The following is a 56,107-nucleotide window of genomic DNA, read 5'->3' as shown; positions in this document are numbered from 1 at the left end:
AGGTGCAGGAGTTCTTCGATCGGCCCGATCCCGGCCCCGGTCCCGGTGAGGTGCTGATCCGGGTCGCCGTCGCCGGCGTGAACCCCCTCGACCACCTCCTGCGGGCCGGTCTGGTCCCCGGGCTCGACGGCGGGCGCCCGTTCCCCCGGGTGCTGGGCATGGAAGCGGCGGGAACCGTGCTCGCGCTGGGGGCGGACGTCGACGGGCTGGCGGTGGGTGACGCGGTGTTCGGCTTCGCGCTCACCGGTGGCGGCACGTACGCCGAGACGACCGTGCTGTCCGCGGCGAACACCGCGCGCATCCCGGCGGGGCTGTCCGCCACCGTGGCGGCGACGCTGCCGGTGGCGGGGACGACCGCGGTGGACGCGCTCGACCAACTCGGCCTCCCGGCCGGCGCCACGATCCTGGTCAACGGGGTGGGCGGCGGGGTCGGCCTCGCGGTCGCCCGGCTGGCCCCGTCGCGCCAGCTGCGTGTGATCGGCACCGGCAGTGCCGCCAAGCGCGAGCAGGCCGAGGCCATCGGGGTGCGGTTCGTCGACTACACCGCCGAGGACGTCGTCACGGCGGCTCGCGGGCTGGTTCCGGACGGCTTCGACGGGATCGTCGACCTGGTCGGTGGCCCGTCGCTGCGGGCGGTCGCCCCGCTGGCGCGCGATCGCAGTGCCGTCATCGCCGTCGGGGATCAGTCCGTGGCCGAGCTGGGTGGCCGGTCCGTCGAGCGCCGCCTCGACCGTGAGAACCTGGCGCGGTCCGCGCAGCTGGCGCTCGAGGGAGTCCTCGCGCCGGTGATCACGGCGATCCACCCGCTGTCCGACGCCCCGGCCGCCCTCGCCACCGTCGAGAACGGCCACGCTTCGGGCAAGGTCGTCATCAAGGTGACGTGAGAGGTCCTCGATCGCCTCGGCCCCGGCGTTCCCGCGTCAGCGGGTTGACGACCGCTCGTCGTACTCGGCTTGCGCGGCCGTGACCTCGGCGCTGTGCTCGATCGTCCACCTGAGCAGGCCGATGAACGGCCCGCGGAAGGACTCGCCGAGGGGCGTGAGGGAGTACTCCACGCCGACCGGCGAGGTCTCGAGTACCCGGCGGCGGATCAAGCCGTTGCGTTCCAGGCGGCGCAGCGTCTGGGTGAGCACCCGCTGCGTCACGCCGTCCAGTTGCCGCTTGATCTCGTTGAACCGCGTCGGCTGCTCCAGCACCTCCATCGTCATCATCGACCACTTGTCGGAGATCTCCTCGGCGGGACGTTGATCCGCGAACTGCACGAGGTGCTCGGCACGCTGCGCGACGACCGCTCGGTCCGGGTCATCGTGTTCTCCAGTGCCAACCCGGAGTTCTTCCTGGCGCACGTCGACATCCACATCCTCGACGAGCTGGCCGAGCTGCAGGAGATCGCCGACCGGAACCCGGATGCCAACCTGTTCCAGGGCGTCGGCGAACTGCTCCGGCACCAGCCGCAGGTCACGATCGTCAAGCTCGCCGGCAAGGCCCGTGCCGGCGGCGCCGAGTTCGTCGCGGCGGCCGATCTGACCTTCGCCGCGCGGGAAACCGCGGGCCTCGGCCAGACCGAGGTGCTGATGGGCATCGTCCCGGGTGGCGGGGGCACGCAGTACCTGCGCGAACGGGTCGGCCGCCACCGCGCGCTCGAACTGCTGCTCACCGCCGACCTGGTGGACGCCGACACGGCCGCCGCCTACGGCTGGATCAACCGGGCGGTGCCCGCGGCCGAGCTCGACGCGGTCGTCGACCAGGTGGCGAAGAAGATCGCCGCGCTTTCACCGGAGCTCATCGCCGCGGCGAAGAGGCTGGTCCCGCCGGCGGATCCGGCCGACGGCCTGAAGGCGGAGCACGACGCGTGGGCCGAGCTGGTGAGCGGGCCCCGGCCCGCGCAGCTCATGACGCGCGCCCTGGAACACGGCGTGCAGACACCGGAGGGCGAGCGCGACCTGGAGTCGGTCATGCGCGGCGTCATCGCCGCTCTCCAGCCGGTCGGCACCGCAACCACGTGGGAGAACACCAAGCAATGAAGGCAGCTCTTTTCACCGCCAACGGCCCCGCGAAAACCGTGCTGCGGGTGCTCGACGTCGCCCGGCCGGAACCGGGCCCCGGCGAGGTACGCGTCCGCGTCGCGCTCTCCGCGATCAACCCCGGCGACATGTGGATGCGGACGAACTCGGCACCTGAGGACTTCAAGCCCGTCGGCGAGCACCGCGGCCGCATCCCGCACCAAGACGGCACGGGCGTGGTCGACGCGGTCGGCGCGGGCGTCAGCGGGCCAGCAGGTCCTGGATCGCCGCAGCGATCTCGTCAGGTGCCTCTTCGGCCATGAAGTGGCCCGCGCGGGTCAGCCGGTGGTCCAGGTCCGGCGCCCACGCCTTCCACACCCCGGCGGCGTCGTAGCCGAGCTGGGCGCCCCAGTCCTGCTGGACGACCGTCACCGGCATGGCCAGCTGCGAACCGGCGTCCAGGTCGGCCTGGTCGTGCGCGACATCGATCCCCGCCGAAGCCCGGTAGTCCGCGACGATCGACGGCACCGCCGCCGCGCTCGCCCGCAGGTACTCGGCACGGACCTGCGCCGGGATGGCGGCCGGGTCGTTGGCCCAGGCGTCGAGGAACGAGCCGAAGAACGCGGCCGCGCTGTTGGCGATCATCGTCTCCGGCAGGCCGGGCGGCTGCGCCATGAGGAAGAGGTGGTAGCCGACCGCCGCCGGGACGCCGCGCAGGACGTTCCACATGTCCAGCGTCGGGACGACGTCGAGGATGCCCAGGTGCGAGACGGTCTCGGGGTGGTCCAAGCCCGCACGGAAGGCGACCAGGGCGCCCCGGTCGTGGCCGACGAGGGCGAAGCGCTCGTGGCCGAGCGCCGCCGCCAGGGCCACGACGTCGGCGGCCATGGTGCGCTTGGCGTACACGTCCTCACCGGTGGCCGGCGGCTTGTCGCTGGCGCCGTAGCCGCGCAGGTCGGGGCAGATCACCGTGTGCTCGCCGGCCAGCCGCCCGGCGACGTGCCGCCACATCAGGTGCGTCTGGGGGAAACCGTGCAGCAGGACCACCGGGCTGCCGCTGCCGCCGACCGCGGCGGCCAGCTCGGCACCGCCGGCACCGGGCAGGCGGACGTGGTCGAAACCGGGAATGGAGAGTGTCATCGAGAGTCGTCTTCCGGGTCGGGAACGTGACTCGGCCAGCGTGGGCGACGGCGATCAGCAACCGATCAGTGCGCCCGGGCGCCCCCGGTCACGGGCACCGATGATGGACGCATGCGAATCGACGTGCTCGGCGCCGTGCGAGCGCTGCGCGACGACGGCACTCCGGTCGACCTCGGCGGACCCCGGCACCGCGAAGTGCTCGCCCGGCTCGTGGCCGCCGAGGGGCGGATGGTCACCACCGGCACTCTCGTCGGCGACCTGTGGCCCGAGCCGCCGGCCCGCGCGGTCGGGGCGCTGCGGACGTTCGTCGCCGCCCTGCGCCGCGCGCTCGAACCCGAGCGGCCACCCCGCACTCCCCCGCGGGTGATCGTCACCGAAGGTCCCGGTTACGCGCTGCGCCTGCCCCGCGAGAACGTGGACGTCCTCCGGTTCGAGGACACCCTCGCCCGCACCCGCCGGTCCCCCGCCGCGGTCAGCGACCTCGGCGTGGCGCTCGCCGCCTGGCGCGGACCCGCCTACGCCGACGTGCCCGATTCGCCGTGGGCGCAGCGTGAGCGCACCCGGCTGGAGGAGCTGCGGCTGGCGGCGCTGGAACTGCGCGCCGGCATCCTCCTCGACGCGGGGGAAGGCGCCGATCTCGTCGCCGAACTCGGCGCGCACGTCGCCGAACACCCGTGGCGCGAGCCGGCCTGGGGGCTACTGGCCCGGGCCCTGCACCGCGCGGGCCGCCAGGCCGACGCCCTCGCCACCCTCCGCCGCGCCCGCCGGATGCTCGTCGACCAGCTCGGGCTCGACCCCGCAGCCGACCTGCAACGCCTGGAGGCCGACATCCTCACCGGACCCGCCACCGGCACACCGGCCGCGTGGACCGGCCCGGGGGTCCGGCTCGGCCCGCGCACCACGGTGGACCTGGCCCGCACACTCGCGCTCGCCGGCGGCGACGCCCTCGTCCACTCCCGGCGCGACCGCCTCACCGCGATCCAGGCGGCCGAACGCACCGGAGACCGCCACCTGACCGCCCGGATCATCGGCGCCTACGACGTGCCCGCCATCTGGAGCCGCGCCGACGACCCCGAGCAGTCCCGGGCCGTCGTCGCGGTCGCCGAACGCACGCTCACCGCGCTCGGCCCGGACGGCCCCGCCGACCTGAGAGCGCGCCTCCTGGCCACGATCGCCGTCGAGAGCCGCAGCGCCGACCTGGCCGCGGACGAGCTGAGCCGCGCCCGGCAGGCAGCACGCCAGGCCGAGGCTTTGGCCCGGGAGCTGGCCGATCCCGCCCTGCTGGCGTTCGCGCTCAACGGCGTGTTCCTGCAGTCCTTCACCCGCCCCGGGCTCGCGGCCGATCGAGACGAGATCGGCGCCGAAATCCTGGACCTGGCGACCGCCAACGACCTGCCGAACTTCGCCGTTCTCGGTCGGCTCGTCCGGCTGCAATCCGCCTCGGCCCGCGGCGACCTCGACACCGCGGCCGCGCACGCCACCGCAGCCGAAGAACTCGCCGCCACCACGGAGGCTCCCCTCGTGGCGGTCCTCACCGCCTGGTTCCGGGCCCGGGTGACCGCCGCGCGCAGCACCGAACCCGGCGGACCGACGGCTGCCGCCGCGGCGGCGCAGTACCGCGCCGCCGAGGAAGCCCTCCGGACGGCCGGGATGCCGGGACTGCACCGCGGCCTGTTCCCGCTCGCCCTGCTGGGTCTGCGTCTCCTGCACGACCGCGCCGCACCCACCGACCAGCACCTCGACTGGGGTCCGTACCTGCCCTGGGCACGTCCCCACGTGCTGCTCGCCCACGGCCGGGCGGAGGAAGCCCGCGCCGCGCTCGTGGCCGCGCCGGAACCACCGCACGACCACCTGCAGGAGGCGATGTGGTGCCTGACCGCCCACGCCGCGACGCACCTCGGCGAACGCGGAGTCGCCGCGCGGGCCGCGACGGTCTTGCGCGACGCCCGCGCGGAGGACGCCGGCGCCGCCAGCGGACTGCTGACCCTGGGCCCGGTGGCCCGGTATTCGGCGAACGCGGAGGTCTGAGGGTGATGCTCAAGCCTGCAGCGACTGGGTACCCAGGACGACGGCGAGGTCCAGGCGGTCGGCGTCCTCGGTGCCGGGCTCGGCGGTGTAAACGGTGATGCGCAGATCGTCGAGGGCGACGAGCAGCGTGTCGCAGTCCAGGGTGATCGGGCCGACCGCCGGGTGGTCGATGGTCTTGCGCCGGGACGGGGCAGCCGGGGGTGGCGGGGCCTCGGCGTCCCAGAGCTCGGCGAAGCGCGGGCTGCCGGAGGTCAGGTCGGCGATCAGGCGCCTTAGCGCACGATCGGCCGGGTAGCGGGAGGCCGTCAGGCGCAGGTCGGCGACGAGCCGCGCCTCGTGTTCGGCTTGCTCCTGCTCGGTGTGCACGACCCTCGCGGGCAGGCGGGTGACGTTGCGCCAGACGGCGTTGCGCTCCAGGCCGCGCCAAGAGGTCGTGTCGCCCATGAGCGCGTCGTAGGGGGCGTTGGCCAGCACGAGGGTCCAGGTGGCGTCGTAGACGACCACCGGGGTGTGCGAGAGCCGGTCGAGCAGGCGTTGCACGCTCGGCGGCACTCGCGACGACACGACGTCCCGGCCGGGTGCGGCGTGCCCGGCCAGCTGGTAGAGCAGATCTCGTTCGGTGTCGGACAGGCGCAGAGCGCGCGCCAGCGACTCCACCACTTGAGCCGACGGGGCGGTCGCGCGGCCTTGCTCGAGGCGGGTCAGGTAGTCGGCCGAGATGCCGGCGAGCGTCGCCAGTTCTTCGCGGCGCAACCCCTCGGCCCGGCGCCGGCGGCCCACCGGCACGCCGACGGACTCGGGTGCGGCCCGGTCGCGCCAGCGGCGAACCGTCCGGCCGAACTCCCACGCTTCCATACCGGCCAGTCTGCCTGGGCTCGCCGGGGTTGTCCTGGCCCTGGCAGTCCTACGAAAACCGGACGACTGCCTGCCGTCCGGTGGTTCCCGCAGGCTGGGGCCATGACCGAACCCGGAACCGTCCTCATCACCGGCCCGACGCGCAACCTGGGCCGCCACGCCGTGCTGGCCATGGCCGGCCGCCCCGAGGAGCGGCGACCCGACCTGCTGCTCGTCGGCCGCGCCGGCCGCGACCTGACCGCGATCGCCGACGAGGCCCGCGCCCTCGGCGCGCACGTCCACGAGATCGGCTGCGACTTGGCGAAGCTGGCCGACGTCCGTGCGGCCGCGGCCACCGCACGCGGCCTCCTCGCCGACGGCGTCGTCCGGCCGCTGCGAGCGCTGGTCGCCAACGCCGGCACCATGTCGGCCGACACCCGGCAGGCCTCGCCGGACGGCTACGAGCTGACGTTCGCCGTCAACTACCTGGCGCACGCCCAGCTGATCGGAGACCTGCTCGATTCCTTCACCGCCCCGGCGCGGGTCGTGCTGGTCGGCTCGAACACCTACCACGCCAACTTCTGGCGCAAGCTGCTGCACGTGCCTCCGGCCGAGTGGGCCGACCCCGTCTCGCTGGCCCGCCCGGCGGCCGGTGAGGAAGCGCCGGGCATGACCGCGTCCGGTGTCGCGTACTCCAACGCCAAGCTGGCGATCCTGTACTACGCCCACGAACTGCAACGCCGGGCCGCCGCCGGGATCGGCGTGGCGGTGTTCGAACCGGGCTGGATGCCGGGAACGGCGCTCGGCCGCGGCGCCCCGGCGGGGCTCCAGGCGATCAGCCGCGCCCTGGGCCGCATCCCGGGCGTGTCGACGCCACAGGGCTCGGGGCCACTGCTGGCCGCGCTGGCTCTGGACGACCGGTGGGCACACCTGCGGGACGGCGCGTTCGTGATCAAGACCAAGCAGGTCGAAGCGCGGCCGGTCGCCCACGACCGCAACCGCGAGCAGCGCCTGTGGGAGGCGACCACCGAGCTGCTGGCACGCGCAGCCACATTGCGTTAGCCCCCCTCCGGCCGGACCGCGGCCGGACGGAGAAAGCCCGGCGGGCTGTTCATTGCGCAGGCGCTCGGGCTCAACGCCTCAGGAAACCATCACCAGTACCCGGTTTGCACGAACGATTCCGTCCTCCACTGGGCACCAAAATCAAACCCCGTTCCGAGTCCGATCTTGAATTCGTACGAGTTTGTTCCGCCGGGTACGCCTGGTGGCCAGGCGATGGTTGTCGAGACGCCGGCGTTGAAAATTCCAAACGTCGTATCGGCTCCGATATCGGTCGTGTCGGTCTTGACGGTCCAGATGCTGTCGGCGGATGCGGTGTTCACCCGGACAGCAAGGTCCAGGCTGGCTTCCGCCCCGTAGATGATACCGTGTTTGGTCGAACCGCTGAAGGTGAAACCGTTCCCATCGAAGTTCACGCATGCATCGAATCCCCAGGCGACAATCAAGCCGACAGTTCCTTCGAGGCAGAACGACCCAGACCTGATCGCCAGCTTGTCGAGCAGGTCACCGATACTCCGCAACTTGGCACCGATCAGCTTGTCGTAGTCGAGGTGCAACTTCTCGGCGACGGGCCGCAGTTTGTCTTCCAACCCCTTCAGCACCTTGGCGTTGCGCTCCTGGACCTGATCCCCGGACACGCTGCCCTGCACGGAGTGGCAGTGCTGCAGATCGCCGTCCGGGCAGTTCGACCGGTTGCGCGGCTTCGGGGCCGACGGTGGGGGTGCGTTGTACACCGACTGCCACCAGTTGCGCTTCTGCTCGGGGGTCGGCTTCGGGTCGCCCTTGATCCCGCCGCAGCCGACGTTGTCCGGGCCGCAGTTCATCAACCCCGTCGGGTCGGAATTCGTCACCGGCGTGTTGTTCGCATACGCATAACCATTCGCCTGCTGGGGATCGGTCACGTCGAGCACCGGGTCCACCGACAGGAACCGGCCCGTGGCGGCGTCGTACTCGCGGGCCCCGATGCCCGTGAGACCCGCCGCAACGTCGTCCGTTCCCCCCACGAACCCCCGGTCCCCCGGCATCGACACCGACGTCCCCCGCTGCGCACCGAACGGTGTCTGACGACGATTCGTCACCTGCAGCGTCACGCTGTCCACCGCCGTCTGCGGCGTCCCCTGGTGGTCCCCCGTCACCCACGTGATGCCCTTCGCCGTCCGGGTCGCCACCACCGAACCGCCGTGGGTGTAGTAGCGGGTCAGACTCAGCTTCGCCGTCGCCTTGTCCACCCGCAGTTCCTCGTTGCCCAGGTACAACGTCGTCCCGGCCGGGTCGCGGCGCAGGAGGCGCGTGCCGAGCGCGTCGTACAGGAACTCCGTCGCCGACGCCCCTTCCATCACCTTCGTCAGATGACCTTCGGCGTCCCACTCCAGCTGCTGCGCGGCCGTCGCGCCCGGGCGGGTGATCGTGTTGCCGTCCGCGTCGTAGCCGTACGCCGCTGTCTGCGTCCCGGACTTCACCGACTGCAGCAGGTGGCCCGCCGCCGGGTAGGTCGACGTCCGGGTCGTGTCGCCGGACGTTGTGTGCTGGACCGCCGAGAGCCGGTTGCCCACCTTGTCGTAGGTGAACGACTGCCAGTACGGCGCCGGGCCGCCCAGGCCGCTCGCGCTCTTCGCCGCGCCACAGCCACCCGACGGTGTCCACGCCTCCGTCAGCCGGCGCAGGTAGTCGTAGCCGAAGCACTGGACGTCCGCCGGCTTGCCCTGCGGTGCGTCCACCACCGACGTGATGTTGCCCGCCGGGTCGTACGTGTAGTTCACGTCGTCCTGCATCGGGGCCGGGACCTCGGCGTCCACTATGGAACGGCTCAGCCGGCGGGTGTTCGTGTCGTAGTAGTTCGACAGCCAGACGCGCTTGCCCGGGTCGCCGAGCTGCAGCCGCTGTGGCTCGCCGTAACGCGTGTAGTTCGTGTCCGTCACGAAGTCGTCGGTCGTGCCGTCGTACCCGCCGGACGACTGGGTCGGCCGGCCGAAGTCGTCGTAGACGTGCAGCACCGACTCCGCCGGGACGCCGGCGGCCGCGGCGTAGCTGTCGCCCTTCAGGCTGCCGTCCGGGTTGTAGCCGCGATAGGTGGGGTAGCTGCCGGCGAGCAGTCCCTCCGACTGCGGGATCGTGACCGTCGCCTGCAGCGGCTGGTAAAGCGGCGAGTACGCGCCCACCTCCGTCGTGTAGGCGTTCCCGCCGACGTACCGGGTCGCCGCCGCCGGCCTGCCCTTGCCGAACATGGCACTGTCGTAGGTGTACTTCTCCAGCAGCGGCCCGCTCGCGGTGCCCGTGTGGGTCTCGGTCTTGCGGCCGAGCGCGTCGTAGGCGTAGGCCAGGGTGACGTTGCGGGCGTCGGTGACCGACGCGAGCCGGTCGGCTGCGTCGTAGGTCCTGGTCGAGGTGCCCTTGTCCACGTCGTCGGCCTTGACCAGCCTGCCCTGCAGGTCGAACGTCCAGCGCCAGGTGTTGCCGGCCGGGTCGGTCAGCGCGGTCAGCTTCCCGGCGGCCGAGTAGCCGTAGCGGGTGGTGTCGTGCTCGCCGTCCGGGGTGCCGCCGTGGTACTGCCACAGCTCGGTCCGGCGGCCGCGCGCGTCGGCGACGGTCGTCGTCGGGGTCCCGCCCGCGGGCGGGGTCACGTCGACCCGGTCACCGCCGTAAGCCGTGGTCGTCCGCCACTTTTCCACCCCGCTCGCCTTCGAGATCGACGCCGTCACCCGGCCGGCTCCGTCGTACTGGGTGACGGTCAGCCCCGGAACCTCGGTGTCGGAGGCGACCCACAGGTTCGTGTTCACGGCGCCGCCGTTGTAGTACGGCTGGGTCGTCTTGACCTCGCGGCCCTGCGAGTCGTACCGGGTGTCGACGAGCAGCCGCCCGTCCTGCGTGGGCTTCTGCACCTGCCGCACCCGCGCGAGCCCGTCGTACAGCGTGACCGAGTCGCTGTAGTTGCCGTTCGGGCCGACGGCCGACGTGGTGACCGCGCTCGGCCCGTCGTTGCGGATGAGGTAGGTGTACTTGCCGTTCCCGGCGTTGCTCTCGCGCGGCCGGTTCGGCAACCAGGTCTCGGTCGTCCGGCCGAGCGCGTCGTACGCGGTTTCGGTGATGCGGTCGTTGGTGTCGGCGGATCTGACCGGCGTGCCCCAAGCGGGTTCGAGCGCGGTCGTGGTCGCCTGGCCGAGTGCGTTGGTGACCTTCGTCGTGGTGACCGGACTGCCGGTGTACTCGGTCTTGGCGGTGTTCCCCAGCGCGTTGGTCGCGCTCAACAGCCGGCCATAGGTGTCGTAGGTCGCGATCGCCTTCGTCACCCGGACCGGATCCGCGCCGGGGTGCTGGTCGAGGACCTCCTGCTCCACGACGTTGCCGTGGTCGTCGAAGGTGCTCAGATCGTCCGAAACGGCATTGTCCGGGAACACCGGCGTCGCTCCGCAGTGGACGGACACCGTCTCCACCCGCGAGGGCAGGTTCAGCAGCCAGGCGCCGGTGTTGCGCGCGTAGGTGGTGCGGCTGCAGAGGTCGTCCGACGGCGTGGCCATGTCGCCGAGGTCGTTCACCTGGACGGGCAGGCCCTTGTCGTCGTAGGCGGTTTCGGTCTTCGTGGTCCGCCGTCCGCCGGCCCGCAGCGCCGTGTAACCGGTGGTCGACCCGGTGCCCACTAGGTAGGCCTTGAACACGCCTCGCGTGGCGGTCGGGCCCTGCCAGACCGGGGCGCTGATCGACTTCGTGACGATCGTGTCGCCTTCACCGTCGTGGGTCTGCTGTTCGAACGGGAATCCGGACAGCCAGTCGGAGTCCGCGCGGCTGACGCCCTCGGAGTCCGTGACCGCGGCCGAGCGGGTGCCGGCGGGCAGGTGGTCGCCGTCCATGCCACGGTAGAACCGCTGCTCGGTCATGGTGACCGGTCCGCTCGGGTCGTCGGCCTTGCCGGTGTGCACCCGCACCCGGCCGTAGCCGCGGAACTCGTCCCAGGTCTTCTTGTCGTCCTTGACGAACTCCGACTGGTCGAAGTGCCAGGCGGCGCCGTCGAGGTACTCGTAGCGGACCACTTGCTCGGGGTTGGCGCTGATCCGGTCGGAGGTCGTGACGCTGTCCACGACGTACTTGTGGAACCAGTCGGTGCGCTCCGCCCAGTCCTTTTTGGTCCACTTGGTCTGGAAGCAGCGCTGGGTGTTGGTCTCGGGGGCCGCGGTGCCGGTGCAGTCCGGCGGGGCGTAGTGGATCGACGTCACGCCGCCGGTCTCCGAGACGATCCCGGTGAGGCGGTAGCGGATCAGCGGCCCCACGCCGTCCACCTTGGTCACCCGGTTGGCCAGCTTGGTGCCTTCGAAGGTCACCGGCGGCAGGCTCGCCGAGCCGCCGACGAGGCCGGTGTGGGTGATGCCCTTCAGCCACAGGGCCGGCTTCCCACCGTCGCCGGGGTCGGGGAACTGGTGATCCAGCGTCCAGGAGTCGACGTCGGCGAAGTCCGTGCCGCGCCGCACCTGCGTGGTGATCTTCGCGAGCCGCTGGGTGGTCCAGAACGTCGGCACGTAGTGGTCTTTGCACGTCGCCGCCGCGCAGTTGTCGTCCCAGGGCACGTCCGGCCAGTTCGCGGGCTTCGCCGAGGTGCAGTCGCTGCCTGGCACGCACCGGTCCGCCGTGGTGAACAGCACGCGCCCGGTCGGCGGGGCGGGATCGCCGTCGCGCAGGCCGTACTCGACGCGGGCCAGCGCACCCCCGCGGACGTAGGGCACGGCGGCGTCCTTGAGGTCCATGCCGTAGGAATTGGTCTCGGTGGTGTAGGTGTAGCGGATCTCGTTGCCGTTGCGGTCGACCACCTTGTCCAGGTTCCAGCGCCAGGTCTGGACGCAGTGCGAGGCCTCGAACGTCGCCGCGTGGCACGGCTCCCCCGCGTCGTCGCCGTACACCGGCACCGTCCACGCCGACTTCGCGTCGCCGCTGGAGCCGAAGAAGTACTGCGTGCCGTCGACCTTGGTGATCTTCCAGTATTCTCCGTCGTTGTCGCCGTTGCCGGCACCGGTGAGCCGTTCGACGCGGGACCCGTCGTCGTCCTTCGGGTGCCACGCACCGGTCGCGTCGTCCCGGATCAGCTGCCCGCCGGCCGAGCCGTAGGACGCGGTGGCGTTGTCACTGTGCCAGCACAGGTCCCCGGTCTTGGGCGGGGTCGTGCCGCCTTCGGTGTCCGCGGCGCAGCTGCCGTAGGCGCGTTCGACGAACCCGGGCGCGATGCTCCAGCCGTCGCCCGCCCAGGAGGCCTGGTTGTTGGTCGCACTCGTCCGTCCGTCCACTTCGGACGAGGAATAGCCGAGCGCGAGCTGCGGGTCGAGGCCGCCGGGAGCCGGGGGCACGCGCAGCGGGTACGACCACGTGAACGTCCCCGACTGCGCGGAGACCGACCAGGTCGCCGACGGCGAGAGCGGCGACGCGGCGGAGTTGCTCTCCCCGTCGGGCGTCGTGCTCGCCGACTGGTCGCCGCGCAGGGCACGGGTGCTCGCCTCGTCGGGGGCCCGGGTGGTCATGGTCTGCTGGGCGACCGGGGTCGACGGGACGTCGGGCAGCGGGATCGACGGCCCGATCGCCGCGGCGGCGGCGATCGTCCACGGGGAGCTGACGCCGGTCAGGGCAAGGCTGAGGGTGGTGGCCACCGCGACGCCACGCAGGGCGCGCAGGGCGGACCGGTTCGGCCGCATGGGATTCCTCCAAGAGCGACGGGAAGGTCAGGCGGACGGCGGGAACACCGGTGCGGTGCCGGGCGGTCCGGTCAGGACGTAGCCGAGCAGGCGGTCCACGGTGAAGCCGGCACAGCCGGCCGACAGATCTTCGAAGTACTCGCCGCCGGCCTTGCACCGGTAGAGCGGCGAGCCGCCGTCGGCCGGCGGCGCGGTGAAGATCCGGCCGATGCCGCGCTCCACCGTCTTGCCCTCGCAGGCGCTGTCGGTGGACAGGAACTGGTCGGCGCCGGCGTAGCAGCTCACCAGCGGCTGGGTGCCCGGCTGGTCCACGAGCGGGACCACGCCCTGCGCGCCTTCGGTCCGGAAGCCGGGCGGGGCGCCGCGGTCCGTGGTGAGGTGGTCGCGGGCGACGTCGGAGTAGAGCCGGGCCAGCCGGCCATACGCGAGCGTGTAGCCGAGGAGGCCTTCGCTCGTGCCGGCCCCCTCGCACGCCGGGTCGTTCGAGTCGAAGCGATTGCCGCCCCCGTTGCACCGGTAGACCGGGCTCGTGGGCAGGTTCGACGGCTGCCGGGTGTAGACCTTGCCGAGCTCTCCGACGACGGATTTGCCCTCGCAGTCCGCGGCCGTCGAGGTGAACGCGTCTGTCCCCTGTTTGCACGCGTACAGCGAGCGCGTGTTGTCGGTGCCGGTGGCCGGGAGGCCGAGCGGGCCTTCGAAGTGGTAGCCCGCCGGGGCCGCCCCGCTCGTGCTCGCGGTCGCCTGGTCGCCGTCGAGCGCGGTGTACCGGCCCAGCTGGCCGGCCTGCGGGGCCGGGTAGCTCGCCCGCTGCAGGACGTCCGCGTCGGTCTCCGCGCCGTAGAACGACGTCGGGTCGTCGATCGTCCCGGTGAAGAAGCCGGACGGCTTGCCGTTCTCCTTGGCCCGGCCGATCGTCAGCGCCCCGATCGCGCGCCACAGCGTGACGTCCGGTTTCGCACCGGCCAGCCGGCCGTCGACGTAGATCCGCAGTTCGCGCCGTCCGAGGTCGTAGACGCCGGTGAGGTGCGTCCACACGTCCGGCGCCGCCTCCTGCGCGGAGTACGCGTAGGCGAGCGGGGCGGCATCGGTGTCCGACTGCGCCGCACCGAAGATCCACCGCTTGAGCTCGGGCCGGTACTGCAGGACGTAACCGCTCATCCGGTCGCCGTCCTGGCCGAGCACGGTGGCCACGCGGTCGGTCCGGGCCAGCTTCGCCCACGCCGACACCGTGAAGCTGTCGGTCAGGTCGGTGGCGGCCTGCCGGCCGACCGCCGCACCGTCCTTGCCGTCCAGCTTCAGGCCGGTCGCGGTGACCCCGGGCGCGAACTGCGCGCCGCCGCCGAGCGTGACGTCGTTGCCCCACGCGCTGGTGTCCTTGCCGGTGCCGTCGTCGAACGTCCACCGGCCGCCGGCCACGGTGTACACGTCGTCGTGGATCTTGCCCACCTCGCCGCCGGTGAGCGCACGGGCGAACACGCGGACGTCGTCGACCGCGCCCGGGAAGAACTGCGTGTTCGCGCCGTTCCATTTCGCCCGGCCGAAGGACATCGGCCCACTGCTCGCCGGGACGACGACGCCGACCTGGGCCGCCTGCAGCACGCCGTTGCGGTACAACCGCAGCTGGTGCAGCCCGGCGTCGTAGGTCAGCGCGAGGTGCACCCACTGGTTCGCGTTCGCGGAAGCGGTCGAGAGCATCGTCGTGACCGGGGCGTTGTCCTGGTCGGCCGCGGGCACCTGGACCGCCCACCGGCCCGCCGCGGCGTTGTACTGCACCACGAACGCGCTGGCCCGGTTGCCGTCCTGGGCGACGATCGCGCGGTCGCCGTTCTTCTCCTGGCTCATGGCCACCCAAGCCGCCACCGAGAAGCTCTTCGTCGTGTCGATGGCCGGTGCGGCGGTTTCGGCGTACGCCGTGGTGCCGTTCAGCCAGGACGACGGTCCGTTGCGCCCGCCGATCCAGGTGGCGCCGCCCTTGAGCGTGGCCGGGTGGCCCTGGCCCGACGCGTCGGCCGCGGTGGTGGCGGCGTTGTCGTCGAACTTCCAGTACCCGGCGTCCGGGGCCGGCAGGGCGGCCGGGACGTTGCTCACCGGCGGGTAGGAGGCGAACAGTGCGGAGATCCGGTCCTTGTCGAGCGCGCCGGCGTACATCCGGACGTCGTCGAGGTCGCCGATCCAGTTCTGCGTCCCGGTGACGCCGTGCGCCTTGCCGCGGCCGATCGCGGCGCCGCCGACGGCGTTCCACTGCTTGTTCACGGTGCCCTGGCCCACGCGGGTTCCGTTGACGTACAGCCAGATCTGCTTGGCCTGCTGGTCGTAGACGCCGAGCAGGTGCACCCAGTGGCCTTCGTCGGCGGAGATCGTCGACACCGCCGCTTTGGTGACCGTCGCGGTGTCGTCGTCGGCCTCGGGCATCTCGAAGGTCCAGACACCGTTGACGTTGTCGCCACGGTCGATCACGTAGCCGAGCCGGAACTTGCTGGTCACACTCCCGTCGACGCTGAGGGCGACGCGCTTGCACTCGGAACCCGCGCCGGAGTCGCAGTCGCGCTTGTCCAATTTCACCCACGCCGACACCGTGAAACTCTGGTCGGTGCGCAGGTCGACGGCGGGGGTGGTCAGTGCGCCGGTACCGTCGACGTGCACGGCGTTGCCGACCCGTCCGGGTACCAGCGACACGCCGCCGGTGTACGAGGCACCGCGCGCGCCGACGGCGTCGAAGGCCGTGCTGCCGCTCGATTCGTCGAACCGCCAGTCGTGGACCAGGCTCAGGTCCCGCCCGGACTGCGTGCGGATCTCACTCGCGAACAGCGCGCGGCCGTAGAGCTTGACGTCGTCGACCGCGCCCGGCCAGTAGTTGATCCAGGCACTCCCCCACTTCGCGCGGCCGACGTCGAACTCGCCAGTGGCGTTCCACGCCTGGCCGGTGTACGGCGCCGTGGCCGAGAGCAATCCGTTGACGTACAGCGACATCGTGCCGCTCGGCCGGTCGAACACGGCCGCCAGGTGCGTCCACACCCCGAGCTGTGCGGCCTCGGTGGAACGCAACCGGACCGCGGCCGGGTCGTCGGAATCCGGCCCGTGCATCGCGAACGCCCAGTGGTTGTCGGCTTTCCCGGTGTAGCCGAGGTTGAACGCGGCCGTGTGCCCGCCGTTCTGGCTCACCGCCGCCGCCCAGTCGTCGGGCGGCGAGTCGAGCTTCACCCAGGTCGACACGCTGAAGCTCTGGCTCGTGTCGGTCACCGGCTTCGCCCTGCGGACGTAGTCGCGGGTGCCGTCGAGCCGGATCGCCAGATCGGCCTGGTCGGGCGAGTTCGCCTGGCCTGCCGTCCAGGTCGGGCCGGCCGGGAGCACGGCACCGTCGTCCGTGCCGTCGCCGTCGAACTTCCAGGCCAGCTGGGCGACGTCGTCGCGGGCCACCATCGCCTGGATCTCGCCGCCGGCCAGCACCCGGCCGTAGGCGCGGACGTCGTCGAGCATTCCCGGCCAGTAGTGGCCGAGGGAGCCGTTCAGCTTGCCGCGCCCGAAGATCAGCGGACCGCCGGCCGCGAACCCGGCCTGCCGGGCCGCGGTGCCGGCGAGCCGGCCGTCGACGTAGAGGCGGATCTGCTTCGCCGGGGCGTCGTAGACTGCGGCCAGGTGCGTCCACTTCTTCTGCACCGCAGGCACGTCGGACCGCACACCTTCGTCCACCGGGCGGGTCACGGCGTCCGCCGACGGCAGGTAGATCTCCCACTTCCCGCCGCCGGATCCGTCCGGACGGTACCCGAGGAGGAACCCGCTGTTGACGTTCCCGTCCTGGGAAAGCGCCGAGTAGAAGCCATTCGCCACCGGGTTCGAAATGTCCGCGTTCACCCAGGTCGCCACCGTGAAGCTCTGGTCGGTGGTCACGACCGGTCCGGCGGTCGCGGCGTAGTCGTCCTGGCCGTCGAACGCGGCGGCCCCGCCGATGGCCCCGCCGGCGGCGAACGCCGCGCCGTTGGCCAGCTTCGCCGGCTGCCCGCCGGGCACCGCGTTCGCCGCCGTGACGTCGGCCTTCTCGTCGAGGTGCCACTGTCCCAGCTGGACGTTGTCACCGGAGACCATCGCCGCGACCTCGGCATCGGAGACGCGCCGGTCGTAGGCGCGGACCTCGTCGATCGCGCCCGGGAAGCCGTAGCCGATGTGGAGCAGGTCGCTGCCCCGCCACGACGACGGGGCGTCGCCGGTCCCGTCGAGCACCCCGTTGACGTAGAGGCGGACCTTGTGCCCCGCGGCGTCGTAGGACGCGGCGAGGTGCGTCCACGCGCCGGCGACGGCGGGCGCGGTGGAGCGCACGAAGTTGTAGCTTGGCGGGCTCGCCGAGTCGGTCTGCGGCATGACGAACACCCACCTGCCGCCGTTGCCGCCCTCGTACTGCAGGCAGAACGAGCAGGTTGCGGTGCCGTTCTGGCGCAGGACCGCGTGCGTACCGCTGTCGGTGCGGTCGATCTTCGCCCAAGCGGCGACGGAGAAACTGCCGCGCTCGTCGACCGCGCTCGGGGCGGTGACCTGCTGGGTTCCATCGAGCTGGAGGGCCGAGCCGATAGCGCCCGGCGTGTAGCCCGGGCCGCCGACCGGCGTGCCGTCCCGCCAGCCGAGGTTGGCGTCGTCCTTGGTGTTCCCCTCGAAGGACCACTGGGCGAGCGGGCCGTTGCCCGGCCGGACGTAGATGTGGAAGGCGGTACTGGGACTGCGGTGCCCGGCCCGGTCCACGCTCTGCACGTACAGGTCGCGCGGGCCGTCGCCGTCGGGAGCGACGGAGACGGTCGCGCCGCCGCCGAGCGCGTCCGCGTCGACCTGCGTCGAGGGCGGGTCGTTCCAGCCGTAGAGGTAGTGGTCGACGTCCTTGACGGTATTGGCACCGAAGGTGAACGTGCCTGGCACGCCGGCCCCACCGTGCCAGCGGTTGTCGGCCGGGTAGAGCACGCCGGACACCGTCGGCGGTACGGTGATGCCGTCGGTGTCCACGACGAACGGACCGGGTCCCTGCCCCGGATCACCGGCGTCGAGGTTTTCGCCCGCGTAGTTCGTGTCCCACGCCTCGACGGACCAGCCGACCGTCTTCCCGTTACGGCTCTTCAGGTCGACGTCGGTGCTGTGGTAGGCACCCGATCCCTGCAGACCGCCCCACCGGTCTTCGACCGCACCGTCGGTCTTGATGTGCCACAACGGCTTGACGGCGTCGTCGTCCGGGTCGGTGAGCTGGGCCTGGAGCCGGATCGAGTCGTCGCCGACGTAGGGCTTCCCGCCGCACCACCGGCAGGGCGCGGGCAGCGGCGGATCGGTCGCCACCACGTTCGGGGCGTTCGGCCGGGTGTTGTACGTGACGCTCAGCTTGGTGTCCCACTGGCTGTACTTGCGCCACGCGAGCTGTTCGGTTTCGTCGGCCGCTTTGAAGAAGTACGTCGAAATGCCGAGGGTGTTGACGCCTCCGGTGGCGGGGAACCCGATGCCCCGGTAGCCGGGACACGCGTCCCACACGCCGGGTGCGGTGGCGGTGCTGACGAGCCAGCCCTGCGGCGCGTTGTCCCAGGTCGTGCCGTCGTCGATCGTGCCGAACGCCATGAACAGCTGGTGCGTCTGATCGCTGCAGTTCGGGCTGTGCACCACGGTCGAGTTCATCGTCGCGCCGAGGATCCGCTTCCCGGCGAGGAAACCGGTGTCGTACTGGAAGTACGCGCGCGCCGTGCCGATCTTGTTGCACGTGCCGCTGGGCGTGTAACACGCCCCCACCTGGGCCCAGGTGCCGTCGCCGCTGGTGCGCGGGTACGCGGTGCCGGGCTTGCCGGAAAGCACGGTGTTCCAGGTCGCCCACTCGAAGGTGTGGAGGTCGGGGTCGACAGACACCGGGAACACCGTCGCCGGATCGGCCAGGAACTTCAGGTCCGGGCGCAGGGTGAGGGTCTGTGCCGAGACGTCGACCCCGACGGCCGTCGCGTGGTCCTCGCCGCGCGCGTCCCACATCGCCGCCGGCGGCGCGGTGAACACGTCCTTGCCGTGGTCGTCGGTCGCGTGCAGCACGCCGCGGGCGTCGGTCGAGACCCGCACTCCCGTGGTCTCCAGCCGGAAGGGCACGGCCGCCAGGGCGGGGTTCTTCGCGGCGGCGGCGTTCTTGACCACCAGCCGTTCGCGGTAGCCGTCACGCTCGGCCGCCATCACCAGGTCGACGCCCGGCAGCACCTCGCGGTAGGTGGCGGTGTCCCCGGCGATCTCCGGTGCCGGCAGCGCGCCCGGCCAGCGCACGGCCAGCCGCTTGCCGTCCCGGGCGAGCTCGGCCAGTGGCGCCACGCTGCCGCCGCCGGACAGCACGAGATCCCCCTCGGCGGCCCGCGGCCGGACCGCACCGTCGCTTGTCCGGACGAGCGCGGTGTCGATGTCCACCCAATGATCGCCGCGCCGGACCCGGACCGGGCCCGCGGACAGCTCCGCCGTCATCGTGCCATCGGGGTTGGCGAACACCGTCCGGGTGCCGGTGCGCTGGTCGGCTGCTTCCACCCGGGTCCCCTGCCGGTGCGCCGCGTTCATCGCGGCAGCCGTGCCGGGCGCCTCGGCGAGCCGGCTCACCGGCCCGGCCGCCGGGCCCCACGGCACCGACAGAGCAACCCCGGCGGCCAGCGCAACCGCCAGGAGCACCGGCACCCGCCGCGGCCCCCCGCGTCTGCGCCCGTTCGGCTCCACCTCGAACTCGCTCACGTTCGCCACCCCCCATGGCTCACGCGGTGGGCAACCCCCCTGGTCAGACCACCACTGCAGCAACGCTAGCGGGCCGGGCGGGCGCCGGGCCGACTCCCGCTTTCGGGGCTCGACGGTCCCGCTTTCGGGCCTTTACCAGCGGAAATCCGCTACCGGGACGGGGTGGACGCGGTGCGCGCAGAGGCAGATTTGCCGGTCGGCGGACACGTTCAGCCCAGCCGGTGGCGCGAAGGGCGATCGTCCGGCTCGAGCTGCGGCACGCAGGCCAGGCGCGCAGGCCGGGCCATGAGGCGGAACCGTGGCTCGCCCGGGCGGAGCACGTGCCGGAGGACCGCGAGCACCACGGCCGAGCGGCTGATCAGACCCAGTTGGGGGAGCAGAGACCACGTTCGATCTCTTGTGTGATCCAACTCACACCTCTAGCCTTGGGGTGGGCTCCCACCACCGAGCAGCAGCCCCGAGGAAGTGCCGCGATGTCGTGGTCACCGAATCACCCGGACTCCGTCGACGCCCTCTTCGAGCGCCGGAAGGCACCCGTGCTCGCCCTGGCCGAGGACGCCAGGACGGTGGCCGAGGCGTGCCACGGCATGGCCCGCCGCTTCCACCGCGGCGGCAAGCTCGTGGTGTTCGGCAACGGCGGTCCCAGCACCGATGCCCAGCACGTCGCGGTCGAGTTCGTCCACCCGGTGATCGTCGGCAAGCGCGCGCTGCCGGCGCTCTCGCTGACCGCCGACGTCGCGACCGTCACCGGCGTCGCCAACCGCGTCGGCCTCGAAGACGTCTTCGCCCACCAGCTGCGGATCATCGGCGAACCGGCCGACATCGCCCTGGGCATCTCGACCGACGGCGAGTGCGCCAACGTGCGCCGCGCTCTCGAAACGGCCCGTGACCTCGGGATGCTCACCGTCGCACTGACCGGCCGTAACGGTGGCGCGATTGCCGCGACTCCAGGGCTGGACCACGTCTTCATCGCCCGCTCGGCCGACCCGCGGATCGTCAAGGAGGTGCACGTGACCACCTACCACGTGCTGTGGGAGCTGGTGCACGTGTTCTTCGAACACCCGGGTGTGCTGACCCCGGAGGTGGCGTCGTGAGCGCCCGTGACGCCGACAGAGCAGCCGGCCCCGTCTGTCACGACGGGGTGTGCATCACCTGCTCCGACACCGCGGTCGAGGTGACCGTGGTCGAGCTCCTCGAAGACGAGCTCGCCGTCGTGGACACCGGGTCCACCCGGGAAGAGGTCAGTGTCGCGCTGGTCGAGGCCGGCGTCGGCGACCGCATCCTGGTGCACGCCGGAGAAGCCATCGCACGCTTGGAGAACTCCTAGCCGCGGGAGAACCGGTATGACGCGGGAACACCCCGTCACCGACGGTCTCGAAGCGCTGTACCCGTTCCTGTACGCGGGTGCCAGCGACGTCGACGCCGTCCTCCGCCAGGTGGAAAAGTCCACTGTGGACAAAGTGCACGAGATCGTCGCCCTCCGCGGCGACGTGCTCGCGGCCGACCGCGACCGCCTGTTCGCGTGCGCGCAGGACCTCGCGCGCGCGTTCCGCGGCGGCGGCCGGCTGCTCGCGTTCGGCAACGGCGGGAGCTCGACCGACGCGCAGGACCTGGCCAGCCTGTTCCTGAGCCCGGCGGGCGACGCCCGGCCGTTGCCCGCCTTCGGGTTGACGAACGACATCGCCGTGGTGACCGCCCTTTCCAACGACATCGGGTTCGACGTCGTGTTCGCCCGCCAGATCGGCGCGTTCGGGCGGCCCGGCGACATCGCGGTGGGCCTGTCCACCAGCGGGAACTCCGCGAACCTGGTGCGCGCCTTCGACGAAGCCGCCCGGCGCGGCCTGGTGACCGTCGGCATCGCCGGCTACGACGGCGGGAAGATGGCCGAGCTGGACAGCATCGACCACCTCTTCGTCGTCCCGTCACCGTCCGTGCACCGCATCCAGGAAGCCCAGACGACCCTTTACCACGCGCTGTGGGAGCTGACCCTCGGCGCACTCGACGAATGCGGGGTTGATCAGCCGTGACGCATGCCGCAGAGAAGACCGAGACCGAAGAACAGCCCATCCACATCCTCTGGATCAACGCCGGTCTGTCCTGCGACGGCGACTCCGTCGCGCTGACGGCCGCCACGCAACCGAGCATCGAGGAAATCGTCCTCGGCGCTTTGCCCGGCCTGCCCAAGATCGCGGTCCACTGGCCGCTGATCGACTTCGAATGCGGCCCCGACAAGGGGGCCGACACGTTCATCGAGTGGTTCTACAAAGCCGACCGCGGTGAGCTGGAACCGTTCGTGCTGGTCATCGAAGGCTCGATCCCGAACGAGGCGATCAAGGACGAAGGCTACTGGTGCGGGTTCGGCAACAACCCCGAGACCGGCCAGCCGATGACCACCAGCGAGTGGCTGGACCGCCTGACGCCCAAGGCGCTGGCCGTGATGGCCGTCGGCACCTGCGCCACCTACGGCGGCATCCACGCGATGGAGGGCAACCCGACCGGCGCCATGGGCGTGCCCGACTACCTGGGCTGGGACTGGAAGTCCGGCGCCGGCATCCCGATCGTCTGCGTGCCCGGCTGCCCGACCCACCCGGACAACCTGTCCGAGACCATCACCTACCTGCTCTACCAGGCCGCCGGGCAGGCGCCGATGATCCCGCTCGACGACCACCTGCGGCCGCAGTGGCTGTTCGGCGCGACCGTGCACGAGGGCTGCGACCGCGGCGGCTACTACGAGCAGGGCCAGTTCGCGACCGAGTACGGCTCCCCGAAGTGCCTGGTCAAGCTGGGCTGCTGGGGCCCGGTCGTCAAGTGCAACGTGCCCAAGCGCGGCTGGATCAACGGCGTCGGCGGCTGCCCGAACGTCGGCGGCATCTGCATCGGCTGCACCATGCCCGGCTTCCCGGACAAGTTCATGCCGTTCATGGACGAGCCGCCGGGCGCGCAGGTCTCGTCGCTGGCCAGCGGCGCGTACGGGTCGGTGATCCGGCGGCTGCGGAAGATCACCGAGCGCAAGCTCGACAAGGAGCCGAAGTGGCGGCACACGGGCAAGAAGCTCAACACCGGCTACAAGTCTTCTTGGCGCTGAAGGGCCTGTAACACTCAAGGGAGTGGACATGACGGAAACGCAGACCGACAAGGGCATCAGCACCAAGGGCAAGACCGACCTCGTCGAAATGGCGTGGGACCCGATCACCCGGATCGTCGGCAGCCTCGGCATCTACACGAAGATCGACTGGGCGGCCAAGCGGGTCGTCGAGTGCCACAGCACGTCGTCGGTGTTCCGCGGCTACAGCATCTTCATGAAGGGCAAGGACCCGCGCGACGCGCACTTCATCACCAGCCGGATCTGCGGGATCTGCGGCGACAACCACGCGACCTGCTCGGTGTACGCCCAGAACATGGCCTACGGCGTCCGCCCGCCGCACCTGGGCGAGTGGATCCTCAACCTCGGCGAGGCCGCCGAGTACATGTTCGACCACAACATCTTCCAGGAGAACCTGGTCGGGGTCGACTACTGCGAGAAGATGGTCGCCGAGACCAACCCCGGCGTCCTGGAGCAGGCCAACCGCACCGAGGCGCCGCACGCGCGTGACCACGGGTACAAGACCATCGGCGACATCATGCGCTCGCTCAACCCGCTGGAAGGCGAGTTCTACCGCGAGGCGCTGCAGGTCAGCCGCAGCACGCGCGAGATGTTCTGCCTGATGGAAGGCAGGCACGTCCATCCGTCCACTTTGTACCCGGGCGGCGTCGGCACGGTGGCCACCGTCCAGCTGTTCACCGACTACCTGACCCGGCTCATGCGCTACGTCGAGTTCATGAAGCGCTGCCTGCCGATGCACGACGACCTCTTCGACTTCTTCTACGAAGCCCTGCCCGGCTACGAAGAAGTCGGGCGGCGGCGCGTCCTGCTCGGCTGCTGGGGCAGCCTGAACGACCCCGAACACTGCGACTTCAGCTACGAGAACATGGAGTCCTGGGGCCGCAAGATGTTCGTGACGCCCGGCGTGGTCGTCGACGGCAAGCTCGTCACGACGAGCCTGCTCGACATCAACCTCGGCATCCGGATCCTGCTCGGCAGCTCGTTCTACGAAGACTGGGCGGACCAGCCGATGTTCGTCACGCAGGACCCGCTGGGCAACACGGTCGACCAGCGCCACCCGTGGAACCAGCACACGATCCCGCGCCCGGCCAAGCGAGACTTCGACGGCAAGTACTCGTGGACGATGTCGCCGCGCTGGTTCGACGGCACGGACCACCTGGCCCTCGACACCGGTGGCGGCCCGATCGCGCGCCTGTGGGTCACGGCGCTGGCCGGACTCGTCGACACGCCGTACGTCAAGTCGACCGGGCACAGCGTCACGATCACCTTGCCGCGCACGGCGACCAAGCCCGAGGTCGCCTTCGAGTGGAAGATCCCGCAGTGGAGCAACGCGCTCGAGCGCAACCGCGCCCGGACGTACTTCCAGGCGTATTCGGCGGCGCTGGCCCTGCACTTCGCCGAGCAGGCACTGGGTGAGGTCCGCCAGGGCCGCACCAAGACGTGGGAGCCGTTCAAGGTCCCGGACGAAGGCGTCAGCTGCGGCTTCACCGAAGCCGTCCGCGGGGTGCTGTCGCACCACATGGTGATCAAGGGCGGCAAGATCGCCAACTACCACCCGTACCCGCCGACGCCGTGGAACGGCAGCGTGCGCGACAGCTTCGGCACGCCGGGGCCGTACGAGGACGCCGTGCAGAACACGCCGATCTTCGAGGAGAACACGCAGGAGAACTTCAAGGGCATCGACATCATGCGCGCGGTCCGCAGCTTCGACCCCTGCCTGCCCTGCGGCGTCCACATGTACACCGGCCAGGGCAAGGTCATCGAGCGGCTGCACACCCCGCACGCGTTCGGCGGGGAGCTCGGCTGATGACCGACGTCGACCGGGTCGGCGAGCGCATCGAGCAGCTGCTGGGCGAGTTCTCCGGCGCGGACGCCGAGCTCGCCGAGGACCTCGTCCACACGCTGCTCGAGTTCTACGGGGCCGGCCTGGCCCGGATCGTGGAGCTCGTCGACCGGCCCCTGCTCGACCGGCTCGCCGAGGACGACCACGTCCGCGGCCTGCTCGTGCTGCACGACCTGCACCCGCGGTCCACGCACGAGCGGGTCACCGAGGCCCTCGACAAGGTCCGGCCGTACCTGGGTTCCCACGCCGGCGACGTCGAGTTCGTCGAGATCGCCGACGGTGTCCTGCGGCTGCGGCTGCAGGGCACCTGCGACGGCTGCCCGTCGTCGACGGTCACCGCGAAGTACGCCATCGAGCGGGTCGTCCGGGAGGCGGCGCCGGAGATCTCCGAAGTCGTCGTCGAAGGAGTCGTGCCGGAGGAAACCGGTCCGGGCGGGCGGCCGCTGCTGCCGCTGGTCCCGTGTCCGGTGGAGGTCTCGTGACGGGCGGCCTGCGCAGGTTCCGCACTCCCGTCCGGCGCGCCGCGCCGGGCGAGAAGTGCGAGATGTGCGCGGAACCGATCAGCGTGGAACACGGGCACGTCATCGACCTCGAATCCCGGGCGATCCTGTGCACCTGCCGGGGCTGCTACCTGCTCTTCACCCACCGCGGGGCGGGCGGGAAGCGGCACCGGGCGGTGCCGGACCGGTATCGGCACGCCCCCCGGTTCGGGCCGGGGACCGCGCTGTGGGAGACGGCCGGGATCCCGGTGAAGACGGCGTTCCTGTTCCGCAATTCGGTGCAGGACCGCCCGGTCGCGTTCTACCCGAGCCCGGCGGGGGCGACCGAGTCGCTGCTGCCGCTCGGCACGTGGGACGACCTGCTGGCGGGCACACCGGCGTTCGCCGACATCGCCGACGACGTCGAAGCCCTGCTGCTGAACCAGCTCGACCTCGGCTTCGAATGCTTCCTGGTGCCGATCGACGTCTGCTACGAGCTGGTCGGGATCGTGCGCTCGACGTGGCGGGGCTTCGACGGCGGCACCGAGGCGCACGAAGCCATCGACGGGTTCTTCGCGCACCTGCGGGAGCGCAGCGAGGTCGTGGCGGATGGCTGAACTGACCTTCGACTGCATCGACGTCCGGCCGCTGAAGTACGCCGCGTCGCCGACGCTGGCGTTCAAGCTGCGGATCTCCGAGCTGACCGGGCAGCCCGTCCACGCGATGGTGCTGCGCGTGCAGATCCGCATCGAGCCGCAGCGCCGCCGGTACGCCGACGACGAGTCGGAGCTGCTCACCCACCTCTTCGGCGACCGCTCCCGGTGGGGCGAGACGCTGAAGCCGTTCCAGTTCACCTCCGTGTCGGTGACCGTGCCGGGGTTCTCCGGCGCCACCGAGGTCGACGTCGAGGTGCCGTGCACCTACGACCTGGAGGTCGCGGCCGGCAAGTACTTCCACGCGTTGTCCGAGGGCGTCGTGCCGATGGTGCTGCTGTTCAGCGGCACCGTGTTCGGCAAGGGCGGCCCGGGGTTCTGGGTCGAGCAGGTGCCGTGGCACACGCAGGCCGAGTGCCGGATGCCGGTGACCGTCTGGGACGAGCTGATGTCCCGCTACTTCCCGAACGCCGGGTGGATCAAGCTGCCGCACGAAACGCTCGACGCGCTGCTCAAGTACAAGGCGGAGCACGCGATCCCGACCTGGGAAGCGGCGATCGAGCGGTTGCTGGCCGGTGGGTCATGAACGTCCGGGACCAGGCTCGCGCGATCGGCGACGCCGTGCTCTACGAGGGCTACCTCCTCTACCCGTACCGGGCGTCGGCGGGGAAGAACCGCGTGCGCTGGCAGTGGGGTGTGCTGGTGCCGCCGTCGTACGCGTCGGCCGAGATCGGCGAGCACTCCTCCGCCCGCGTCGAATGCCTCCTCGAACCGTCGGACCACACGGTCCTGCACGTCAAGCTGCGGTTCCTGCAGACCCGGACGCAGGATTCCACGTGGGACGAAGCCGTAGAGCACGAGATCGACTTCGAGCTGCCCCTTGCGGAACTGCCGGCCGAGAGGCCGTTCCAGGTGCCGGGCGACGGGCAGCGGACGCATGAGCTGTCCGGCGTCCTCACCGCCCGGGCCGACCCGCTCGACGGGCCGTTCGGCGGCACCCGGCTGCGTGTCGACGTGCACAACACGACGTCGTGGCCCTCCGACGGCGTCCGGCGGCACGCCCTGCGGCACGCGCTGCTCGCCGCCCACCTCGTGCTCAGCGTCGACACCGGGCACTTCCTGTCGATGCTGGACCCGCCGGAGTGGGCGAAGCCGGCGGTCGAAACCTGCCGGCAGGAGCGGCTGTGGCCGGTGCTGATCGGCGACACCTCGCGCAGCACGGTGGTGCTCGCGTCGCCGATCATCCTCTACGACGACCCGGCGATCGCGCCGGAAAGCCCGGGTGACCTCTTCGACGGCACCGAGATCGACGAGATCCTCACCCTGCGCACGATGACGCTGACCGACGAGGAGAAGCGCGAGGCCCGGGCCACCGACCCGCGCGCGGCGGCCATCGTCGACCGCGTCGACACGATGCCGCCCGAGCTGCTGGAACGGCTGCACGGCGCGATCCGGTCCGTGCGCCCGGCCGGGCCCTCGGTGACCGTCGCCGGGGTGCGCGTCGCCGAAGGGTCCCGCGTCCGCCTGCGGCCGAACCTGCGCGGCGCCGACGCCCAGGACATGTTCCTCATCGGCAAGACCGCCACCGTCCGGGTGGTCCTGTCCGATGTGGACGGCGCCACGCACGTCGCGGTCACGCTCGACGACGACCCCGGCGCCGACCTGCAGCACGCGCACGGCCGGTACCGGTACTTCTCCCCCGACGAAATCGAACCCTTGGAGGTCGCGGAATGAGGCCACGAGTCCTGGTCGCGGGCATCGGCAACATCTTCCTGAGCGACGACGGTTTCGGCGTGGAGGTCATCAAGGAGCTGGAGGGCGCCGATCTGCCACCCTGGGTGCAGATCGCCGACTACGGCATCGCCGGCATGCACCTCGCCTACGACCTGATGGGCGGCTACGACACGACGATCCTGCTCGACGCGACCCCGCACGGCCGCCCACCCGGCACCCTCTCGCTCATCGAAGCCGACACCGAGGACCTGGCGGCGGCGTCGATCGACGCGCACGGCATGCAGCCGGACGCGGTGTTCCGGCTGCTCCGGCTGCTCGGCGGCGACGCCGGGCGGGTCCTGCTCGTCGGCTGCGAACCGGCGTGCCTCGACGAAGGGATCGGGTTGTCACCCGAAGTGGCCGCGGCCGTTCCGGCCGCCGTCCGCGCGGTCACCGAACTGACCTGGGGCACCAGCCCACAGCTGCAAACCACGGAGGTCTGAGCCATGTGCCTCGGCATCCCGGGCGAGATCATCGAAGTCAGCGAGGAACGCCCGGACCTCGCGAAAGTCTCGGTGAGCGGCGTCAAGCGGACCATCAACATCGGGCTGCTCGAAGACGACCCGCCGAAGCCCGGCGAGTGGATCCTCATCCACGTCGGCTTCGCACTGTCCAAAATAGACGAAGCGGAAGCGGCGGCCGCGCTGGACTTCCTCGAAAGCATCGGCAAGGCGTACGAGGACGAGATGGCCGCGCTACTGGAATCCCGGATCGAATAGAGGAGTCGTCATGCGTTTCGTCGACGAGTTCCGCGACGCGGAGAAGGCGCGGGCGCTGTCCGCGAAGATCACGTCGTTGTGCGAGCCGGGCCGCCACTACAAGTTCATGGAGGTCTGCGGCGGGCACACGCACACGATCTACAAGCACGGCCTCGAGGACTACCTGCCCGAGAGCATCACACTGGTGCACGGGCCGGGCTGTCCGGTGTGCGTGATCCCGATGGGCCGCATCGACGACGCCATCCACATCGCCCGGCAGCCCGGGGTGCTCATGACGTCGTTCGGCGACATGATGCGCGTGCCCGGCTCCGGCGGGAACTTCTTCGACTCCAACGCCGAGGGCACCAACATCCGCATGGTGTATTCGCCGCTGGACTCGCTGAAGATCGCGCGGCAGAACCCGGACCTGCGGGTGGTGTTCATGGCCATCGGGTTCGAGACGACCACGCCGTCCACCGCGATGACGCTGCTGCGCGCGGCCGCCGAAGGCATCGAGAACTTCTCGGTGTTCGGCAACCACGTCACGATCATCCCGGCGATCAAGGCCATCCTCGACTCCCCCGACCTGCGGCTCGACGGCTTCATCGGTCCCGGACACGTGTCGACGGTGATCGGCTGCCGTCCGTACGAGTTCATCGCGCGCGACTACGGCAAGCCCGTCGTCGTCGCCGGGTTCGAGCCCCTGGACATCCTGCAGTCGATCTACATGTTGATGGTGCAGCTGTCCGAAAACCGGTCGGAGGTCGAGAACCAGTACTCGCGGGTCGTGCCGTGGAACGGGAACATCGTGGCGTTGAAGGCCATCAACGAGGTGATGGAGCTGCGGCCGTACTTCGAGTGGCGCGGCCTCGGGTTCATCACGCACTCGGCGATGGCGATCCGCGAGAAGTACGCGAAGTTCGACGCCGAACGGATCTTCGAGATCCCCGGCCTGCGCGTCGCCGACCCGAAGGCGTGCCAGTGCGGCGAGGTGCTCAAGGGCGTGCTGAAGCCGTGGGAGTGCAAGGTGTTCGGCACCGCGTGCACCCCGGAGACGCCGATCGGGACGTGCATGGTCTCGCCCGAAGGCGCCTGCGCGGCGTACTACAACTTCGGCCGGTTCAGCCGCCAGCGCGTCCGGGAGGCGAGCCGCGCATGACCACCACCGAGCGCGAGCAGCAGGTCCTCGACCGCATCGAGCGGGCGCGGCGGCGGCGCGCGAAGGTGCGTGAAGAGCGCATCACGCTGTCCCACGGCGCCGGCGGCAAGTCGACGCACACGCTCATCGAGGCCGTGTTCCTCGACGCGTTCCGCAACCCGCTGCTCGAGCCCCTGGAAGACGCGGCGTCGCTGACCATCGGCGACGCCCGGCTGGCCCTGACCACGGACTCCTACGTCGTCTCGCCGCTGTTCTTCCCCGGCGGGAACATCGGCGACCTGGCCGTGAACGGCACGGTCAACGACCTCGCCGTCTCCGGCGCGCGGCCGTTGTACCTGACCGCGGGATTCATCCTCGAGGAGGGCTTTCCCGTCGAGGACCTGCTGAAGATCGTCGAGTCGATGAAGACGGCCGCCGAAGCGGCCGGCGTGCAGATCGTCACCGGCGACACGAAGGTCGTGCAGCGCGGCAAGGCCGACGGCGTCTACATCAACACCGCCGGGGTCGGGGTGCTCACCCGCACCGGGCTCGGCGTCGCCACCGCGAAGCCCGGAGACGCCGTCCTCGTCTCCGGGCCGATCGGCGACCACGGCGTCACGATCATGCTGGCCCGCGGCGAGCTGGACATCGACGCCGACCTCGAGTCCGACACCGCCCCGGTGCACGACCTGGTCGCCGGGCTGCTGGCCGCGGTCCCCGGCGTGCGCGCGATGCGGGACGCGACCCGCGGCGGCGTCGCGACGATCCTCAACGAGATCGCGAAAGCCGCGGAGGTCGCCGTGGTCGTCGACGAGAAGGCCGTCCCGGTCCGGGAGGAGGTCCGCGGCGCGTCGGAGCTGCTGGGCATCGACCCGCTGTACGTCGCCTGCGAAGGCCGGATCGTGGTCGTCGTCGACGGCTCGCAGGCAGAAGACGCGCTGGCCGCGTTGCGCGCGCACCCGCTCGGCGCGGACGCCGCCGTGATCGGGCGGATCGCCGGCGACCCGCCCGGGATCGTGCTGCTGAACACCGCGTTCGGCGGCACCCGGATCGTGGACCTGCTGGTCGGGGACCCGCTGCCGAGGATCTGCTAGTGCACGAAATGGCGATCACGCAGTCGGTCGTCGACGCGATCGTCGCCCGCCTCGGCGAGGCGGCGGTGAAGACCGTGCGGCTGGAGATCGGGCGCCTGTCCGGCGTGGTGCCGGACAGCGTCCGGTTCTGCTTCGACGTCCTCTGCACGGGGACGTCGCTCGAAGGCGCCCGGCTGGACATCGCCGAGCCGGCGGGCCGGGCCCGCTGCCGCGACTGCGGCGAGGAGTTCGGCCTCGACGACTTCATCGTGCTGTGTCCCTGCGGCAGCGCCGATGCCGAAGTGCTGACCGGGCGCGAACTGCGCATCACCTCGGTGGAGGTTTGACATGTGCGACACCTGCGGCTGCTCCGACACCGGGCACGTCCGGATCACCGATCACGCGCACACGGTGGTCATGGAGCAGGACATCCTGGCGAAGAACGACGAACTCGCGTCGCACAACCGCGCGCACCTGCGTGACTCGGACGTCTTCGCGATCAACCTGATGAGCTCGCCCGGCGCCGGGAAGACGACGCTGCTGGAGCGGACCATCCGGGACCTCGACGTGCCGTGCGCGGTGATCGAGGGCGACCAGGAGACGCTGCTGGACGCCGAGCGGATCAAGGCCACCGGCGCACCGGTGGTGCAGATCAACACCGGCGCGGGCTGCCACCTCGACGCGTCGATGCTGCACCGGGCGCTGCATTCGCTGGCGCCCGCGCAGGGCTCGACGGTGTTCGTCGAGAACGTCGGCAACCTGGTCTGCCCGGCGCTGTTCGACCTCGGCGAGGCGGCGCGGGTCGTGGTCCTGTCGGTGACCGAGGGGCCCGGGAAGCCGCTGAAGTACCCGCACATGTTCGCCGCGACGGACCTCGTGCTGCTGAACAAGGTCGACCTGCTGCCCTACGTCGACTTCGACGTCGACGAGTTCGAGCGGGACGTCCGCCGCGTGAACCAGTCGGCCGCACTGCTCCAGGTCAGCGCGACGCGCGGCGACGGCCTCACCGAGTGGTACGACTGGCTACGGCAACCTGTCCGAAGCTGATCCCGCCGTCATTGGTGGGCACGTTCCGGTGGGTCAGGACGCGGAAGCCGTGCCGTTCCAGGCCTTCCACGGTCCGGTCCAGCAGCAGGACGTTCTGGAAGACGCCACCGGAGAGCGCGACCGTCGTGCTGTGGTCCCGCAACCGGCCGCAGGTGTCCACGATCGCCGCGGCGACACCGTTGTGGAACCGGGCGGCTCGCTGCGCCCTGGTGCCGGAGTCGTCCAGGAGCGCGGCGATGAGGTCTTCGCCGTGGATTTCCTCGTCGATTCGTGCGTGGTAGGCGGTCTTCTCGGCCGGGTCGGCCAGCTGTTCCAGCTCGATGGCGGCCTGGCCCTCGTAGGTGATGGTGTCCCGGACGCCGAGCAGCGCCGCGGCCGCGTCGAAGAGGCGTCCGGCACTGGAGGTCAGAGGTGAGTTGAGTCCGCTGCGCTTGAGCTGCACGATGTCTGCCCGCGCCGGCCGCCCGAGTTCGTCCACATAGGACGCCGCCATCCGCCACGGCTGCCGGATGGCCATCACACCCCCGGGCATGGCGACCGGCCGCAGGTGGGTGAGTCGTTCATAGCTCGTGAGGTCGGCGAGGAGGAACTCGCCACCCCAGATGGTGCCGTCGGGGCCGAAGCCGGTGCCGTCGAAGGCGACGCCGAGGACCGGGCCGTCCTCTCCGTTGTCGGCCAGGCAGGCGGCGATGTGGGCGTGGTGGTGCTGGACGCCCAGGAGCTCGACGTCCTGCTCGAGCGCGTATTTCGTGGACAGGTACTCGGGGTGCAGGTCGTGCGCGACCAGCACCGGGTCGACGTCGAAGAGGTGCTTGAAGTGCTCGATGCCTTCGGTGAACGCCTTCAGCGTCTCGTAGTTCTCGAGGTCGCCGATGTGGTGCGAGACGAAGGCGTGGCGGCCCTTGGCCAGGCAGAAGGTGTTCTTGAGTTCGGCGCCGCAGCCGAGGAGGTGCTTTCGCGCCGGGTGGTTCAGGGTGACGGGCTCGGGCGCGTAACCCCGCGAACGCCGCTGGAGCTGGGGTTTCGTCCCGACGATGCGCACCACCGAGTCGTCGGTCCGGACGTGGATCGGCCGGTCGTGGGTGAGGAAGGCGTCGGCGATGCCCTCGAGGCGGCCGAGGTCTTCGTCGCGGTGGACGATGGGCTCATCGGAGACGTTCGCGCTGGTCAGCACGATCGGCCCGGTGCGCTCCAGCAGCAGGTGGTGCAGCGGGGTGTAGGGCAGCATGAGCCCGATCCGCCGGTTCCCGGGCGCGACGGCGGCCGCGAGGTCCGCCTTCTTCGGCAACAGCACGATGGGCCGTCGCCTGCTGCCGAGCGCTTCTTCGGCCGCCGGGCCGACGTCGGCCAGCTCCCGGGCCTGCGCGAGGTCGGCGACCATGACGGCGAACGGCTTGTCCTCGCGGTGCTTGCGCTGCCGCAGCCGTCGCGCGGCTTCCTCGTGCCGGGCGCCGACGGCGAGGTGGTAGCCGCCCAGCCCTTTCACGGCCACGATGGCCCCATCGCGCAGGGCTTCGACGGTCGCCGGGAGCGGATCCCCGCCACCGGGCTCGAACCGCAGCGTGGGCCCGCAGGCCGGACAGCAGACGGGCTGGGCGTGGAACCGCCGGTCGGCCGGGTCCTCGTACTCCTGCTTGCACGCGGCGCACATCGCGAAGCCGGCCATGGTGGTGAGCGGCCGGTCGTAGGGCACGCCCCGCACGATGGTGAACCGCGGGCCGCAGTTCGTGCAGTTCACGAAGGGGTACCGGAACCGCCGGTCCGCGGGATCGGAGAGTTCGCGAAGGCAGTCGTCACAGGTGGCGGAATCGGCCGAGATCAACGTATCGGCACGGCCACCCCGGGGACTTTCGACGATCCGGAACCCGGCCCCGCCCACGGTGGGGATCTCCCGCACCCGCACGTCATCGACGACGGCCAGGGGCGGCGCTTCGGCCTCGAGCGCGCCGACGAAGCGCTCGACCCCCGATGGCGCGCCTTCGACCTCGGCGAAGACACCGTGCACGTCGTTCCCGACGAACCCGCTGAGCCCGAGCCGCACCGCCAGCTGGTGGACGAAGGGCCGGAACCCCACGCCCTGCACCACCCCGACGACCCGGACGGCCACCCGCACCCGCTCAGTCTGCGCCCGAGCCGGGCCGCGTCGCTACCGCAGGGGCCGGGCCCGCTGTCCGATCTCCGCGAACAGCTCGCCGACGCGTTCGTGCAGTTCGGGGCCGCCGTCGCCGCCGGTCCAGTACCGGCGGACCGCGCCGGCCAGCCGGTAGCCCACGTCGACGGGCACGAGGAAGCAGTCCGTGCCGCGCTCGCCCCCGCGGACCACGATCGCCTCGACGTCCGGCTCGGCCGTGGCCAGCAGCGGGTGCTCCGCGGCGAGCTGCGTCCAGAGGCCGGGCGGAAGGGCCGTCTCGGCCACGCCGGCCGGTCCCGGCTGGAACGCGGTGACGCGGGTGCCGCAGGGGATGAAGAACGCGAAGCGCGCCGGGATCCCGAGCCCATGCCAGTCGAGGCCGGCGATCGGGCGCCGGGGATCCCACAGGTAGCGCTCTGGTACGGCGCGATACCGCACTTCTCCAGCCGGGCAACGGGTGAACAGCAGGAAGCACGCGCGGCACGCGCACAGCAGGCCACGGCGGCCGGTGTCGACCACGTGGCCGTGCCGCGCCGCCACCGGTGTTCCGCAGAGCTCGCACCGCTCCGGCCGAGCGGAGCGCCGGTCCCGGGCGAACGCGGGATGCGTGGCTCCGGTGCCGACACTCACGACGCTCTCCCTTCCGGAGCGCCGGGTGGTCCCATGCCGATCTGGTACAGCGCCGGGACGGCTTCGGCGACGATCTCGACGCCGCTGACCTCCGGGGCGGCGTCCCGGACGGCGGCTTCGACCGTCGCACGGGCCGTGCGCGCCGCGGACGAGCAGCCCCGGCTCGCACCGAGGCTCAGCCGGACCACGCCGTCGTCGATGCCCAGGTAGCCGACCGCGCCCACCTGCGGGCGGATCCGGTCCAGGGCCCGGCGGACCCGCGCCTGCGCGTCGAGGGGGTGCAGGTCGTGCAGCGCCAGCAGGCTCGCGACGACGTCGTCGGCGGCGATCGCCCCGACCAGCGCCGGGGCGTGCTCGCGCAGCGTGCCGACGATGCGGGTCAGGCCTTCGCCGTACAGGTCCGTCAGCTGCCGGACGATCTCTTCGGCAGGCCGCCGGCCGGGACCGGCCAGCAGGATGGCCAGAAGTGTCTCGAGGCGTTCTCCGGGGCTCGGGACAGCGGGGTCGCCGGGCACGTTCACCGGTCGGCCGCCGTCCGGATCTCCCGCAGGATGCGGATCGCGGACCCGGAGACGCTGCTGGTCGCCGTCGGGCCGCCGGCGCCGGCCGGGTCCTCCATGAACGGCATGAACTTGTCCGGGAAGCCCGGCATCGTGCAGCCGATGCAGATGCCCCCGACGTTCGGGCACCCGCCGACGCCGTTGATCCAGCCCCGCTTGGGCACGTTGCACTTGACCACCTGGCCCCAGCAACCCAGCTTGACCAGGCATTGGGGCGAACCGTGCTGATCGGCGAACTCGTCCTGCTCGTAGTACCCGGCCCGGTCGCACCCTTCGTGGACGGTGTTCCCGAACAGCCACTTCGGGCGCAATGCCTCGTCGACGTCGATCTCCGGTGCCCGCCCGGCCACCTGGAACAGCAGGTGGAGGATGGTCTCCGAGAGGTTGTCCGGCTGGACCGGGCAGCCGGGCACGCACACGATGGGCAGCCCGGCCCACGACCGCCAGTCCCGGCCGAGGTACTCGGGCACGCCCATGGCGCCGGTGGGGTTGCCGGCCATCGCGTGCACGCCGCCGTAGCTCGCGCAGGTGCCCACGGCCAGGATCGCCATCGCCTTGGGGGCCAGCCGGTCGAGCCACTCGCTCGCCGTCACGGGCTGACCGGTCGCGGGGTCGGTGCCGAACCCGGACCAGTAGCCCTCGGCCTTGTTCGTCTCGTCGGCGATCGAACCCTCGACGATCAGGATGAACGGCTCGAGCTCGCCGCGGTCCGCGCGGTGCCACCATTCGATGAAGCTGTCGGCACCTCCGTCGGGCCCGCTGCAGAAATCGAGGAACGGCCAGTGCATGGCGACCTCGGGCAGGCCGGGAAGACCGCCGAGAACGATCTCTTCGATACTCGGCTGAGTGGCCGCGGTCAGCGCAACCGATTCGCCGTCGCAGCTCAGCCCGCCATTCATCCACAAAATATGGACAGCCGGTGGATTGTTCTCGGAGTCGTCCGCCGGGCCGTTGCCGGTCTGCGGGGCCCTGACCATCGACGGCACCTTCCCTGGGCGGACGCCCAGCGTAAACCCGTCCGGCAGCAGCGGCAAGACCGACCCGCAGCCGGAAATCGCGGGGACGACTACACTGGACTCCCGGCGGAAGGGACATTGATCGTGGTGGAATCGGTGGGCCGGTCAGCAGGCAATTCGATCGAGGTCGTGCCGGTCGAAATCATCACGAAGATCTTTCCCGCCCGCCCGTCCGCCGTTCCGGGAATCCGCGAATTCGTCCAGGAGTGCCTCGCGGGTGCGCCGCTGGCCGAGGCCGAAGAACGCGAGGTGGGCAACACGATCCTCCGGGCCCTGCTGACCGCGGCCGGCCCGTCCGGCGTGCTCGAGGTCTCCTGCCGGAAATACCCGCGGCGCGTCGAGTTCGACGTGCTCCCGTCCCGCGACCGGGAGCCGGCGCCGGTGCCCCCGCAGCCGGCCGGACCGGACGCGTCCGCCGCCAGCTTCGCCGAGTGGCTGGCCGAAGCACTGCGCAGCCGCGGGATCACTAAGGAGACCGCGGCCGAGGAGCTGGGGGTGTCCCCGAAAACGATGAACCGCTGGCTCGGCGGCCAAACCGAGCCCCGGCTGCGCGATCTGCGCCGCATCGAGGACCGCTTCGGCGACGTGCGGTTGCACTGACGGACAGATGTGTCCCGGCCGCACCCCGCTCCCTAGCCCCGGCCCGGGTGCGGCACCTCGGCGGGCCGTTGCCGCATGGCCAGCTCGATGGTGCAGCCGGCCGTGTCGGAGCTGACGTCGAGCCACTCGCAGATCCGGTCGGTCATCCACAACGTGGTGCCGGGGCGGGCGGCCGCGCGGGGCCCGTAGAACGCCGGGCCGGCGACGGGGCGTTCGCTGTGCAGCGTGCACACCACCCGGCCCGCCGCCGGCCGCACCCACACGGCCGCCCGGTCGATGCCGTGCTCGAGCAGGTAGGCCATCGCCTCGCCGACGGCGATGCCGAACAGCGTGGCGGTGTCCTCGGACCGCAGCAGAGCGCTCGCCCGCTCCAGCACGTGGCGCCGCACGGCGACCAGGTCGCCCTCGAAGCGGAAGAGGTCCTCGCCGGTGCGCGACGGCGTGGCCGCCGCGGGTCCGGCTGCCTCCTCGGGGGCCCGGAACTGCGCGGACGGCCGGGGCTCGCCGTCCACGACGTACTCGGGATGCGTGCGGCGTGCCACCTCGACCACACCGGGAGCGGTGGCCCTCGTGTCGTAGGGGCAGAGCATCCAGATCCGGGTGCCGGTCAGCGCCACGTTGAACTCCGCCTCGGTCAGCTGCCAGGCGGCTTCGTCACCGGAGCCGGCCCGGGCGGGTTCGGCGAGGACGCGGACCGTGCCGGTCGGCGCGGTGGACCGGTGGCGGCCCCAGTAGCGCCGCAGCGCGCCGGCCACCTGCGACGGCCGCCGTCCGAAGTAGTCCGACTCCGCGACGGCGATCCGGTCGGCATCCGCGCCCATCACCGCGTGCAGCAGCCGGAGGTTGGCCGCCGGTGTGGTGACCAGCACCGGCTCACCCCGGCGCAACCCGTCCTCCGCGAAGGGAACGGCCATCGCGAGGAACTCGGCGTCGCTGCCGTAGAGGCAGCCCTGGTGCCGGAAACCTGACTTCACCGCGCTTTCCCGTGCCGCGGCAGCTGCCGGGGTGTTCATGCACACCGAGCCTCCTGAGGATTTCTTCGCCGGTTGCCGATTCGAACGCATTTCCCTCGGGAACGCTCGCAGACCACCGGGAGCGTACCCGCACCAGCTCGGCTCAGCCATCACGCGTCGAATCGATTACACCCGTTCGGAGTATTTTGCCCAGGAATCCACCCTGGCAGACACAACCGTCATTGCGACACCTGTCGGCAGCACAGCCATGGCCAGCCAAAAGCCCTGTTGCGCAAGGATCCCGGGTCAGATGTGTCCCCTCCGCCAAGGCACGTGACAGTACTGTCCGGACTTCGCCAGGAGTGACCGGAAACGACCTCTGCGCCCACCTGTTCGAAAACAATTCGCCTTCATTTCGGGCAGCTCATGAGAATTATTCTCAATAGGGGCAACGTTCGGGGCAGCCCGCAGTCCGGCTGTCGCCGCAGGCCCGGGCGGGCGAGTCGTGCGCGCAGCCCGGCAGCCATCCCGGCGATGGTGACGACGTCAGCGTCGACCAGCGCGGATCCAGCCGGCGCAGTGCCCGCCGGCTCGGCGGCAGGAACCGCTCGACCCGGCGTGGCAGGTACCAGCCCGCCCGCCGTTTGCCGAGTTGCACCAGCCACGGCCACACCAGCTCGGGCGGCGCGTCCACGGTGAAGCCGCGGTCCATCACGACGTCCGCCGGGGTGACGAGGTCGTCGCCGGGGCGTCGTTCGGCGCGTTCGGCGGACGTGGCCGAGTACGCACTCATCCGGCGGCGAGCGTGGTCAGGCCGGTCTCGAGCACGGCGGCCGAGGCTCACGCGTCGGCGTTCGCGACGATGGCGTCGAGCAAGCCGGGGAACCGTTCGTCGAGCTCGTCGCGGCGCAGCGCGGCGTACTGCTGGTTACCGCGCTGCGTGCGCCGCAGGATGCCGCTCTCGCGCAGCACCCGGAAGTGGTGCGAGGCGTTGGACTTGCTCAGCCCGAGATCGGCGTAGACCCGCGAGCACTCGCATTCGCCGAGCGCGGCCATCGTGCGCACCATGTGCAGCCGGGCGGGATCGGCGAATCCGCGCACGACATCGGCCAGGCCGAGGTCGGCCAGGTCCGGGTGCGGCCGGTCGGACACGGCTTCAGCCCGCGGCGGTGAAGATCTGCTTGCTGAACAGGACGTCCAGCCGGTGCACGTGGGCCGGCGCGGCCAGGATGTCGTTCATCCGCTCGACATCACGGAAGATGTCCCCACCGCCACCGTCCACATGGGCCTGACGGCCGGCGATGCTCGGGAACACCTCGAAGATGCCGAAGGTGGTCGGTCCGAACTGGACGCCGTACCAGGGTCCGGTCTCCGGCTCGCCCTCCACGCACCCGAGGATGTCGCGCAGCATCACCCGGACCTCCTCCACCTTGTCCGGTCGCGCCTCGATCTCGATGTAGAACGCCTTGGTCCCGTCCGCACCGTTGCGCCCGGTCATCAGGACGCCCTCGTGCCGCTCCGCGTGCGTCATGTCCGCATCCTTCACTCGACTGGTTCAATCGTCATTGAACCACAGGACGCCTCACCCGTCACGCTGTCGCGGTCCCGATGATCAGCGGGTGCACCACCGAAGGCATCCCCCGCCACCGCGCCGTGCTCATCTCCTCGATGTGGAACCGCTGCTTGAGCAACGCGACGGTGTCCCGATCGCACCGGCAGCCCTGCGCGAACGCCGCCCACGGCCCCGCCAGCCGCGTCTGCCTGCGGGCGAGCTTCGGGTCCTCGGCGCGCACGTGCTCGCAGAACAGCAGCCGCCCACCGGGCCGCAGCACCCGCGCGAGCTCGGCCAGCACCCGGTCGACGTCGGGCACCGTGCAGAGGACCAGCGTCGACACGACCGTGTCGACGCTGGCCTCCGCCATCGGCAGCGCGTCCGCCGGGGCCTGCACCAGCCGCATCCCGGCGCGGCCCGCCACCCGCTTTTCGAGCCGCCGGTACATCGCCGGGACGGGCTCGGTCAGCACGACCTCCGCCGTCGCGGGGTAGTGCGCGACGTTGAGCCCGGTCCCCGCCCCGATCTCGACCACCTGCCCCCGCGCCCGCCGCAGCAGTTCCCCGCGCCGGTCGGCCAAGCCGAGCCGCTCCCCCCGCCGCACGAACGGTTCGTACAGTGCCGCCCCGAACCGTTCCCAGAGCCCGTCCCGTGCCCCCACGCTGTCCCCTCCGGCCATCGTTCCTCCTCCACACCGCCGATGCGACGCAGCACACCAGGCACCGGCCACCCGCCGCATCACCCGCTCGGGCCATTCCGCAGGCTGGCCGGAACGGGCCACACGGGCCCGGGCCACGGCCTACGCTCGAGGAATGCCGGAACAAGACCAGGTCGTGCGGTTCACCGGTGGCCCGGACGACCGCCCCCTCGCCTGGGCCGCCGTCGGCGCCGGACCGCCGCTGGTCGTCGGCGGCTGGTGGTGCGGGCACCTCGAACTGGACTGGCAGAACCCCTTGTTCCGCCGGTTCGCCGGCCTGCTCGGCGACCGGTTCACCCTCCTCCGCTACGACCGGCCCGGCGTCGGCATGTCCGACGCCGCCGGGCCGCTGGTCACCTCACTCGCCGACGAAGTGGCCGCGTTGAGCGCCGTCGTCGACGCGGCCGGGGAGAAGGTGACCTTGTTCGGCGGATCGTCCGGCGGCTGCGCCGCGATGGCGTACACGGCGGCCCACCCCGACCGCGTGGAGCGGCTCGTCCTCTACGGCAGCTACGCCCGCGGCACCGAGATCGCCACGGCGGAAGCCCGCGATTCCCTGCTGGCGGTCGTCGGACGGCACTGGGGCGTGGGGTCCCGGGTGCTCGCCGACCTGTTCCTGCCGACCGCGACCCCGGCCGAACGCGACGAGTTCGTCCGGTTCCAGCGCGCAAGCCTCACCGCGGAGCAAGCGGCGCGCTCGCTCGCGGCGGTGTACGAATTCGACGTCCGGGACGAGCTGGGCGCGATCGAGGTGCCGACGCTCGTCCTGCACCGCCGCGACGACCGCGCCATCCCGTTCGCCCTGGGCCAGGACGTTGCCGCGCGCATCCCGGGCGCCGCCTTCGTCCCGCTCGACGGAACCGACCACCTGCCCTGGCGCGGGGACGTGGCCGGGCTCGTCCGCGCCGTGCGGGAGTTCCTCGGGGCCGGCCGGGCCGCCCGCGGGGCCGGGTCGCTGCGCCACGAGCTCTCCGAACGCGAACTCGACGTGCTGCGCCTGGTCGCGCACGGGTTGAGCGACCAGGAGATCGCGCGCCGGCTCGGGATCAGCGCCCACACCGCGCACCGCCACGTCTCGAACATCCGCGGCAAGCTGGGGGTGTCGTCGCGAGCGGCGGCCGCCGCGCACGCCGCCACCGCCGGGCTGCTCTGACTCAGGCCGGGGACGTGCCGGGCACGCCGAGCTTCCAGAACACGAACGCCGGCTCCTGGTGCACCTTGCCTTCCCGGCGCAGGCCGTCCCGGACCGCGGGACCGAAGCCCAGGAGGCTCGAAAGGGCACCGAAGATCGTCGCCACCGGTGGTGCGGCACTCGCCACCCCACCGGCCACGGCGAAGCCCGCCGTGGCCAGGACGAAGGGCAGGTCACGCAGCAAAGTGTTGCACTGCATGGCTTTCTCGATGACGCGGATGTTCGGCCGGAACACCTCGTCGAAGATCCGGGTGACGTCGGCGGGGAACCGCTCCTCGTCCGGATCGGAGCCGATCAGGTCTTCGGTCAGCGCGAGGTGCCGCCGGAAGGCGTCGAACGCCTCGTCGTTCCCCCGGATCGCGAGCAGGTCCCGCGTCGGCATCTCTTCCAGGACCGGCCGGGTGAACGTGTCCACGAAGGACAGCAGCCGCGCCCCGGGGTGCAGGCCGTTCATCGCGTCCCGGGCCAGCCGCCAGTACGCGTCGGACGTGCTCCAGAACGACCCGTCGACCGCTTCCGCGTGCAGCAGCCCGTTCCACGTGGTCAGGGACTGCAGGGTCAGCCGCGGCTCGACGGTGAAGCGGGCGATCTCGGCCGGCCCCATGCCGAATTCCGTCCACAGCTCGCGGTCCAGCTCGATCTTCGCGCACTCGGCCAGCAACGGCAGCCGGTATTCGACCCACTGCGGATAGCCGAGCACGTCGTAGCCGAGCATCTCCAGGTGTTCGCCGAGGTGGTCGGTGACCGCGCGCTCGACCGCGGTCACGGTCTCCTCGGCCGCCATGCGCAGCGGCCGGAACACGACCAGTCCGGCGCGCACCAGCGGCAGGACGTCCCACATCCGCTCGAGCTGGGTCGCCAGGTGGGCCGGCAGCCGGGCGCCCGTCCGGCTGCCGAAGGTCCGCCGGTAGAAGTGGGCGAACCGTTCGATGTGGTCCTGCACGTACAGCAGCGGGTCGTCGCAGATCACCAGGTCCGCGACCAGCACCGAGCTCTTCACCTCGGCGGACCAGTCACGCCAGGGGTCGAGGGCGATGACGGCGACCCGGCCGGGTTCCTCGCCGGGCGCGGGCAACTCCGCGTAGTAGGCGCGGAGGCGCTCCAGCACCGCTTCGGCGTCTTTGCGCTCGCTCAGCGACAACTCGAGTTCGGGGAGCAGTTCGTCGAGGAACCGGCTGTACTCGCTGTCGGCGGGCATGCCGGCACTCTACGGGGCGAAAACCGTTGGCGGAGGGATTCGGACGATCTTAGAGTTTGCCGGTGTCCGCCACCCGGCCTGAGCCTTCGAGTCGCGCGATACGGGTCCTCGGTCCTCGCGACCCACTGCCGGTCGAGCCGCTCCGGCGCATAGCGGTCGCCGGTGCCCCCGGCGCGGGCAAAACGACGCTCGCACGGATGCTCTGCACGCGGATGGATCTGTTGTTCGTCGAATTCGAATCCTTCTACCACGCGCCGGGCTGGACGGTCCGGCCCACCTGGCGGGAGGACGTGCTGGCCTTTCTCGAAGAGCCCGCGTGGGCGATCGAATGGCAGGGCGAGGACGTGCGGGAGGCGATGACCGCCCGGACCCAGGTTCTCGTCTGGCTCGACCACCCGCGGCCCTACGTCGTCGCGCGAACGGCGTTCCGGACGGTCAAGAGGCGGCTCGGGCACGGAACCGCGATCGCGGGCGGCAACGTCGAGTCGCCGCTGCGCACCTTCTTCACCGATCCCGGCCACATCGTCAGGGAGTCGTGGCGGCGGCACCCGGTGATGCGCGCGCGGGTTCGCCGGGTGATCGCCGAGAACCGGCACCGGAGCCTGGTGATCGTCCGGCTGCGCGGGCAGCGGCAGGTCGACGCCTGGCTCCGCGGCCCGTTCGCGCACAGCCTCGCTCGAGCGTGCTGACTTGCCGCGACACCGCGAGGAAGCGAATCCCGGGTCAAGCGGTGAGGAGCCGCTGAATCCGTTCGTACTCCGCGGACATCTCCGGGGTGGCGAGCACGTCGTCGAGATCGGCGTTCACCTGGAAGTCGACGTCCTCGATCGAGCGGATGGCCAGTTCGTAGAGTTCGCCTCGCCGCCGGCCCCGGAGGTAGCTGCTCCAGTGCATGAGCGCGGTGATCGCGGCGACGATGCCGCGATCCAGGTCGTCGTCCGCGAGGATCCCCGCGTCGATCCGGGCGATCAAGGCCGCCAGTTCTCCGGCATCGATGGTCAAGATCGACTCCCGGGCGCGGGTCAGCGCGGCCCAGGCATCTTCGGTGAGTTCGTCCGGCCCCGCGTCGGCCACGACCTCGTCCCGGAGCAGCCGGGTGATCGTCGCGGCGCCGAACGCCTCCGCGCTCTCATCGCCGGCGGCGATGACGAGCTCCAGGACGGCCGCCTCGAGTTCCGGATACTTCACAGCCCGGACCCTATCCCGGTCAGGGTTTGCGGCCGACTCCGGCCAGCATCACGGACTCGCTCGGGTCCGCGAAGTCGATCACGGGCGTGTCGGGGCCACTGTCCTCGGGGTGCCAGGACGCCGTCCACGTGACGCCGGGCTCCAGCAGGGCGAAGTCGCCGAACAGCGCACCGAACTCCGCCTTCGACCGCAGCACGTGCTTGCTGACGTCGTCGTCGTACATCCGGATGATCGCGTGCAGCTGGGCGGCGATCTCCTCGGGCAGTCCCTCGTGGGTGATCTGCGACAGCACCAGGTACGAGCCGGCCGGCAGCAGATCCCGGTACTGCGCAATGGCTTCCGGACCCACATCCCGGCCGTCCGGGCCGGTCTGCTGGACGTGCAGCACCGCGGTGACGAGCAGGGCCAGCGGCTCGTCGAGGTCGACCACACCGGTCTGGGCCACCGCCTCCCAGACTCCGTCGGGATCACGCAGATCGCCGTGGATCACCGCGTGGCGGGCGGGATCGCCGTGCTGCTCCAGCAAGATCCGGGAGTGCGCGACCGCAACGGGTTCGTAGTCGATGTAGACGACCCGGGAGTCCGGCGCGACTTCGTCCGCGACCTGGTGCACGTTGCCCATCGTGGGAACCCCGGAGCCGATGTCGACGAACTGCCGCACGCCCCGGGCCACCAGGTGCCGCACCGCGCGGTGCAGGAAGGCCCGGTTGGCCCGGGCGCAGTACATCCCGGCCGGAAACGTCGTCAGGACCTTCTTGCCGAACTCACGATCGATCGCCCAGTTGGCCGTGCCGCCGAGATACCAGTCGTAGACCCGGGCCACGCTGGGACGCTCCAGGTCCACCCCTGGTAAGGGCTCCTCCGCCATGCCGCCTCCCCACCGTATCGAGCCATCGTATCGCCGCCGGTGCTCCCGCCGGCTGCGACCGGACTGCGACGGCACCGGGACCGCCTGCCGACACGGGCCCGGCACCGTCGGCGTCATGAACCAAATCCGCCCCGCCGAGGCCGGACCGGTCACCAGCGGACGCAAGCCGCACCTGCCCGCGCTGGACGGGTTGCGCGGGGTCGCCATCCTCGGCGTCCTGTTGTTCCACACCGGCCGGCTGCCCGGTGGCTTTCTCGGGGTGGACCTGTTCTTCGGCCTGTCCGGGTACCTCATCACCGACCTGCTGCTGCGGGAGGTCGAGGCGACCGGCACCGTGTCGCCGGTCGCGTTCTGGGGCCGCCGGATCCGCAGGCTGCTGCCCGCGCTGGTGACGATGCTCGCCGGGGTGACCGTGGTCGTGTGGGCGGTGGGGCCGCCGGACCTGGTGCGGACGACCCTCGCGGACGGCCCGTGGGTGCAGCTGAACCTGGTGAACTGGCACCTGCTCGCGGAGTCGGCGGGTTACTGGGACCGCTTCGGCTCGCAGCGGGTCTTCGAACACCTGTGGAGCATCGCCGTCGAAGAGCAGTTCTACCTGCTGTGGCCGCCGATCCTGCTGGTCATCGCCCGCTCCGCGAACCGGCCGGAAAGCCGGGTCGCGGTGGTCGCGGCCACGGCTTCGATCGGTTCACTCGCGCTGATGATCACGCTGGCCGGTGCGGGCGATCCGAGCCGGGTCTACACCGGCACCGACACGCGGGCGTTTTCCCTGCTGCTGGGCGCGGTCGTCGCCACCGGGCCGGTGCGGGCGGCACTGGCCCGCGCGGCCGGCCGGTGGGCGGGCCCCGCGGCGGCGTTGCTCGCGGCCGGCCTCGGGATCTCGTGGGCGCTGACCGACGGGACGACCTCGCGGTGGCTGTTCACCGGCGGGCTGTTCGCGCACTCGCTGGCCGCCGCGCTGCTGGTCGGGCTGTGCGTGCAGGCGCCGCGAACGGGGGTGGCGAAAGCCCTGGCCTGGCCGCCGTTGCGGTGGGTCGGGCTGATCTCCTACAGCCTGTACCTGTGGCACTGGCCCGTGTTCGTGCTGCTTTCCCCGGAGCTCGACGGCCTGCCGCGGACGGGGGCGGTGCTCGCGGTGTCCCTCGGCTTGGCCACGCTGTCGAAGTACCTGGTCGAGGACCCGATCCGGTTCCGGGCCCGATGGGCGCGCGGCCGGCGCGGGCTGCTGGCGTTCACCGTGGTCACAGCCGGGCTGGCCCTGCTGTGGGTGGTGCTGCCCGCCCCGGCCCCGGTCGTCGTCGACATCACCGGGCTGTGATCAGCGGGCAGGTCCGCGCCCGGTCCGACTCCGGGGTGGGCTGGACGAAGCGGACCTGCACTTTCGTGTTCCGGTCCCCGCCGGCCTGGACGTGGGCCCCCAGTGCGGTGCACACGAGCTGGTCGATGCCCAGCGGGGTCACGTCGTGGATCGTCAGCGGTACCGACAGCTGGAGCACCCCGGTCGTGGGCGTGACGTAGACCCGCGTCACCGGCGTCGGCGCGATCTCCGTGTGCAGGTCCGAGCCGCTGGGCACGCTCAGCAGCAGCGCCAGCGCATCGGAGATCGAGCCGAGGTGACCGGTTCGCCGCAGCTCCGGCCGGAGCTGCTCGTGCGCGTCGACGAGGTACAGCGTCATGCCTGGCGCCAGGCCCGTCGGAGCCTCTCCCCCGTCGGTCGCCTCGGAGGGCCGGACCCCGCAGCCCGCGAGCAGGAACACCGCCACCGCCGGCCAGATCCGCTTCACGAGTCCTCCCGGTTCCGCGGCAGGGACAGCACGAACCGCGCGCCGCCGCCGTCGGCGTTGCCCGCGGTGAGGTCGCCGCCGTGCAAGCGCGCGTTCTCCAGCGCGATCGCCAGCCCGAGCCCGCTGCCCGGGGTGCGGGTGCGCGCCGCGTCGGCCTTGTAGAAGCGGTCGAACACGTGCGGCACCACGTGCGCGGGCAGCCCCGGCCCGCGGTCGGTGACTTCGATCCGCACGTCCTCGCGGGACTCCGAAACGACCACCCGGACCGGCGGCTCCCCGTGCCGCAGCGCGTTGCCGACCAGGTTGGCCACGATGACGTCCAGCCGGCGCCGATCCAGCCGGAGCAAGAGGCCATCCGGCGCCACCACCTCGACCCGGTCCGCCCAGCCGCGGGCGCGAAGGCAGTCCCGCACGGCACCGGCCACGTCGACCTCCTCCACCCGCAGCTGCGCGGTGCCGGCGTCCAAGCGGGCCACCTCCATCAGGTCCTCGACGAGCCGGACCAGCCGGTGCGTCTCGACGATCGCCAGCTGCGCGGATTCCCGGGCGTCGGCCTCCATCCCGTCCGCCGTGGTCGCCAGGACCTCCACGACGGCCGTCAGCGTGCTCAGCGGGGTGCGCAGCTCGTGCGAGACGTCGGCGGCGAACCGCCGGGCGTCCGCCTGCATCTGTTCCATGGCCAGCATCGACGTCTGCACCGACTCGGCCATTTCGTTGACGGTGACGGTCAGTTCGGCCAGCTCGTCGGCGCCCTGGGGCGGCGACCGGGCGTCGAGGTCGCCGCCGGCCAGCCGGCGGGCCGTGTCGCGGAGCTCGCGCACCGGGCGCAGCACGCTGCCCGCGGCCAGCAGCGCCAGCAGCACCGCCAGCGGCAGCGCGAGTGCGGCGGTGAGGGTCGCGGACCGGGTGAGGCGGTCGATCTGCCCGTCGACGTCGGTCAGGTCGTACGCGGAGTACACCTCGATGCCGGACGGGGTGCGGGCCCCGTCCGGCGCGGTGATCGTGATGGGCGTGCCGACCACCAGCCACGGCCGGCCCCCGGCTGTGATCCGCCGCGTGACGAGCCGGTTCCGGCCGCGCACGGCGGCGCGCAGCGTGTCGGGGACCAGCTCGGTGCCTGCCGAGGACCGCAGGTCCCGGTAGGTCACCACGGTGTTCCCCGCGGCGGCCGTGCGCAGCCGGTCGAGCGCGTCCTGGTCCGGCGGGTAGGTCAGCTGCGGGGTGATCGCGCCGAGCCGGCCGGCGACGCCCTCGGTGATCCGCTCCTGCGTCGAGGTGACCAGCGCGGTGCTCGCCGAGCCGGCGCTCGACCAGGCCGCCGCGGCGGCGCCGAGCACGGTCACCAGCACGAACGCGACGAGCAGCCGGGCGCGCAGGCCCCGCGGCCGGAGCCGGCTCGTCCGCGGCCGCGGCCGGCCGGTCCTCACACCGGTCCGAACCGGTAGCCGAACCCGCGCACGGTCTGCACGTACTCCGGCGCCGCCGGATCGGCCTCGATCTTCGCCCGCAGCCGCTGCACGCAGTTGTCGACCAGCCGGGAGTCGCCGAGGTAGTCGTGCTCCCACACCTCTTCCAGCAGCTGCTGGCGGCTGAGCACCCGGCCGGGAGCGCGCGACAACGTCAGCAGCAGCCGCAGCTCGGTCGGCGTCAGGGAGACCGGCTCGCCGCGCGACGACACCGTCAGCGACGTGGTGTCGATGCGCAGGTCGCGGTGCACCCGCACGCCGTCGGGGGAGCTCGCGGCGCGGCGCAGCACCGCGCGGATCCGCGCGTCCAGCACGGTGGGCCGCGCCGGCTTGACGACGTAGTCGTCCGCGCCCGCCGCCAAGCCGCCGACGACGTCGAAGTCGTCGCCGCGCGCGGTCAGCATGATCACCGGTACCGGGCCGGCGGCCCGGATGCCGCGGCAGACCTCGAACCCGTCGATGCCCGGCAGCATCAGGTCGAGCACCACCAGCTCCGGTGGGGCCGAACGGAACTGACGCAGCCCGTCCTCGCCGGTCTCCGCCGTGCGGACGTCGTGGCCGTGCCTGCCCAGCGCGAGCTCGAGCCCGCGCCGGACCAAGGGGTCGTCTTCGATCAGCAGAATCGCCGCCACCCGTCCAGTATGGACAATCCGGGCCGGCCCGGCGGCTTCTTGCGACACGACCGCGACAAGACCGCGGAGGCGCGCGGACACCGCGGCGGCACCGTCGAAGCCATGAGCAAAACGCGTATTCCCCTCCTCGGCGTGGCCGGCCTGCTCCTGCTGACCACCGCCTGCTCCGGCGGGGCCACGGCGACCGGCGCGCCCGCACCGGCGACCGGCTCCGGGCCGGGCAAGGTGCTTTTCCTCGGCGACTCCGTCGCGGCGGGCGAGGCCCTGCCCCTGGCCGCCGCGTTCAAGGCGAGCGGCGTCGAGTTCCAGTCGATCGCCGCCGACGGCGGCGGAAACGTCGTCGGACCGTTCTCCGAGGAGAACTGGCAGAAGCTGCCCGGGGAGATCACTTCGGCCCACCCCGCCGTGGTCGTCTACCAGCTGACCACGTACGACTGGGGCAGCCGGGAAGAGCAGCGGGCCGGCTACGGCAAGCTGTCCGCGACGGTCACCGGTGCCGGCGCGAAACTTGTCTTCGTCACCACTCCCCCGATCAAGCCCGACGACTTCTACCAGCCGCACCTGGCCGACCTGAACCGCGCGCCCGAGGTCGCCCGGGAGGTCGCTTCCGCGGGCACGGCCACGGTCCTCGACGCGAGCCCGGTGTGGGGCAGCACCTACCAGCAGGTCAAAGACGGCAAGGCGGACCGCAGCGCCGACGGGATCCACACCTGCCCGCAGGGCGCCGCCCGCTTCACCGGCTGGCTGCTCGCCGAGCTGGCGAAGCTGTTCCCCGGCTTCACCCCGGCGCCGGCGCAGTACTGGGCCAACACCGGCTGGTCCGCGGACGTCCACTTCAAGGGCTGCTGAGCGACGATTTCCGGAATGCCGGACGAGCGCGGCAAACGATTTCGAATTGAACGAAACTCGTCCCGTTGTCAACGATGTCAGCCGATCTTGTCCGGACAATTCTTTGTCATAGCCAGGTATTGCGCTTGGCAGTACCATTCGGCGCGGCAAAGGCACTTCCGGAACACGACGGAAAGGGACCGAATGCGCAAGACCATCAAGTCGCTCGCCGTGCTGGCCGCCGCTGCCGCACTTCCCCTGACGACGAGCGGTACGGCATGGGCCGACATTCCCTTCGACCAGCCGGTCAACGGGCGCGCCACCTACTACAACGACGCCGGCTTCGGTGCCTGCGGCACGCAGATCAACGCCGCCACCCAGATGCTCGTCGCGGCGCCCGCCGCGTACTGGACCACCGCCAACCCGAACAACGACCCGCTGTGCCGGGGCGTGTCCATCCGCGTGTCGTACAACGGCCGGACCATCACCGTGCCCGTGGTCGACAAGTGCCCGAGCTGCGACAGCGCGCACATCGACCTCAGCGCGCCGGCGTTCGCCCAGCTCGCGGACCCCGGCCTGGGGAACATCCCGGTGACCTGGACGTTCGTCCGCTCGTAACCCGCGTCGCCGGCCTCCGGCGCCACTGCCGGAGGCCGGCCCCACGGGTCACCCACCTCGGCGCACACCGGAGACAGTGGTATGAACCAGTTCAGGAAACTCCTGGTCCTCGTGACCGTGGCGATCGCCGCCATCGGGGGCCTGGCCGCCCCGGCGACGGCGGCCGGCACCAAGAAAGGCGTCAGCGCGGCCGCCTTTTCCGGCGTCACCGCCGCACTCGGCGACGTCGGCGCGCGGTGGTTCTACACCTGGGCGGCGGACCCCCAGGGCATCACCGCACCGGCCGGGACGGAATTCGTGCCGATGATCTGGGGCCGCGACTCCGTCACCGCGGACCAGCTGCAGCGGGCGAAGGCGGCAGGCAGCACCTTGCTCGCGTTCAACGAACCGGACCTGGCCGGCCAGGCGAACATGTCCGTCGAGACGGCGCTGGACCTGTGGCCGCAGCTGCAGGCGACGGGAATGCGGCTGGGCGCGCCGGCGGTGGCGTACGGCGGGGACACCCCCGGCGGCTGGCTCGACCGGTTCATGAGCGGCGCGGCCGCGCGCGGCTACCGCGTCGACTTCATCCCGCTGCACTGGTACGGCGGCGACTTCTCGGCCGCCGCGACCGGGCAGCTGCAGTCCTACCTGCAGGCGGTGTACAACCGCTACCACCGGCCGATCTGGCTCACCGAATACGCGTTGACCGACTTCTCCGGCTCCACCCCGCGGTACCCGTCCGCGGCCGAGCAGGCCGACTTCGTCAGCCGGTCAACGGCGATGCTGAACGGACTGTCGTTCGTCGAGCGCTACGCCTGGTTCTCGCTCTCGACGTCGACCACTCCGACCGGCCTCTACACGGGCACCACCCCCAATTCCAGCGGCGTCGCCTACCGCGCCGCCGGCTGATCCCCCACCCAGCAACGAACGGAGGTCGAACCCATGCTTTCCCGGATGCGCAGGCGGCTCTTCGCCGTCGCCGCGGCGATCGTGGTGGCGTCGGCGGTGAGCTCGACGGCCACCCCGGCCGCGGCGGCGGGCAACCACACCGTCACGTTCGTGAACCACTCCGGCCAGACCGTGTGGCTGGGCAGTACCGTCAACGCCGACCAGTCGGTCAACTTCGCGAGCCTGCCGACGCTGGCGGACGGGCAGTCGGCGACCGTGACGGTGCCGGAAACGTCGGCGCCCGGCCACTGGCGGGGCAAGTTCTTCGCGCGCCAGGGGTGCACGGGCACCTCCGGCCGGGATTTCCACTGCGCGGTCGGCGACTGCGGCGTCTACGCCGACCACTGCGCGACCGGCGAACAGCCGGCCAGCCTGGCCGAGTTCAACTTCGACACCGCCGACGGCCTCGCCCCGTGGTACGACGTCAGCTACGTCAACGCCTTCTCCCTGCCGATCACGATCGAGCCGGTCAACGCGACCGTGCCACCGGGTTCGACCTCGTGCGGCTCGGCGGGCTGCCCGGAGAACCTGCTGTCCTACTGCCCGGCCGAAGACCGCCGGTACTCCCCGGGCGGCACGCTGATCAACTGCGTCAACCCGAACCGCGACGCCCCGACGAGCTACAGCGACGCGATCAAGTCGCACTGCCCGAAGGCGTACGCGTGGTCCAAACAGGACACCGAGCCGGGCAACCAGACGGTGTACCAGTGCGCCTCCTGCAGCGGTTTCACGATCACCTTCCACGGCGGTTCGTGACGAGCGGCAGTGCCGGGCCGGCCGGGGTCACGCCCCGGCCGGCGGCACGAGCACTTCGACGACGCCGCCGGCTTCGCGCACCACCAGGTGCGGCAGCGGCGGCGGGGTCACCGGGAGCTGGTGCGTCAGGACCACCCCGTCGACGGCGAACGACGTCCGGTGGCACGGGCAGTTCAGCCGCCGCGCCGGCGCGTCCAGGTTGAGCCGGCAGCCCAGGTGCGTGCAGGTCGCCGAGACCGCCCGCACCTGCCCGCCGGAGCGCTGCACGAACCCGGCCACCGCCCCGAAGTCGAACGGCAGCACCCCGCCCTCCGGCAGGTCGTGCGCCGCCACGACGGCCCGCCACTCGCCGTTCTCCGGCCGCAGCGTCTCCTCCGGCGGAGGCGGTGCGGCGGCCTGCTGGGCGTCGGACGTCACCAGGTATTCGACGCCCGCGCCGGCCGCGGCCGCCACCGCGGCCGATGACACCTGGATGAACCGGCGGCGGGTGCCCCCGGGCGCGGGTGCGGGCTCCCCGAGCTCTTGGGCGAGCCGGCGGTGCAGCCCGGTGACGAACTCCTCGCTCGCCGCCCCGGCACCCGGCCGGGCGGCGCGCAGCAGCACCGCGGTCCGCAGCTCGGCCTCGTCGCCGGCCGTGGCCGCGAACGGGCGCGGCCGGCGCCGCCGCAGGAGGTCCTTGACGAACCGGCGGACACCTCGAGTGCTCACGTCTGGCTCCCTTCCGCCAGCTGGGCGGCCTGCCGCAACGCGCGGTGCTGCAGCACCTTCGCGTTGCCGACGGTGATGCCCAGCTCCGCCGCCGCTTCCTTGAGCGAGCAGGCCTGCAGGAACCGCAGCCGCAGGATCCGGCCGTACCGCTCGGGCAGCTGCTTGAGGATCGCCTCGGCGCGGGCCGGTGTACGCGGGTCGACGGTGCCCGCTTCGAAGGCCGCGATGTCGTGCTCCTCGTCGAGGGTGGTGATCTCCCGGCCGAGCGTGCGCCGCCAGTGCCCGGCCAGCACCGTGCGCGCGGTGGCCAGCAGGTAGGCCCGGACCTCGCCCACGCTCGCCGAGACGCGCAACGGCCGCAACGCGGTCAGGAAGACCTCCGTGGTGAGGTCTTCGGCGTCGGGCCGGTTGCCCACCTTGGCGAACATCAGCCGGTACACGCGGTCGACGTTGTCGCGGTAGACCGCCTCCCAGTCCGGGTAGACGTCCGCGCCGACCGCGTGCAGCCGCGCGGGCGGCGGCGCGCCCGCGTCCCCCTCGTCGGCGCGCCTGCGCCGGAACCGCTGTGCCACCGGCACCGCCCGCCTCTCCCCCGCCGAGTCTTCTCCCGCCACCTGAGGGATACGCGACCGGGTTACGCCGTAACCGGCGACCGTATCGGTGAGCGGACCCTCCGACGACCTGGGAGCGAAATGACCACCTCGATGTCGCGCCGGCACCTGCTCGTCACCGGCGGAGCGGCCGCCGCCGTGCTCGCCACCACCGGCCTGCCGTCACCCGCCGCGGCGGCGCCGGCCCACGCGTCCGGGCCTGCCGTCGTCCTCGCCTGGAACCGGGAGCTGCTGGCCATCGTGCGCACCCCCGGCCTGCAGCCGGCGACCGTGCACCCGACGCGCAGCTTCGCGCTGCTGCACGCGGCGATCCACGACGCCGTCGTCGCGACGACCGGCACCGGGCGCCCCTACCTGTTCACCGTCGACGTCCCGGGCCACGCGGCCCCCGAAGCGGCGGCGGCGCAGGCGGCCCACGACGTGCTGGCCGCGCTCTACCCCGCCCGCGCCGCGGAACTCGCGGACCTGCTGGCCGGGCAGCTGGCCCGGGTGACGCCCCCGGCGGCGCGGACCGACGGCGTGCGAGCCGGGCAGCTGGTCGCCCGGCTGCTGCTCGGCCTGCGCACCGGCGACGGCTCGGCCGCGATCCCGCCGGTGCTGCCGCCGGGCACCGCGCCGGGGCAGTACCGGCCGACGCCGCCCGCGTTCGCGCCCGCCGCGTTCACCCATTGGGCGGCCGTGACCCCGTTCGTGCTCGACCGGGCGGACCGCTTCCGGGCCGCCCCGTACCCCTCACTGAGCGGCGCGCGGTACGCGAAAGCCCTGCAGGAGGTGGCTGCGGCCGGGCGCGACACCAGCACCACCCGCACCGCCGACGAGACGGTGCAGGCCCGGTTCTGGGCGGCGCCGATCTGGAACTACTGGAACGAGATCGCGCAGTCGGTCGTCACCGGTTCTCGCAGCAACCTGCTCGTCGCCGCCCGGGTGTTCGCCCGGCTGAACCTCGCCTTCGCCGACGCCGTGATCGCCTTCTACGAAGCGAAGTACCACTACCGGATCTGGCGGCCGATCACCGCGGTCCGCCTCGCCGGCGAGGACGGCAACCCGGCCACCGACGGCGTCCCGGACTGGTCGAGCCTCGCCACCACCCCGGCCGACCCGGCGTACCCCGGCGCGCACAGCGTCGTCTCGCAGGCGGGTGCGCTGGTCCTGCGCCGCGAGTACGGGCCACGGTGGCCGGTGGAGGTCGCCTCCGAAGCACTGCCCGGCGTGCAGCGGCGGTTCGCGTCGTTCCAGGAGGCCGCCGACGAAGCGGGCCTCAGCCGCATCACCGCGGGCGTCCACACCCGGCTCGACCACGAAGCCGGCCGCCGGCTCGGTCTCGACGTGGCAGCGTTCGTCCTCCGGTCGTGAGCTGCCGGAGGCGCCCTTCCTCGAGCCGCCCCGCCGTGCCACGATCACGGTCGTGCAGCCGCAGCAGTTCCGTGCCGTGATCACCGCCGGTCCACGCAAGCACGCCGTCATCGCCGTCCCCTTCGACCCGGACGAGGAGTGGGGTGCCAAGGCCGACCACCCCGTCGGCGGCACGATCGAGGCAAGCGCGTCCGCGGCAGGCTATCGCCAGCCGGCGACGGATGGCTGCTGACCGTGACGCCGATGTGGCTGCGCGACACCGGCGTCACGATCGGTACCGAGGTGACCGTCGAGCTGGCCCCGGAAGGCCCGCAACGCGACGACCTCGCCGAAGACATCGCCGCGGCACTGGCCGCAAACCCGGCGGCGGCCGCGTTCTTCGACACGCTGGCGCAGTTCTACCGCAAGGCCTACCTCCGCTGGATCGAGGCGACCACCCGCCGCCCGGACCTCCGCGCGGCCCGCATCGCCGAAGTGGTCGGCCTGCTCGCCGCAGGGGTCAAACAACGGCCACGGCCGTGACCGCAGCCGCTTGCGGAGCCCGTCGTTCGGTGCCGACGCCGGCCGGCCCGAGATAGGTGACCCCGAGGTTCTCCGCGAATTCCCGGGTCCTTGTAACCCGGCCGCGTATTGACGGGTGAGGTCCCTTTCGAGAAAGGCGTCCACCCCCGTGAAGCGAAGACTGATCACCTGCATCGTCGCGCTTACCGTGCCCCTCACGACCGTCGTCGGCGCCCCGGCTCAGGCGGCGCCGGCCACACGCGGCAGCGCGCACCCGAACGTCGACGTCATCACCATCATCCAGGCGGCCAAGGCCGCGTACGACGCGTACAAGAGCTTCGCGTCGGGCGGCGGTTCCCTGAACACCGCCGTCAGCCGCATCCTCACCGCCATCCAGCAGGCGCAGGACTCGATCATCAACCACATCGACGCGATCGCCGCCACCGATGCCCGCGCCTGTGCGCAGGACGCCATCGTGGACTTTCCCAACTTCGACCGGTTGACGCCGGACAACCAGCAGGCGTTCGCGGTGGCCGCGACCAAATGCTCGAACCTGATCGACAGCCTGTTGGGCACGGTCGCCGACAAGCACGCCAAGGACCAGCTCGGGTACTCGGCCAACGCGGTCGGGCCGATCGCGCTGGTCACCCGCAGCCGCAGCGGCCTGTCCAACCAGAGCTTCGTGCCGGTGCTGCGGGACACGAACCAGCAGATCAGCACCAGCCTCGCGCCGTCCTGCAGCTTCGTCTTCGACCCCGACTTCCAGGGGAAGGTGTGGGCCTGCGCCTCGTACGACGGCGGCTTCGACGAGGAGCTGGACCGGACGCGCGCGCAGACGTTCGCTGCGGCGAACACGAGCTGGCCGATGGCCAACCAGACGCTGGCCCAGCTGGCCGGTCTGTGACGGAAGCTCCCACCCACTGACAAGCAGGGCCTTGCGTTTTCCCACCGGAGAAAGGGATCCGTGGGCCGCGCCGTGTTCGCCGCGGCCCACGGATCGGGACTCAGATGGTCATCCGGCTGCCGTCGAACCGGGTCAGCCCGAACGAGGCGTCTTCGTGGCCCACCCCGACCTGGTCACGCAGCACGCCGATGGCCACCGCCTCCCCCAGCCGGACCGACTCGGAATAGTCGCTTCGCCAGTGCACCCCGGCCATGTTGCGGCCGGTCGCGATGTTCGCGGCCAGCTTGTCCAACTCACCACCGAGGGTCAACCGGTCCTTCCCGGTGAAGGGCACCAGCCCGGTGCCTGCCGGGTTCGGCACCACCGGATCGGGCACCGGCCACGACTCGTCGAACCACGCCTTCAGCACGGTGACGCAAGCACCCGCCACCGTCGCGTGCCCCGCCCCGTAGGAAGGGTGCACCGGCGAACCCTCCGGAAATGCCTGCGGCAGCAGGAAAGTGCCGAACTTCTCGTTGATCCGCTTGAGCGCCTCCGAGTCCAGCACGCCCCGGTCGATCATGCCGTAGTCCCGGATACCGGACAGGTGTGCGTGGATCCGGCCCCCGAAGGCCTCCGGCCGCAACCGGCGGTGCACGAACCACTTCTGGAACCACACCGCCTTCAACGCCCGGGTCGCCACCTCCGTCACCAACGACAACAGGTGCGGCCCGCCGTAGGTGCCGAAACCCTCCTGGTTGGCCGAATGCACATACGGATTCCCGTTGTCCAGCGGCACGGCCAGGCCCGGGTCCAGCAGGATCAGCGCGGCGTTGAGGTAGGCCTCGTACAACGCGTCGAAGTGCACGTAGTTGGCCACATCGCGCGGGGTCTGCAGGTAGCGGCGGTTCTTCTGGTTCCGCACGATCGGCTTCACCTCGCGCCCGCGCTGCACCTCGAGCCAACCGGCGAAGCTCGTCAGGAAATCCTCGCCGGGTTTGACCGTGTCGGTCAGCTGCGGAACGCGCAGCACGCCGTACGGGATGTCACGAAGCAGGAACTGCGACAGGTACGGGCCGCGTGCGTCCCCCCTGGATTCGCCGCGGAACAGCAGCCCCGGCGTGACCACTCCGTTCTGCCTGGGTCCCCGGTACTCCGGCACCTTGGTGAGCTCGGCCGCCGCCTGCTTGGCCAGCGGGTT

At 71.6% G+C, this 56,107-nt stretch carries 55 protein-coding genes (2 of these 55 only partly in view); 32 read left to right on the top strand and 23 right to left on the bottom strand.

Features of this window, described 5'->3' with window-relative positions; genetic code table 11:
* Positions 1–884 carry the 3' portion of an NADP-dependent oxidoreductase gene (locus tag ISP_RS20185; protein ID WP_013225661.1) on the top strand. 40 nt of this gene lie to the left of the window's left edge, so the window shows 884 of its 924 coding nt (coding positions 41–924); its start codon lies beyond the left edge, outside the window; the stop codon is at positions 882–884.
* Between the two features lie 36 nt (positions 885–920).
* Here the strand turns inward: ISP_RS20185 and ISP_RS20180 are convergent, their stop codons facing one another.
* A complete protein-coding gene (locus ISP_RS20180) occupies positions 921–1,262 on the bottom strand; it encodes a winged helix-turn-helix transcriptional regulator (RefSeq protein WP_013225660.1) in 342 nt (113 codons plus the stop codon).
* Here ISP_RS20180 and ISP_RS20175 point away from each other — a divergent pair.
* Both ISP_RS20175 and ISP_RS20170 read left to right on the top strand, forming a co-directional pair.
* Complete coding sequence (locus tag ISP_RS20175) at positions 1,245–2,024, top strand: enoyl-CoA hydratase/isomerase family protein (RefSeq protein ID WP_013225659.1); 780 nt, start codon at positions 1,245–1,247, stop codon at positions 2,022–2,024. The genes ISP_RS20180 and ISP_RS20175 overlap by 18 nt on opposite strands.
* The gene (locus ISP_RS20170; protein WP_176742230.1) at positions 2,021–2,326 is read left to right on the top strand and encodes an alcohol dehydrogenase catalytic domain-containing protein; all 306 of its coding nucleotides are present in this window, start codon (positions 2,021–2,023) and stop codon (positions 2,324–2,326) included. The genes ISP_RS20175 and ISP_RS20170 overlap by 4 nt, the downstream gene beginning before the upstream one ends.
* Here ISP_RS20170 and ISP_RS20165 read toward each other — a convergent pair.
* Positions 2,265–3,143, bottom strand: coding sequence for an alpha/beta fold hydrolase (locus tag ISP_RS20165; protein WP_013225658.1), 879 nt, complete (start codon positions 3,141–3,143; stop codon positions 2,265–2,267). The two genes, ISP_RS20170 and ISP_RS20165, sit on opposite strands and share 62 nt — an antisense overlap.
* A 111-nt stretch (positions 3,144–3,254) precedes the next feature.
* Here ISP_RS20165 and ISP_RS20160 point away from each other — a divergent pair, with 111 nt between their 5' ends.
* The gene (locus ISP_RS20160) at positions 3,255–5,171 is read left to right on the top strand and encodes an AfsR/SARP family transcriptional regulator (protein WP_013225657.1); all 1,917 of its coding nucleotides are present in this window, start codon (positions 3,255–3,257) and stop codon (positions 5,169–5,171) included.
* A 9-nt stretch (positions 5,172–5,180) separates the two neighbouring features.
* Here the strand turns inward: ISP_RS20160 and ISP_RS20155 are convergent, their stop codons facing one another.
* Positions 5,181–6,026 carry a helix-turn-helix transcriptional regulator gene (locus ISP_RS20155; RefSeq protein ID WP_080728768.1) on the bottom strand — a complete coding sequence of 282 codons (846 nt, stop codon included), beginning with the start codon at positions 6,024–6,026 and terminating at the stop codon, positions 5,181–5,183.
* 102 nt (positions 6,027–6,128) lie between these two features.
* On the opposite strand from ISP_RS20155, the gene ISP_RS20150 reads away from it, so the two are divergent.
* Entirely contained in the window at positions 6,129–7,067 is a 939-nt protein-coding gene (locus ISP_RS20150; RefSeq protein ID WP_013225653.1) for an SDR family NAD(P)-dependent oxidoreductase, read from the top strand.
* A gap of 89 nt (positions 7,068–7,156) precedes the next feature.
* Here the strand turns inward: ISP_RS20150 and ISP_RS20145 are convergent, their stop codons facing one another.
* Both ISP_RS20145 and ISP_RS20140 read right to left on the bottom strand, forming a co-directional pair.
* A complete protein-coding gene (locus tag ISP_RS20145) occupies positions 7,157–12,733 on the bottom strand; it encodes an RHS repeat-associated core domain-containing protein (protein ID WP_013225652.1) in 5,577 nt (1,858 codons plus the stop codon).
* A gap of 27 nt (positions 12,734–12,760) precedes the next feature.
* Positions 12,761–19,444 carry a LamG domain-containing protein gene (locus tag ISP_RS20140; RefSeq protein WP_230468861.1) on the bottom strand — a complete coding sequence of 2,228 codons (6,684 nt, stop codon included), beginning with the start codon at positions 19,442–19,444 and terminating at the stop codon, positions 12,761–12,763.
* 473 nt (positions 19,445–19,917) lie between these two features.
* Here ISP_RS20140 and ISP_RS20135 point away from each other — a divergent pair, with 473 nt between their 5' ends.
* Genes ISP_RS20135 through hypB form a run of 15 tightly spaced genes read left to right on the top strand, consistent with a single transcriptional unit; the run spans position 19,918 to position 31,251 of the window.
* Complete coding sequence (locus tag ISP_RS20135) at positions 19,918–20,538, top strand: D-sedoheptulose-7-phosphate isomerase (RefSeq protein ID WP_013225650.1); 621 nt, start codon at positions 19,918–19,920, stop codon at positions 20,536–20,538.
* 47 nt (positions 20,539–20,585) lie between these two features.
* On the top strand, positions 20,586–20,771 hold the full coding sequence (locus ISP_RS20130) for a HypC/HybG/HupF family hydrogenase formation chaperone (RefSeq protein WP_013225649.1): 186 nt from the start codon (positions 20,586–20,588) through the stop codon (positions 20,769–20,771).
* Between the two features lie 16 nt (positions 20,772–20,787).
* The gene (locus ISP_RS20125) at positions 20,788–21,471 is read left to right on the top strand and encodes a D-sedoheptulose-7-phosphate isomerase (protein WP_013225648.1); all 684 of its coding nucleotides are present in this window, start codon (positions 20,788–20,790) and stop codon (positions 21,469–21,471) included.
* Positions 21,468–22,529 carry a hydrogenase small subunit gene (locus ISP_RS20120; RefSeq protein WP_013225647.1) on the top strand — a complete coding sequence of 354 codons (1,062 nt, stop codon included), beginning with the start codon at positions 21,468–21,470 and terminating at the stop codon, positions 22,527–22,529. Before ISP_RS20125 ends, ISP_RS20120 begins: the two co-directional genes overlap by 4 nt.
* Positions 22,530–22,557: 28 nt before the next feature.
* Positions 22,558–24,354: a nickel-dependent hydrogenase large subunit gene (locus tag ISP_RS20115; RefSeq protein ID WP_013225646.1), complete on the top strand. Its 1,797-nt coding sequence runs from the start codon at positions 22,558–22,560 to the stop codon at positions 24,352–24,354.
* Positions 24,354–24,872, top strand: coding sequence for a NifU family protein (locus tag ISP_RS20110; protein ID WP_013225645.1), 519 nt, complete (start codon positions 24,354–24,356; stop codon positions 24,870–24,872). The genes ISP_RS20115 and ISP_RS20110 overlap by 1 nt, the downstream gene beginning before the upstream one ends.
* Positions 24,869–25,486, top strand: a complete 618-nt coding sequence (locus ISP_RS20105) for a DUF5947 family protein (RefSeq protein WP_014467021.1) — start codon at positions 24,869–24,871, stop codon at positions 25,484–25,486. The genes ISP_RS20110 and ISP_RS20105 overlap by 4 nt, the downstream gene beginning before the upstream one ends.
* Positions 25,479–26,108 (top strand): DUF6084 family protein, encoded by a 630-nt coding sequence (locus ISP_RS20100; protein WP_013225643.1) that lies wholly within the window; start codon positions 25,479–25,481, stop codon positions 26,106–26,108. Before ISP_RS20105 ends, ISP_RS20100 begins: the two co-directional genes overlap by 8 nt.
* A complete protein-coding gene (locus ISP_RS20095) occupies positions 26,105–27,256 on the top strand; it encodes a hypothetical protein (RefSeq protein ID WP_013225642.1) in 1,152 nt (383 codons plus the stop codon). Before ISP_RS20100 ends, ISP_RS20095 begins: the two co-directional genes overlap by 4 nt.
* Complete coding sequence (locus tag ISP_RS20090; protein ID WP_013225641.1) at positions 27,253–27,738, top strand: hydrogenase maturation protease; 486 nt, start codon at positions 27,253–27,255, stop codon at positions 27,736–27,738. Before ISP_RS20095 ends, ISP_RS20090 begins: the two co-directional genes overlap by 4 nt.
* Positions 27,739–27,741: 3 nt before the next feature.
* A complete protein-coding gene (locus tag ISP_RS20085) occupies positions 27,742–28,014 on the top strand; it encodes a HypC/HybG/HupF family hydrogenase formation chaperone (RefSeq protein WP_013225640.1) in 273 nt (90 codons plus the stop codon).
* A gap of 10 nt (positions 28,015–28,024) precedes the next feature.
* On the top strand, positions 28,025–29,152 hold the full coding sequence (gene hypD, locus ISP_RS20080; protein WP_013225639.1) for a hydrogenase formation protein HypD: 1,128 nt from the start codon (positions 28,025–28,027) through the stop codon (positions 29,150–29,152).
* Positions 29,149–30,225: a hydrogenase expression/formation protein HypE gene (gene hypE, locus ISP_RS20075; RefSeq protein WP_013225638.1), complete on the top strand. Its 1,077-nt coding sequence runs from the start codon at positions 29,149–29,151 to the stop codon at positions 30,223–30,225. The genes hypD and hypE overlap by 4 nt, the downstream gene beginning before the upstream one ends.
* A complete protein-coding gene (locus ISP_RS20070; RefSeq protein ID WP_013225637.1) occupies positions 30,225–30,551 on the top strand; it encodes a hydrogenase maturation nickel metallochaperone HypA/HybF in 327 nt (108 codons plus the stop codon). Before hypE ends, ISP_RS20070 begins: the two co-directional genes overlap by 1 nt.
* 1 nt (position 30,552) lies before the next feature.
* The gene (hypB, locus tag ISP_RS20065) at positions 30,553–31,251 is read left to right on the top strand and encodes a hydrogenase nickel incorporation protein HypB (RefSeq protein WP_013225636.1); all 699 of its coding nucleotides are present in this window, start codon (positions 30,553–30,555) and stop codon (positions 31,249–31,251) included.
* Here hypB and hypF read toward each other — a convergent pair.
* Genes hypF through ISP_RS20045 form a run of 4 tightly spaced genes read right to left on the bottom strand, consistent with a single transcriptional unit; the run spans position 31,208 to position 35,549 of the window.
* Positions 31,208–33,364 carry a carbamoyltransferase HypF gene (hypF, locus tag ISP_RS20060; protein ID WP_013225635.1) on the bottom strand — a complete coding sequence of 719 codons (2,157 nt, stop codon included), beginning with the start codon at positions 33,362–33,364 and terminating at the stop codon, positions 31,208–31,210. The two genes, hypB and hypF, sit on opposite strands and share 44 nt — an antisense overlap.
* A gap of 33 nt (positions 33,365–33,397) precedes the next feature.
* A complete protein-coding gene (locus ISP_RS20055; protein ID WP_013225634.1) occupies positions 33,398–34,012 on the bottom strand; it encodes a DUF5947 family protein in 615 nt (204 codons plus the stop codon).
* Positions 34,009–34,533: a NifU family protein gene (locus tag ISP_RS20050; RefSeq protein ID WP_013225633.1), complete on the bottom strand. Its 525-nt coding sequence runs from the start codon at positions 34,531–34,533 to the stop codon at positions 34,009–34,011. The genes ISP_RS20055 and ISP_RS20050 overlap by 4 nt, the downstream gene beginning before the upstream one ends.
* A complete protein-coding gene (locus ISP_RS20045; protein ID WP_013225632.1) occupies positions 34,530–35,549 on the bottom strand; it encodes a hydrogenase small subunit in 1,020 nt (339 codons plus the stop codon). Before ISP_RS20045 ends, ISP_RS20050 begins: the two co-directional genes overlap by 4 nt.
* Before the next feature lie 123 nt (positions 35,550–35,672).
* Between ISP_RS20045 and ISP_RS20040 the strand changes: the two genes are divergently transcribed.
* Positions 35,673–36,188, top strand: a complete 516-nt coding sequence (locus ISP_RS20040) for a helix-turn-helix domain-containing protein (RefSeq protein ID WP_230468859.1) — start codon at positions 35,673–35,675, stop codon at positions 36,186–36,188.
* 32 nt (positions 36,189–36,220) lie between these two features.
* On the opposite strand, the gene ISP_RS20035 is transcribed toward ISP_RS20040, so the two are convergent.
* From ISP_RS20035 to ISP_RS20015, 5 genes are all read right to left on the bottom strand, one after another.
* Positions 36,221–37,201, bottom strand: a complete 981-nt coding sequence (locus ISP_RS20035) for an MEDS domain-containing protein (RefSeq protein WP_230468858.1) — start codon at positions 37,199–37,201, stop codon at positions 36,221–36,223.
* A 379-nt stretch (positions 37,202–37,580) separates the two neighbouring features.
* Entirely contained in the window at positions 37,581–37,934 is a 354-nt protein-coding gene (locus tag ISP_RS20030) for a hypothetical protein (RefSeq protein ID WP_013225629.1), read from the bottom strand.
* A 47-nt stretch (positions 37,935–37,981) separates the two neighbouring features.
* Positions 37,982–38,293 carry an ArsR/SmtB family transcription factor gene (locus ISP_RS20025; protein ID WP_013225628.1) on the bottom strand — a complete coding sequence of 104 codons (312 nt, stop codon included), beginning with the start codon at positions 38,291–38,293 and terminating at the stop codon, positions 37,982–37,984.
* A 4-nt stretch (positions 38,294–38,297) separates the two neighbouring features.
* Positions 38,298–38,672 carry a putative quinol monooxygenase gene (locus ISP_RS20020; protein ID WP_013225627.1) on the bottom strand — a complete coding sequence of 125 codons (375 nt, stop codon included), beginning with the start codon at positions 38,670–38,672 and terminating at the stop codon, positions 38,298–38,300.
* Positions 38,673–38,730: 58 nt separating this feature from the next.
* Positions 38,731–39,372 (bottom strand): class I SAM-dependent methyltransferase, encoded by a 642-nt coding sequence (locus ISP_RS20015; protein ID WP_013225626.1) that lies wholly within the window; start codon positions 39,370–39,372, stop codon positions 38,731–38,733.
* 133 nt (positions 39,373–39,505) lie between these two features.
* Between ISP_RS20015 and ISP_RS20010 the strand changes: the two genes are divergently transcribed.
* The gene (locus ISP_RS20010) at positions 39,506–40,543 is read left to right on the top strand and encodes an alpha/beta fold hydrolase (RefSeq protein ID WP_013225625.1); all 1,038 of its coding nucleotides are present in this window, start codon (positions 39,506–39,508) and stop codon (positions 40,541–40,543) included.
* Between the two features lies 1 nt (position 40,544).
* On the opposite strand, the gene ISP_RS20005 is transcribed toward ISP_RS20010, so the two are convergent.
* The gene (locus tag ISP_RS20005; RefSeq protein ID WP_013225624.1) at positions 40,545–41,780 is read right to left on the bottom strand and encodes a hypothetical protein; all 1,236 of its coding nucleotides are present in this window, start codon (positions 41,778–41,780) and stop codon (positions 40,545–40,547) included.
* A gap of 197 nt (positions 41,781–41,977) precedes the next feature.
* Here ISP_RS20005 and ISP_RS20000 point away from each other — a divergent pair, with 197 nt between their 5' ends.
* Positions 41,978–42,469 (top strand): adenylate kinase, encoded by a 492-nt coding sequence (locus ISP_RS20000; RefSeq protein ID WP_013225623.1) that lies wholly within the window; start codon positions 41,978–41,980, stop codon positions 42,467–42,469.
* 34 nt (positions 42,470–42,503) lie between these two features.
* Here ISP_RS20000 and ISP_RS19995 read toward each other — a convergent pair whose 3' ends face one another.
* Together ISP_RS19995 and ISP_RS19990 are read right to left on the bottom strand one after the other, a co-directional pair.
* The gene (locus ISP_RS19995; RefSeq protein WP_013225622.1) at positions 42,504–42,968 is read right to left on the bottom strand and encodes a hypothetical protein; all 465 of its coding nucleotides are present in this window, start codon (positions 42,966–42,968) and stop codon (positions 42,504–42,506) included.
* Between the two features lie 19 nt (positions 42,969–42,987).
* A complete protein-coding gene (locus ISP_RS19990) occupies positions 42,988–43,836 on the bottom strand; it encodes an SAM-dependent methyltransferase (RefSeq protein ID WP_034285158.1) in 849 nt (282 codons plus the stop codon).
* Positions 43,837–43,951: 115 nt separating this feature from the next.
* Between ISP_RS19990 and ISP_RS19985 the strand changes: the two genes are divergently transcribed.
* A complete protein-coding gene (locus ISP_RS19985; protein WP_013225620.1) occupies positions 43,952–45,154 on the top strand; it encodes an acyltransferase family protein in 1,203 nt (400 codons plus the stop codon).
* Here the strand turns inward: ISP_RS19985 and ISP_RS19980 are convergent.
* Genes ISP_RS19980 through ISP_RS19970 form a run of 3 tightly spaced genes read right to left on the bottom strand, consistent with a single transcriptional unit; the run spans position 45,141 to position 47,718 of the window.
* Positions 45,141–45,620 (bottom strand): hypothetical protein, encoded by a 480-nt coding sequence (locus tag ISP_RS19980; RefSeq protein ID WP_013225619.1) that lies wholly within the window; start codon positions 45,618–45,620, stop codon positions 45,141–45,143. The genes ISP_RS19985 and ISP_RS19980 overlap by 14 nt on opposite strands.
* Complete coding sequence (locus ISP_RS19975; protein WP_013225618.1) at positions 45,617–47,047, bottom strand: sensor histidine kinase; 1,431 nt, start codon at positions 47,045–47,047, stop codon at positions 45,617–45,619. Before ISP_RS19975 ends, ISP_RS19980 begins: the two co-directional genes overlap by 4 nt.
* Entirely contained in the window at positions 47,044–47,718 is a 675-nt protein-coding gene (locus tag ISP_RS19970) for a response regulator transcription factor (protein ID WP_013225617.1), read from the bottom strand. The genes ISP_RS19975 and ISP_RS19970 overlap by 4 nt, the downstream gene beginning before the upstream one ends.
* Positions 47,719–47,820: 102 nt before the next feature.
* On the opposite strand from ISP_RS19970, the gene ISP_RS19965 reads away from it, so the two are divergent.
* The 4 genes from ISP_RS19965 (at position 47,821) to ISP_RS19950 (ending at position 50,850) form a co-directional block, all read left to right on the top strand.
* A complete protein-coding gene (locus ISP_RS19965) occupies positions 47,821–48,567 on the top strand; it encodes an SGNH/GDSL hydrolase family protein (protein ID WP_230468857.1) in 747 nt (248 codons plus the stop codon).
* 183 nt (positions 48,568–48,750) lie between these two features.
* Positions 48,751–49,164 carry a cysteine/serine endopeptidase inhibitor gene (locus ISP_RS19960; RefSeq protein WP_013225615.1) on the top strand — a complete coding sequence of 138 codons (414 nt, stop codon included), beginning with the start codon at positions 48,751–48,753 and terminating at the stop codon, positions 49,162–49,164.
* A gap of 81 nt (positions 49,165–49,245) precedes the next feature.
* Positions 49,246–50,055: a glycoside hydrolase family protein gene (locus tag ISP_RS19955; RefSeq protein WP_013225614.1), complete on the top strand. Its 810-nt coding sequence runs from the start codon at positions 49,246–49,248 to the stop codon at positions 50,053–50,055.
* Positions 50,056–50,100: 45 nt separating this feature from the next.
* Entirely contained in the window at positions 50,101–50,850 is a 750-nt protein-coding gene (locus ISP_RS19950) for a thaumatin family protein (RefSeq protein ID WP_230468856.1), read from the top strand.
* 27 nt (positions 50,851–50,877) lie between these two features.
* Here the strand turns inward: ISP_RS19950 and ISP_RS19945 are convergent, their stop codons facing one another.
* On the bottom strand, positions 50,878–51,558 hold the full coding sequence (locus ISP_RS19945) for a QcrA and Rieske domain-containing protein (protein ID WP_013225612.1): 681 nt from the start codon (positions 51,556–51,558) through the stop codon (positions 50,878–50,880).
* Positions 51,555–52,136: an RNA polymerase sigma factor gene (locus ISP_RS19940; protein ID WP_013225611.1), complete on the bottom strand. Its 582-nt coding sequence runs from the start codon at positions 52,134–52,136 to the stop codon at positions 51,555–51,557. Before ISP_RS19940 ends, ISP_RS19945 begins: the two co-directional genes overlap by 4 nt.
* A 114-nt stretch (positions 52,137–52,250) precedes the next feature.
* Here ISP_RS19940 and ISP_RS19935 point away from each other — a divergent pair, with 114 nt between their 5' ends.
* From ISP_RS19935 to ISP_RS19920, 4 genes are all read left to right on the top strand, one after another.
* Positions 52,251–53,522 carry a vanadium-dependent haloperoxidase gene (locus tag ISP_RS19935; RefSeq protein ID WP_013225610.1) on the top strand — a complete coding sequence of 424 codons (1,272 nt, stop codon included), beginning with the start codon at positions 52,251–52,253 and terminating at the stop codon, positions 53,520–53,522.
* A gap of 52 nt (positions 53,523–53,574) precedes the next feature.
* The gene (locus ISP_RS19930; RefSeq protein WP_013225609.1) at positions 53,575–53,754 is read left to right on the top strand and encodes a hypothetical protein; all 180 of its coding nucleotides are present in this window, start codon (positions 53,575–53,577) and stop codon (positions 53,752–53,754) included.
* An 11-nt stretch (positions 53,755–53,765) separates the two neighbouring features.
* Positions 53,766–54,044 (top strand): YdeI/OmpD-associated family protein, encoded by a 279-nt coding sequence (locus ISP_RS19925; protein ID WP_014467018.1) that lies wholly within the window; start codon positions 53,766–53,768, stop codon positions 54,042–54,044.
* Positions 54,045–54,192: 148 nt separating this feature from the next.
* Entirely contained in the window at positions 54,193–54,927 is a 735-nt protein-coding gene (locus ISP_RS19920; protein ID WP_013225607.1) for a hypothetical protein, read from the top strand.
* 100 nt (positions 54,928–55,027) lie between these two features.
* Here the strand turns inward: ISP_RS19920 and ISP_RS19915 are convergent, their stop codons facing one another.
* Positions 55,028–56,107: the 3' portion of a vanadium-dependent haloperoxidase gene (locus tag ISP_RS19915; RefSeq protein WP_230468855.1), read on the bottom strand. The gene runs 417 nt beyond the window's last position; 1,080 of the gene's 1,497 nt are visible here — the last part of the coding sequence; its start codon lies beyond the right edge, outside the window; it ends in the stop codon at positions 55,028–55,030.

Source organism: Amycolatopsis mediterranei, from assembly GCF_026017845.1.
GTDB lineage: Bacteria > Actinomycetota > Actinomycetes > Mycobacteriales > Pseudonocardiaceae > Amycolatopsis > Amycolatopsis mediterranei.
Note: the sequence above shows the minus strand (reverse complement) of the source record. Positions and strands in the feature narration are given on the sequence as shown.

Bases quoted from the DNA above. Each gene is read 5' to 3' on its own strand.
- ISP_RS20170 (WP_176742230.1), top strand. From the start codon at position 2,021: ATGAAGGCAGCTCTTTTCACCGCCAACGGCCCCGCGAAAACCGTGCTG.
- ISP_RS20165 (WP_013225658.1), bottom strand. From the start codon at position 3,143: ATGACACTCTCCATTCCCGGTTTCGACCACGTCCGCCTGCCCGGTGCC.
- ISP_RS20160 (WP_013225657.1), top strand. From the start codon at position 3,255: ATGCGAATCGACGTGCTCGGCGCCGTGCGAGCGCTGCGCGACGACGGC.
- ISP_RS20155 (WP_080728768.1), bottom strand. From the start codon at position 6,026: ATGGAAGCGTGGGAGTTCGGCCGGACGGTTCGCCGCTGGCGCGACCGG.
- ISP_RS20150 (WP_013225653.1), top strand. From the start codon at position 6,129: ATGACCGAACCCGGAACCGTCCTCATCACCGGCCCGACGCGCAACCTG.
- ISP_RS20145 (WP_013225652.1), bottom strand. From the start codon at position 12,733: ATGCGGCCGAACCGGTCCGCCCTGCGCGCCCTGCGTGGCGTCGCGGTG.
- ISP_RS20135 (WP_013225650.1), top strand. From the start codon at position 19,918: ATGTCGTGGTCACCGAATCACCCGGACTCCGTCGACGCCCTCTTCGAG.
- ISP_RS20125 (WP_013225648.1), top strand. From the start codon at position 20,788: ATGACGCGGGAACACCCCGTCACCGACGGTCTCGAAGCGCTGTACCCG.
- ISP_RS20115 (WP_013225646.1), top strand. From the start codon at position 22,558: ATGACGGAAACGCAGACCGACAAGGGCATCAGCACCAAGGGCAAGACC.
- ISP_RS20110 (WP_013225645.1), top strand. From the start codon at position 24,354: ATGACCGACGTCGACCGGGTCGGCGAGCGCATCGAGCAGCTGCTGGGC.
- ISP_RS20100 (WP_013225643.1), top strand. From the start codon at position 25,479: ATGGCTGAACTGACCTTCGACTGCATCGACGTCCGGCCGCTGAAGTAC.
- ISP_RS20095 (WP_013225642.1), top strand. From the start codon at position 26,105: ATGAACGTCCGGGACCAGGCTCGCGCGATCGGCGACGCCGTGCTCTAC.
- ISP_RS20090 (WP_013225641.1), top strand. From the start codon at position 27,253: ATGAGGCCACGAGTCCTGGTCGCGGGCATCGGCAACATCTTCCTGAGC.
- ISP_RS20085 (WP_013225640.1), top strand. From the start codon at position 27,742: ATGTGCCTCGGCATCCCGGGCGAGATCATCGAAGTCAGCGAGGAACGC.
- hypD (WP_013225639.1), top strand. From the start codon at position 28,025: ATGCGTTTCGTCGACGAGTTCCGCGACGCGGAGAAGGCGCGGGCGCTG.
- hypE (WP_013225638.1), top strand. From the start codon at position 29,149: ATGACCACCACCGAGCGCGAGCAGCAGGTCCTCGACCGCATCGAGCGG.
- hypB (WP_013225636.1), top strand. From the start codon at position 30,553: ATGTGCGACACCTGCGGCTGCTCCGACACCGGGCACGTCCGGATCACC.
- ISP_RS20045 (WP_013225632.1), bottom strand. From the start codon at position 35,549: ATGGTCAGGGCCCCGCAGACCGGCAACGGCCCGGCGGACGACTCCGAG.
- ISP_RS20035 (WP_230468858.1), bottom strand. From the start codon at position 37,201: ATGAACACCCCGGCAGCTGCCGCGGCACGGGAAAGCGCGGTGAAGTCA.
- ISP_RS20030 (WP_013225629.1), bottom strand. From the start codon at position 37,934: ATGAGTGCGTACTCGGCCACGTCCGCCGAACGCGCCGAACGACGCCCC.
- ISP_RS20020 (WP_013225627.1), bottom strand. From the start codon at position 38,672: ATGACGCACGCGGAGCGGCACGAGGGCGTCCTGATGACCGGGCGCAAC.
- ISP_RS20015 (WP_013225626.1), bottom strand. From the start codon at position 39,372: ATGGCCGGAGGGGACAGCGTGGGGGCACGGGACGGGCTCTGGGAACGG.
- ISP_RS20010 (WP_013225625.1), top strand. From the start codon at position 39,506: ATGCCGGAACAAGACCAGGTCGTGCGGTTCACCGGTGGCCCGGACGAC.
- ISP_RS20005 (WP_013225624.1), bottom strand. From the start codon at position 41,780: ATGCCCGCCGACAGCGAGTACAGCCGGTTCCTCGACGAACTGCTCCCC.
- ISP_RS20000 (WP_013225623.1), top strand. From the start codon at position 41,978: ATGCTCTGCACGCGGATGGATCTGTTGTTCGTCGAATTCGAATCCTTC.
- ISP_RS19990 (WP_034285158.1), bottom strand. From the start codon at position 43,836: ATGGCGGAGGAGCCCTTACCAGGGGTGGACCTGGAGCGTCCCAGCGTG.
- ISP_RS19985 (WP_013225620.1), top strand. From the start codon at position 43,952: ATGAACCAAATCCGCCCCGCCGAGGCCGGACCGGTCACCAGCGGACGC.
- ISP_RS19965 (WP_230468857.1), top strand. From the start codon at position 47,821: ATGAGCAAAACGCGTATTCCCCTCCTCGGCGTGGCCGGCCTGCTCCTG.
- ISP_RS19960 (WP_013225615.1), top strand. From the start codon at position 48,751: ATGCGCAAGACCATCAAGTCGCTCGCCGTGCTGGCCGCCGCTGCCGCA.
- ISP_RS19955 (WP_013225614.1), top strand. From the start codon at position 49,246: ATGAACCAGTTCAGGAAACTCCTGGTCCTCGTGACCGTGGCGATCGCC.
- ISP_RS19950 (WP_230468856.1), top strand. From the start codon at position 50,101: ATGCGCAGGCGGCTCTTCGCCGTCGCCGCGGCGATCGTGGTGGCGTCG.
- ISP_RS19935 (WP_013225610.1), top strand. From the start codon at position 52,251: ATGACCACCTCGATGTCGCGCCGGCACCTGCTCGTCACCGGCGGAGCG.
- ISP_RS19925 (WP_014467018.1), top strand. From the start codon at position 53,766: ATGTGGCTGCGCGACACCGGCGTCACGATCGGTACCGAGGTGACCGTC.